Consider the following 53,179-nt stretch of genomic DNA (forward strand, 5'->3'; position numbering starts at 1 on the left):
GGCAGCGCGCCGTCGCCGTCCAATGATTCCGGGGCCTCGAGCAGCCCTGCTGCCGCACCGGAGGCCAGCACGCCGTCGGGCCCCTTTGGCGGCTTCGCCACAGCCGCGGAAGCCTGCAAGGCCGTCTCCGAGCAGGCCACCGGGGCCTCGCTGCTGCCCATGTCCGCTGCACAGGGGAAGACCGCAGAGCTTGAGCGAAAGAAGGCGGAGCTCAGCGAAACGGCGCAGCTTGTTCCCGACTCGCTCAAGGCAGACTTCGCCAGGCTGAACGAGGTGGCAGTGGCCGGTCTGACTGACCAGACCGTCTACTCCAGCGGCAAATTCCAGGAGGCCATTGCCCCGGTAAACCAATGGCTGGCCAGTAACTGCGCCTAGGGCCCGCGACCAGGGTCTGTGCCTAGAGTCTCTGGGCCTGGAGTCTAAGCGTGGAGTCCGCGGCTGGAGTCCGTGCCGGGAACGATGGGCGAATCGTGCCCCTGCCACCCCCTGACGTTGTCGGACCTAGGGGATAGGGTTGTGTTCAACAGAAGGGGAGCGCCTGATGGAATACCAGAATCCGGATCCTGCCGGCATCCGCACGCAAACGGTCCTCAGTCAGACCGGGGGCGGCGGACGGACGGTCATTTCTGAGACAGCTGTCGCCAAGGTGGCCGGAATCGCCGCCCGCGCCGTGCCGGGCGTCTATTCCCTGGGGACGGGTTCTTCCAGGGCCCTCGGGGCGATCCGGGATGCGGTAGGCAGCTCAGACCACGCCGGGGTGCATGCCGAGGTGGGCGAGACCCAGGTCGCCGTCGATATCACGCTCGTCGCAACTTACGGCACACCGCTGCACTCCCTGGCCAACCAGGTTCGGGCCGCTGTCTATTCGGCAGTTGAGAAGCTTGTTGGACTTCAGGTCATCGAAGTGAATGTCGAAATCAACGATGTCTACATCGCGCCGCCGGTGAAGCCGGCTGCAGCACCTGAGAGGGAGGCGATCCAGTGAGCCTGACGGTCGTAGGAATCGGAATCGGCGCATTCGTGGCCTTCATGTCGCTGCAGTTCGGGCTGTGGGGGTTCCTGGTTTCCCTGCTCTTCATGGGCCTTGGCGCCCTGCTGGGCCGCGCCGCAGAAGGGAAACTGGACCTGCGCAGCGTCATTGATGCCCTGAGCGGCCGGCGCTCCTCGTCATGAGCGCGGAAGCGGAAGCGACTCCGAGCCGGCTCTACAGCGGTCACAACAGGATCAGCACCCAGGCCCTGACAAGCCTGGCGAGGGCGGCGGCCGGTGCGGCCCTGGGGATTCCTCCGCACGATGTCCGCGCGGATTGGTCGGACGACGACGGCTTGCTGGCGTTGTCCCTTGTGACTCCGATCAAAATCCCTTCCCTGACGGCCGTCGTGCGGGACCCCGCACGCGTTCCTGCTTTTGGCGGCTCCATCTGGGAACGGGCAGTTTCGGCCAGGTCCGAGATCCTCACCACAGTCACAGAACTCAGCGGTGCCAGGCTGAGCAGGGTGGATATCCGCATCAGCGGCGCGCACGTCACGGAGAGGGGCCGGGTCCGTTGAGCTCAGTCATCGAACGGCACAACCCGGCGGATGAAGATCCGGCCGATGCCGCCGAATCAGGGAACGCCGGGTCCTTTGACATGCGCCGTGTCCTCCACCGGGAAACCCACTCCTCGCGTGCCGTAGCAGCATGCCTCGCAGCTGTGCTCATCGGCCTCGTCTCCCTCTACGGCCTGCTTGAGGCGGCGGTCCGGGCGATCGGCCAGCCTCCGTGGCTCATCGACCCCCAAACGGCGGCCGAACGGATCGTGGCGCTGCCGGACGGCATCCCGCCACTTCTGCTGGGCGTCACGGGCGCCGTGGTGGCGGCGGCCGGGCTCTTCTTCTTCCTCAGCGCCATACTTCCCGGACGCAGGGCGAGGCATTTGCTCGAAGAGCCCGGGGTCGCTGTGGTGGTGGACGATGAAGTCATCGCATCCGCCCTGGCCCGCCGGGCACGCCAAGCGGCCAACGTCACGCCGGAGCAGGTCATGGTTGTGGTGTCCCAGCGCCAGGCGATGGTGAACGTCCGACCCACATCAGGTGTTCCCGTAAGTGAGAACGCTGTCCGTGAGGCTGTCGAAGACGAACTCCTTTCCATGGCGCCCATCCCGCTGCCAGCAGTACGGATCAACCTGGCGGAGTCGGGGGTGATCGGGGCATGAACAGCACCCCGCGCCTGCTCAACCGGATCCTCATCGGGATCCTCGGCCTCATGCTCCTGACCGTGGGCATCCTGCTCATGCTGCTGGCCTCGGTTCCCGCGGTCGGATCGTGGTGGCAAGCCTGGTCCGGCAGCGTTTTGGACGGCGCCAATCAGCTTTTTGACGGGACAAGGTTCCCCGGCCGGCAGGAGAGTTGGCTTTGGATCGTCCTCGCGCTCTTCCTGGTCCTCCTGATAGGACTGATGGTGGCGTGGGTCGCCCAGCAGGGAAAGGGCCGATCCGGGCTATTGCTGGCCGCCGAGGACCCCGGCGGGGTACCGGGAGACGTCCACATCGGCGGCGGCGTGGCGGAGCAGTCCCTGAAGAATGCACTTGCCGAGCGTCCCGATCTCGCCGGGGCCATTGTCACCACATACGACGTCCGCGGGCAGCCGGCGCTCAAGATCCGCCTTCACCCGAGGCCCGGTGTCGCACCGCACCTTCTGGCGGCGGATGCGTCGGAACTTGTTGCGGCTCTGGATGAAGTTGTGGGCCAGAAGACACCTGTGCTGTTGCACATAGCCGTCGGGGCCCGCACACGCTTCAGCCGCGCGGAGCGCGTCCGCTGATTGTGACGCCTGCATGTCCGCCCGGCGTGGGCTTTTGCCTCCGGACCAGCCCGGCGCCTAGTTTGAAGGCGAGGGGGTGGTGGCCGCTGGTCACCACTGCCTGCTGAGGGGTCCAAGAACCCGGACGGGTCCAACAAGCCCGGCAAAGCCGTCAACGAAGGAGAATACTGTGCGCGAAGAAGTAACAGGAAACCACGCTGCGAAGGACGGACTTGAGAATGCGGTCGGCCAAGCCAAGGAATTTGCAGGCGGCGCCGCCGAAAACGTCAAAGTGTTGGCCGGCGGGACGGCGGAACACGTCAAGGAGTTCGCCGGGCAGGCAGCCGGGAACGTCAAGGAACTCCTGTCAGGGGATGTTGCCGCAAATCTGAAGGAAGCGGCCGGTGATGCGGCGGGCAACGCCAAGGAATTCGCCGGCGGTGTCACCGAAACAGCCAAGGGCTTCTGGGCCAGGCTTGCCGGGCTCCTTAAGGGAGGCAAGTAGCCCTTCGGTTTGTCCGAATCACTGATAGAGCGCCGCGTCCCGGGGGACGCGGCGCTCTGTCGGTTAAGGCGGACGCTTCCTGGAGGCCTACCCGGCCACGAGGTAGGCCGCGCTGTTCGGGGCAATGACAGCGCTGTCGGCGCTGTATCCGACTCCTGGTCCTGTTTCCGTTTCTGCGTCGCTCGAGAGAACCACCCGGTAGCCGTCCGGCACGGGCGTCGCCTCGCTCCCCATGTTCGCCACCACCAGGACGTCCCGGTTCTGAAACGCCAGCACACCCTGCTCAGGATCGTGCATGTCTGCCCAGCAGAAGGTGCCCGAGCCCAGCCCGTGGCTACCACGCAGGGACAGCGCCGAGCGGTAGAGCTCGAGCGTGGAACCAGCGACGCCTTCCTGCCTGTCCGCGGCGAGTCCCCGGAACGAGTCCGGCTGGGGCAGCCACGGTTCGGCCGGAACGCCGGAGTTTGGGGCGCCGGCAGATGCGGGCACTACCGCCGCGTAGGCCTCAGCGAATCCGAAGCCTGGCTCATTCGATTTCCACGGCAGGGGAACGCGGCAGCCGTCGCGTCCGCGCTCCGCACCGTTCGTGCGGAAGAACGTCGGGTCCTGGCGCGCCTCCGCGGGCACGGTGGTGTGCTCCGGGAGGCCGAGTTCTTCCCCTTGGTAGAGGTAGGCAGAACCGGGCAGGGCAAGCGACACCAGCGTGGCCGCCCGGGCGCGGGCGAGGCCCAGGGCGGCATCCGGTTGCTCGTCCTCCGTGGCGATGCCCTTCGGGAAGCTGGTGGGATCGGACAACCCGAACCGTGTCGGGTGCCGGACGGTGTCGTGGTTGCTCAGCACCCACGTTGTCGGGGCGCCGACCGATGCGGCAGCCTCAAGCGACTCCTCGATGGCCACTGCCATGCGCCCGGCATCCCAGCCGGCCAGCAGGAAATCAAAGTTGAATGCCTGTTGCATTTCGTCCTTGCGGATGTATCGCGCCAGCCGTTCCGCCGGTTCCACCCAGGCTTCGGCCACCAGCATGCGGTCTCCGTCATACTCGGCCAGGACGCGGTTCCAGTCCCGGTAGATGTCATGGACGCCGTCCTGGTCAAAGAAGGGAGACGGCGGATACAGCGGAGATACCGGTTGATGCTGTGGGTCCTCTCCCGCATGGTCCAGCACGGAGACTCGTGCCCGGGCAGCGTCATCTGCGCCGGCACTGCCGGCCGCAAGGCTGGCGTAGTGGGCTGTGTGGGGCTCGACTGATTCCGGATGCGCTCCGGGGGCGTCCGGAAGGTGCCTTGCGTCGGCTGAGCCTTCCACCATGGCCGCCACGCCATCCCAGTCCGGCAGCCCGGCCTCCTTGACCATTCCGTGCGCCACGTCCACCCTGAAGCCGTCCACGCCGCGATCCAGCCAGAACCGGAGCACGGACCGCATCTCCTCCCACACTTCGGGGTTTTCCCAATTGAGGTCAGGCTGTTTGGTGTCGAACAGGTGCAGGTACCATTCGCCGGGCGTGCCGTCCGCGTTGAAGGTGCGTGTCCAGGCCGGACCGCCAAAGATGGACCTCCAGTTGTTCGGGGCGATGTTCCCGTCACCCGAACCCTCCACTTCGTCCTTGCCGGGCCTGAAGATGTAACGTTCCCGGGCAGCGGATCCAGGTTTCGCGGCCAGAGCCTCCCGGAACCACATGTGCTCGTCCGACGTGTGGTTCGGCACCAGGTCCACGATGACTTTGATGTCCAGGCCGTGGGCCTTCAGTAACATCTCATCAAAATCGGCCAGGCTGCCGAACATCGGGTCCACCTCGCGGTAGTCGGCCACGTCATATCCTGCGTCTGCCTGCGGTGATTCGTAAAAGGGTGAGAGCCAGACGGCGTCAACGCCCAGCTTCTTGAGATAGGGCAGCCGTGCGGTCACACCGCGCAGGTCCCCCATGCCGTCGCCGTTGCCGTCCGCGAACGAGCGCGGGTAGATCTGGTAGACGACGGCACTGGCCCACCACGTCCCGATGTCAGAGCCGGGCGTTGAAATTGGACGATGGCTCATGGTTGCCTCTCCGGTAACAATTAGGTGTAAACGCTTGCATTTCTTTCCGCAACGTTACTAGTGTGATGGTCACCACAACAACCGCACCACGACTAACTCTTGTCACTCAGCGAGGAGTTCTTTGCCAATGAAAACCCGCAAATTCTTATTGCCGGTCGCTACCGCCGGCGTTCTCGCCCTGACGCTCTCCGCCTGTGGCGGCGGTGGCGGGGGCGGCACCACAGCCGGCGGCGGTGACGCAGCCAACGGTCTCGACGGCCGCGGCCCCATCACGTATGTGCAGGGCAAGGACAACAACAGTGTGGTCCGTCCCATGATCGAAAAGTGGAACGCCGCCCACCCCAACGAGAAGGTGACCTTCAAGGAGCAGACCGACCAGGCCGACCAGCAGCACGATGACCTGGTCCAGCATTTCCAGGCCAAGGACCCCAACTATGACGTTGTGAGCGTGGACGTCGTCTGGACGGCAGAGTTTGCCGCTAAGGGCTGGCTGCAGCCGCTGAAGGACCAGATGGCGATTGACACCTCGGCCATGCTGAAGCCGACCGTTGATAGCGCAACGTACAAGGGGACCCTTTACGCAACCCCCAAAGAATCTGACGGCGGCATGCTCTACTACCGCAAGGACCTCGTGCCCACGCCGCCCAAGACCTGGGACGAAATGATGCAGATGTGCTCCATCGCCAAGGAGAACAAGATTGGCTGCTTCTCCGGCCAGTACAAGCAGTACGAAGGCCTCACGGTCAACGCCTCCGAGGCCATCAACTCCGCGGGCGGCTCCGTGCTGGACGAGGAAGGCAAGCCCAGCCTGAACACTCCGGAGGCCAAGGCCGGTCTTGAGAACCTTGCGAAAGCATTCGCGGACGGCAACATCCCGAAGGAAGCCATCACTTACCAGGAGGAGGAGGGACGCCGTGCTTTCCAGTCCGGCAACCTGCTGTTCCACCGCAACTGGCCCTACGCGTACAGCCTCATGTCAACCGAAGGCTCGTCCAAGGTGAAGGACAAGTTCGGTGTGGCCCCGCTTCCAGGCAAGGATGGTCCCGGCGCGTCGACGCTGGGAGGCCACAGCGCAGCCATTAGCGTCTTCTCGAAGAACAAGGCCACAGCTCTGGATTTCATCAAGTACATCGCTTCGGAGGAAAACCAGAAGTTCTATGCGGTCAAGGGTTCACTCGCACCCGTGCTGGCTAACCTCTATGATGACGCCGAGCTGGTGAAGCAGCTTCCGTACCTGCCTACGCTCAAGACTGCCATCGAAAACGCCGTGCCGCGCCCTGTAACGCCGTTCTACCCGGCGGTCACGCAGGCCATCCAGGAGAACTCCTACGCAGCGCTCAAGGGTGAAAAGCCGGTGGACCAGGCACTGTCTGATATGCAGAAGTCCATCGAAGCCGCCGGTGCGGGATCGTAGTCCAGCCATGGCAACCGAAGTAGGCCCGACGCCGGTCAAGTCACCGGCGTCGGGCGGTACCCCGATCCACCACGGGCCCAAGGGCGTTGGCGAGGACAACAAAATCCTCAGCCAGGGCAAATGGGCCACCTGGCTGCTGGCCCCGACCATCATCGCGCTGGCCGTGGTGATCGTTTACCCGATCATCAGCGCCATCGTGATGTCCTTCCAAAAGGACGCCGGCCTGGACCCTGAGACCGGCCTGTTCACGGCCGGCGGCCCGGCAGGCATCCAGAACTACGTGAACTGGATCGCGCAGCAGTGTGCGGCCGCCGGCGGCGGGACGGTTGCGTGTCCTCCCGGAACCCTCGGAGCGCAGTTCTGGTCCGCCACCCAGACCACGTTCATCTTCACCATCATCACGGTCACCCTGGAAACAATTCTGGGTTTCTGGATGGCCATGATCATGGCCCGGGCCTTCAAGGGCCGCAGCCTCGTCCGCGCCGCAGTCCTGGTGCCGTGGGCCATTCCCACGGCAGTGACGGCCCAGCTGTGGCTGTTCATCTTCGACTTCCAGGGCATCGCCAACAAGATCTTCAACACATCCATCCTGTGGACCGGAAGCGAGTGGCCGGCCAGGTGGGCCGTCATTATTGCGGACACCTGGAAGACCACGCCGTTCATGGCGCTGCTGATCCTGGCAGGTTTGCAGATGATCCCGGCCGAAGTCTATGAGGCAGCGAAAGTGGACGGTGCCACAGCTTGGCAGCGGTTCCGCATGATTACCCTGCCGCTGGTGAAGCCGGCCCTGATGGTGGCCATCCTCTTCCGCACACTGGATGCCCTGCGCATGTTCGACCTGCCGTACATCCTCACGGGCGGCGCGAACAACACCACCACGCTGTCCATCCTTGTCATCAATCAAATCCGGCAAGGGTTCAACTCGGCGGCGGCGTTGTCCACCATTACCTTCATCATCATCTTTTTGGTCGCTTTCATCTTTGTCCGCTTCCTTGGGGCGAACGTTGTGGAGCAAAGCGGCGCCACCGGTAAGGGGAAGAAATGAGCACCGGGACAGCCCTCCGGGCAGAGCAGGACAGAGGCCGCCGCAAGGCGCAGAACAGGGAAAAGTGGGCGCAGGGCCGCACGTACATCAGTGCGGCAGTCATCCTGATCTGGTGCCTGGCACCGGCGTACTGGATGGTCGTCGTGGCCTTCCGCGAAGTCGGTTTCACCTACGACACGTCGATTTTGCCTTCCCATGTCACGCTGGACAACTTCATCACGGCGTTCGACACGTCCTTCGGCAACAGGTTTGGCCAGGCGCTGCTGAACAGCATCTTCATCGGCGTGGTGGTTACCGCCATCTCGCTGCTGATCGGTGTTTTCGCCGCGTATGCCCTGGCCCGGCTGAACTTCCGGTTCAAGTTCCTGGTCCTGGGCTTTATCCTGGGTGCCTCCATGTTTCCCGGAGTCGCGCTGATCACGCCGCTGTTCCAGCTGTTCACCAATATCGGCTGGATGGGCACGTACCAGGCACTGATCATTCCGAACATCTCGTTCGTGCTGCCGCTGACCGTGTACACGATGACGTCCTTCTTCCGCGAAATGCCGTGGGAGCTCGAGGAGTCGGCACGTGTTGACGGCTGCACGCAGGGGCAGGCCTTCCGGAAGGTCATCATGCCGCTGGCGGCCCCGGCCATCTTCACGACGGCCATCCTGGCGTTCATCTCCTCCTGGAACGAGTTCCTGATCGCCAGCCAGCTGTCCAGCGATGCAACGCAGCCGGTCACGGTGGCCATTGCGAACTTTGCCGGTGCACAGCCCCAGCAGATTCCCTACACGGCCATCATGGCCGCCGGCACCATCGTCACCATTCCGCTCGTCATTCTTGTGCTCGTCTTCCAGCGCAAGATCGTAGCCGGTCTGACGGCGGGTGCAGTCAAGTGACGCAGGGAGCAGCGCCGCAGGGCAGGAAGCAGTCAGCGGGACTTGGGCAAAAGCGCGTTCGTTCCGGCGAGGACTTCGACATCATCATCGGATTCCTGGGCTTTTGGGCTGTGGTGCTGCTCGTCGTTACTGTATGGATGGAGCTGACCGCCCAGCCGGCCTTGGGCTGGGCGCTTGGCCTGCTCGCCATCCTGCTGGCGCTCTACGGCATGATCAGGCTCCGCAGGGGCCTTCCCGCACGCACCGCCACGCGGCGCAACTGACACACGCAGGCCGGACTAAAATGGTTTCTTGCCGTTGGGAGAATGGGATGGCGGAAATCTGCAGCCGGCCTTTGAGGGGACACCGTGGCGCGCACAACTGACCGGGCCCAGCGCGGCGGCCACTCGGGTGTAAGCATTGAGGACGTGGCGGCAGCCGCCGGGGTGTCCACTGCCACGGTGTCACGCGCCGTGCGGGGCCTGCCGCGCGTTTCGCCGGCAACGCGCGCGAAGATCCTTGAAGTTGCCGGCGCCCTGGGCTACGTGGCGTCCTCGTCAGCCTCTGGCCTGGCGACCGGCCGCACCAAGACCATCGGCGTGCTGGCGCCGTTCGTGAGCCGCTGGTTCTTTTCCAAGGCCATTGAAGGGGCCGACCGCGAGCTCCATGCGCGGCAGTACAACCTGTCCCTGTTCAACCTCGGCGGGCACGGCAGCCACCGTGAGCGGCTCTTCAGCAAGACCATGGTCTACAAGCAGATCGATGCGCTCCTTGTCCTGTGTATGGCGTTGTCCCACGAGGAGCTTGACCACCTGCAGAAGATCGACATTCCGCTGGTGGTGGTGGGCGGCCATGTCGAGGAATGCGCCTATGTCGGCATCGACGACTACGCGGCCGCCTCCACTGCCGTCAAACACCTGATCGACCTGGGGCACCGCGACATTGCGCTGCTCCACGGGGACGACGAAACCGACCTCAACTTCGACGTCCCGCGCGTCCGCATTCTGGCGTTCCAGGACGTAATGGCGGCGGCGGGCCTAGAAGTCCGCCCGGAGTGGGATGAGTGGGGCGATTTCACCCTCAGGAGCGGCCAGGAAGCGTTCCGCCGGCTGTGGGGACAGCCTGGCCAGAAGCCCACCGCAATATTCTGTGCCTCCGACGAGATGGCCATGGGCGTCATTTTCGAAGCGCAGCGCGTGGGCGTCCGGGTGCCCGAGGACCTGTCGGTGATCGGGATCGACGACCACGATTTTTCCGACGCCATGGGGCTGACAACGGTGGGCCAGCGGCCGGACGAGCAGGCGGAGCTGGGCACGAAGATGCTCCTGGATGAACTCCTCGGCATCACCGGCTCGGTACGCTCCGCCATCGCTCCGCACCGCCTGATCGTGAGGCGCACGACGGCGCAACCCAGGGGGTAGGGAAAAAGCGGCGTCAGCGGGTCAGGACGCCCGTGCGAGTTGGCGGATGGGAATCCACCGCGACGCGAGCCGGCGGTACGCGGCAGCTGCGCCGGTCATGTCTCCCTCTGCGAGGCACTCGATGCCGAGGCGCACATCCATGGGGGAGTCATCCGGATATACCTTGTCCGCCACGGCGCCGTAGTCCAGTTCCACCATGGATTCCGCATGGAAGAGTTCCAGCCACTCGGTGAGCTGGGTGAGGTCGTCAAGCATGTCGAGATCCGGAGCCGCCAGTGCGAGGTTGGCCACGGCGTAGCGCACCCGGTCGAGGGCCTCGGCAATCGGGGCCAGAACCCGGACGGTGACGATCCGGCCGCCGGCCTCGACCACTTCCTGCGGATCCGACTCGAGGAACAGCGAGAACCAGCTGAAGGGAATGCCCCAGGTGGACGCCCGGGTATGGACCCGGTTGGCGCCTTCGCGGGCACTCACGAGGTCGATGCGTTCCTGGTGCCGGTCCCGCTGCTCTTCCGGAATCAGGAGTTCAGCCAGCGGCCCGTGGATGCCCTCCATCAGCGCGTTGGCTGCCAGCCCGGCCCGCAGGACAAGCTGGCTGGGGCAGTAAAGGAGGGAGTCGCCGTCGGAATCTTTCGCGTCCGGCGAATCCGTGGCTTCGTCCGCAACCGGCAGTCCCAGGGGACGGGTGACCCGCACCAGGTCGGTCCGTCCCGTCGGGAACGGATCGCCGCCGGGGCGCGTGATCCGCCCCAGGGAGGCCAGCAGCTCGGCGTTTTCAACGGCAGCGCGGGACGCCGCCCGCTCACCGGCAGCCTTGAGCGCCGGACGCTGCTCCTCGGGGAACGCGTCCAGGGGCTCGTAGACCCGCAGGGTGGACGAGAACGGCAGCCCGGCCTGCCCGCGGTAAAGGCTGCCCGTCATGAGTGTTCAGCCCTCATGAGTCAGCCAGCTCCACGAGCACAGGGGCGTGGTCAGAGGCGCCCTTGCCTTTGCGTTCCTCGCGGTCAATCGAGGCGCCGGTGACCCGGGCGGCAAGGGCGGGCGAGGCCAGGATGAAGTCAATCCGCATGCCTTCCTTCTTGGGAAAGCGCAGCTGCGTGTAGTCCCAGTAGGTGTAAACACCGGGGCCGGGGGTGTGCGGGCGGACCACATCCGAGTAGCCGACCTGCTCGAAGGCGTGGAAGGCGGCGCGTTCCGGTTCGCTGACGTGCGTGTAGCCCTGGGTGAGGAACAGATCGATGTCCCAGACGTCGTCGTCCGTGGGTGCGATGTTCCAGTCGCCCATCAGGGCGACCTGCGCCTCCGGGTTCTCAGAGATCCAGCCGGCGGCGTGGTTCTTGAGGGTGTCAAGCCACTTGAGCTTGTACGGCATGTGTTCGTCGTCGAGGGCGCGGCCGTTAGGGACGTAGAGGCTCCATACGCGGACACCGCCGCAGGTGGCGGCCATGGCGCGGGCCTCCTGAATCGGGTCCGAACCCCCCTTGCCAAACACGGGCTGGTCCATGAAGGCGCGTTCGACGTCCTCGAGTCCCACGCGGGAGGCAATCGCCACGCCGTTCCACTGGTTGAGGCCGTAGTGCGCCACCTCGTAACCCATCCGTTCGAACAGCTCCCACGGAAAGTTGTCGTCCTTACACTTGGTTTCCTGGATGGCAAGGACATCGCAGTCGGAGCGCTGCAGCCAGGCCTCCACACGGTCGGCACGGGCACGGAGGGAGTTCACATTCCAGGTAGCTATCTTCACAGTTCCTAACTTACCGAACTTGGGCCCGGGATGAACGGGGCGCAAGGGGAGCGCCCGCGGAACCGCGGCACTTCGGCGCGGACAAGCCGGGATATGACGGTCGGCGCCGAATTTTGGACTCTGGAATTTAGTAGGAAGTCCGAGTATATTCAGCTCCAAGATGACCTGGGTCACATGCAAAGGAGCATTCCATCATGGTGCGGGAACTGTCCCACTACGTCGACGGCCACAGGGTAGATGGTATTTCCGGCCGGTTCAGTGACATTTATGACCCCTGTACGGGTGAAGTGCAGGCGAAGCTTCCGCTGGCCAGCGCGGAGGAAGTCCGCAACATCATTGCCAGTGCGGAGAAAGCCCAGCCGGAGTGGGGTGCCATGAACACCCAACGGCGCGGGCGCATCCTGCTCAAGTTCGTGGACCTGGTAAACGAGAACCTGGACGAGCTTGCCCGGCTGCTTTCTTCGGAGCACGGCAAGACGGTCGCGGATTCCAAGGGGGATATCCAGCGCGGCATCGAGGTGGTGGAGTTCGCCGCCGGGGCGCCGCATCTGCTCAAGGGCGAGTTCACTGACAGCGCAGGGGCCGGCATTGATGTCCATTCCATGCGCCAGCCGCTGGGCGTGGTCGCGGGCATCACGCCATTCAACTTCCCGGCCATGATTCCGCTGTGGAAGTCCGGGCCAGCCCTCGCCGCCGGCAACGCCTTCATCCTCAAACCCTCCGAACGAGACCCGTCCGTGCCCCTCCGGCTGGCTGAGCTCTACTCGGAGGCCGGCGTGCCGGACGGCGTGTTCAATGTGGTCAACGGCGACAAGGAAGCCGTGGATGCGCTGCTTGAGGACCCGCGCGTCAAGGCCATCGGCTTTGTCGGATCGACCCCCATCGCACAGTACATCTATGCCACGGCTGCGGCCCACGGCAAGCGCGCCCAATGCTTCGGCGGTGCCAAGAACCACATGGTGATCATGCCGGATGCCGACCTCGACATGGCCACCGACGCACTGATCGGCGCGGGATACGGATCCGCAGGGGAGCGCTGCATGGCCATCTCCGTGGCGGTGCCCGTCGGCAAAAACACAGCCGACGCCCTGGTGGCGAAGCTGGAGGACCGGGTCAGGCACCTGAAGGTCGGCCACAGCCTGGACAAGGACTCGGACTTCGGGCCCGTCGTGGCGGGATCTGCCAAGGAACGGATCGAAAATTACATCCAGTCCGGCGTGGAGGAGGGCGCGACGCTGGTGGCTGATGGCCGCGGACTCACCGTTGACGGCTATGAGGGTGGTTTCTGGATCGGGCCCACGCTTTTCGACAATGTCACCAAGGACATGAAGATCTACAAGGAGGAGATCTTCGGTCCGGTGCTGAGTGTCATTCGCGCGTCCGACTACGACGAAGCCCTCCGCCTCTGCAGCGAGCACGAGTTCGGCAACGGCGTGGCTATCTTCACCCGTGACGGGGACGCCGCCCGCGACTTCGCCAGCCGGGTCCAGGTAGGCATGGTGGGAGTCAACGTACCCATCCCGGTACCCATTGCCTATTACACGTTCGGCGGGTGGAAGGCGTCAGGCTTTGGCGACCTCAACCAGCACGGAGCCGACGCCTTCCGCTTCTACACCAAGACCAAGACCGTGACTACGCGCTGGCCCTCCGGCATCCGCCAGGGCGCCAGCTTCATCATGCCGGAAGGAAGCTGATGACCGCTGAAACGATTGAGGGTTCTCCGGAGGAGGTTCTGTTCGAACAGCGCGGCCACCTCGGCGTCATCACGCTGAACCGCCCGAAGGCGGTCAACGCGCTCAACGCCGGCATGGTGGCCGCCATGCTGGAACGGCTCACCGCGTGGGCGGACGACGACGGCGTGGCCACCGTTCTGGTGCAGGGTTCCGGTGAGCGGGGCTTATGTGCCGGCGGGGACATCGTGGCCATTTACCGCGACATCCTCGCCGGCGGGCAGGAGACCGCGGACTTTTGGCAAGCGGAATACCGGCTGAACTCAGTCATTGCCCGCTATCCCAAGCCCTATGTGGCATTCATGGACGGGCTGGTCCTGGGCGGCGGCGTGGGCATCTCCGCCCACGGTTCCGTACGGGTCGTCACGGAGCGGACCAGGTCGGGAATGCCGGAGACCACCATCGGATTCGTCCCCGACGTCGGCGGAACCCTGCTGCTCGCGTGCTCACCGGGGGAGGCCGGCACACATGCGGCGCTGACCGGAGCACATCTGAGCGGAGCCGATGCCCTGTTCCTGGGCCTCGCGGACCGCTTTGTTCCGTCCGGCAGGCTCGCTGAACTGGCGGCGGCGCTGGAAAACGAAATCGCGGAGTCCGCCGTCGGGCGCTTCGCAGAGAAGCCACCCGCCTCCGCCCTGGAGGCGCAGCGGGACTGGATTGATGCCTGCTACGCGGCCGACGACGCCGGGGAAATCCTCCGCAGGCTGCGGGCGGAGGGCGGCCCGGCGGCGGAGGCGGCGGACACCATCGAGTCGAAGTCGCCCACGGCGGTGAAGGTGGCCCTGGCATCGCTGCGCCGGGCCACGGAGCTGAGCCTGGACGAGGCCTTGGCACAGGAGTACCGGGTGGGCCTTCGCTGCCTGGCCGGGCCGGACTTCCGCGAAGGGATCCGCGCCCAGGTGGTGGACAAGGACCGCAACCCGCAGTGGCGGCCGCCCACGCTGACGGAAGTGCACACGGAGGACGTTGAGCGCTACTTCGCCCCATTGGGTGAGAGGGAACTGGTTCTGCTGGAAAGGGAGACTGACCATGCCTGACGACGCCACACCGGAAGCTGCAGAAGCCGGGGAGAATTCCACGGCCGGCACTGCTGGGGCCAGCAAGGAGCACATCGCCTTCCTCGGGCTGGGCCACATGGGTGGGCCCATGTCCATCAACCTGGTCAACGCCGGGTACACCGTGGCGGGCTTCGACGTCGTGCCGGCGGCGCTGGAAGCCGCGCGTGAGCACGGCGTCCCCACCGTCGGAAGCGCTGCCGAAGCCGTATCCGGGGCGGACGTGGTCCTCACCATGTTCCCCAGCGGCCGGCATGTACTGGACGCCTACCAAGGTGCGGACGGGCAGCCGGGACTGCTGGCCGCCGCCGCTCCCGGCACCATGTTCCTGGACTGTTCCACAATTAACGTGGATGAGGCCAGGGAGGCCGCCCGGCTGGCCATCGAGGCAGGGCACCGGGCAGTGGACGCACCGGTGTCAGGGGGTGTGGTGGGTGCGGAGGCCGGCACCCTGACGTTCATGGTCGGAGCGCTGCCGGAGGACTTTGAAGCGGTGCGGCCGATGCTGGAGGTCATGGGCAAGCGCGTGGTCCTTTGCGGCGACCACGGCGCGGGGCAGGCCGCCAAGGTTTGCAACAACCTGATCCTCGGAGTGTCCATGATCGCCGTGAGCGAGGCATTTGTCCTGGGTGAAAAACTCGGACTGACGCACCAGGCGCTCTTCGATGTCGCCTCCGCGGCTTCCGGCCAGTGCTGGGCGCTCACCACGAACTGCCCCGTCCCGGGACCGGTGCCAACAAGTCCGGCCAACCGGGATTACCAGCCGGGTTTTGCCGGGGCATTGATGGCCAAGGACCTCAAGCTCGCCCTGAACGCGGTCCAAAGCACCGGGGTGGCTGCCCGGATGGGGCCGCTGGCCTCCGAAATTTATGATGCCTTCGCAGCCGAAGGCGGTGCCGGAAGGGATTTCTCCGGCATTATCACCGACATTCGGGACAAATCCGGTAAGTAGGCTTAGTTTGAATTGGGGACCAAATACTTAAGGGGCATGCATGACGCAGGAGTACGGGAACATTCTGGTGGAGCGCCGCGGGCGCGTGGGCCTCGTGACCCTGAACCGGCCCGAAGCACTGAACGCACTGAACAGGGCGACACTGGATGAACTCGTCGCTGCGGTGTCAGCCATGGACACCGATCCCGGCGTGGGAGCCGTGGTGATCACTGGTTCGGGGAAGGCCTTTGCTGCCGGGGCGGACATCAAGGAAATGGCGTCCCTGGGATACATGGAGATGTACGACGCCGACTGGTTCCGTGGGTGGGAAGACCTCACCAGACTGCGGATACCACTGATCGCCGCAGTGTCCGGATTCGCCCTGGGCGGCGGATGCGAGTTGGCCATGATGTGCGATTTCATCGTCGCCGGGGACAACGCCAAGTTTGGGCAGCCCGAGATCAACCTGGGAGTCCTTCCGGGGATGGGCGGCTCCCAGCGGCTGACGAGGGCCGTGGGCAAGGCCAAAGCAATGGACATGATCCTGACCGGCCGGTTCATCGATGCCGACGAGGCGGAGCGCGCCGGACTCGTGGCAAGGGTGGTGCCGGCAGGGGACACGGTGGAGGAAGCGCTGAAGGCCGCTGAAGTCATCGCCTCGAAGTCAAAGCCTGCAGCCATGCTGGCCAAGGAGGCCGTCAACGCGGCCTTCGAGACCGGGCTGGCGCAGGGCGTGCTTTTCGAGCGACGCCTGTTTCATTCGCTCTTCGCCACCGAGGACCAGAAAGAAGGCATGGCGGCTTTCTCGGAGAAGCGCCAGCCGGAGTTCAGGCACCGGTGAACCTCCCAGTCGCAGAGCAGCGCACTGCCCAGGTGACCTCCGTACGCGTGGTCCCCTCGGCGATGCTGTCGCTGTCCGGCTTCCTGCTCTTCGCGATGCACCAGCCCGTCCCGGGCTACGCGCTGCTGGCCGCCTCGCTCGTGCTTGCCGCGCTCGTAGACCGGGCGCTCTTCCGTGACCTCATCCTCATCGCGGCCGGAATCCTGGTGATCAGCGCGGTTCCGATCACCACCGACGTCAGCACTTCGCACATGCTTGTCATGGGATCCGCCATGATCCTGGCCGTGGGTGTCCCCTACGCGGTGTCCCGCTGGGTCACCAGGGAGCATGCAATCGTGTTTCCCGTCATGACCGGCAACAAGTGGACCCGTGGCGAGAAGCTGTACCTGCCCGTGGTGGTGGTGCTTGGCTATGCCGTGCTGCCCGTCTACATGGTCCGGACAGGCGTCTACCAAAACTGGCCCGCGGTGCATGACCCCGACGGAATCATACGGCTCTTCATCGGGACCAATGCCCTGGGCATCTGGGATGAACTGTTTTTCATCTGCACAGCCTTCACGCTGTTTCGCCGTCATATGCCGGACTGGCAGGCCAACCTCCTGCAGGCGGTGCTGTTCACGTCCTTCTTGTGGGAGCTCGGATTCCGGGCTTGGGCACCGCTGTTTATTTTCCCGTTCGCGCTGCTTCAGGCGCGCATCTTCACGGTGACCAAGTCGCTTTCCTATATTGTGGCTGTCCACCTGCTCTTCGACTTCGTCCTGTTCCTGGTCCTGCTGCATGCCCACAACCGGGAATGGTTCGACATCTTCCTGTACTGATGTCGCCGGTGCTGAAGATCAGTCTGTCAGTGGGAGTTTGCCGCCTCGGTGCGTTCCGGGGCCCCGAAAAGCCACGCCGCGACGTCGCTCCGCAGGATCTGGTGGGGGCTCCCCGTGGGGCTGACGCTCCCGGCCGGCACGTAGTAACCGCGCCCCGAGCCGGGACCTCCGGCGGCGCGGTCCAGTGCCTGGATAATGTGCCGGCTCAGGTGCCCCTTCGGGCCGGTGGCCCGGATCTCCTCAAGTTCGTGCGGGGCGAGACGCCCCAGAACAGCAGCAATGTCGGCCACGATCGTTCCCTTCCTCGCCCAAGTTCCCCTCGCTCGGTATTAGAAGAGCAACGCTAAGCCATGGCTATTAACGGGAGGTGAAGTTCCGGCGGCGATCAGCGAAAGATGCCGCGTGCCGAGCTCAGGAGCAGCGGTCAGTTGGCGCATCAGCCCGCGGTTTGCAGGCCGCCGGCGGGCATCCGCACAGACCCCAGCAGGCCGCCCGCGGCCTGCAGGACCTGGCTCACATCGGAGCAGGAGAGTTCGTAGAAGAGGCGGCCGTCCTTCCGGGAGGGGACGATCAGCCGTTGCCGCCGGAGGATACCCAGGTGCTGGGAAAGGTTTGAGGCCTCAAGGCCCGTGTCATCGCGCAGCCGGCTCACTGCCACCGGTCCGTCAACCAGCATTTCGAGGATGAGGATCCGCGCCGGATGTCCCATCGATTTGAAGAGGTCTGCTTTTGTGTCGCTCAGGACCACGCCGCCTGCCATGTCATCCATCATGGATTTCCTCCGCTGCAGTCCCCATCCGATGCCGGCGCTGCTGAACTGCCGCGCCTGCAGTCAATTATAGAGACAGAACGGTCTGTCTTAGACCTTCGAATCTCCAGCTACAACATAGCGGGCCGGAACCGGGACGTGAACCCCGGTCAGCAAGCTGGCCAGGCCTTGCCAAACAGGCCTGCCTAGTTCAGACTTTCATAAATTCATCAAATCGCGCCCTGCGTAATCCGCGGCGTGATTCAGGAACACGTGGACTGCTTCCGGTGCCGACGATGTCACCGGAAGCCTTGTATTTCTGTTGAACAAGGGGGATCTTTATGGCCGGTATGTTCGAACTTTTCCTTGACGATGACGCTAGGTTCAGATTCCAGCTCACAGCCCCGGACGGCACCGTGATGGCCGTGTCCCGGGCTTTTTCCAATAAGGAGGAAGCGGTAGAGGGAATTGCCGCAGTCCGCGAGTACGCAGGTATGGGTCACGTAAGGGATATTTCGCTGACGCGACGGCGGCGCACCGTTCCATCGCGCACGGAAGTGCGGCGGGAGTGCAGGACCGGTGAGCAGATAAGACCGCTCGTGTCCGCCGCCGACAGTTACTTTCCGGGCGCTTGATCATGGAGGGGCAGGGTGCGGCAGAAGGGGCGACGAATCAGCCGAAGAGTGTAAACACCTACTCCAGTGCAATGGGGGAAGCCCAGTGCGCTGCCGGTACATTTCATTACGACGCTGTGTCCCGGGAACTGCGATGGTCGGATGACATCTATGCCCTGCACGGGTACGCCCGCGGGGAGATCGTACCCACTATCGAACTTCTTTACTCGCACAAGCATCCCGAGGACCGCGACCGCTGCCGGGAGGTTTTCGAGGCCGCCTGCGTCTCGGGCGGCTACTTCGCCAGCTACCACCGCCTCATCGACTCCAGGCTCCGGGAGCATCGTGTTATCACGGCTGGGGAGGCCGTAGTCGAGTCTGGCGTCCTGCAGCGCGCGGACGGCTTCATCATTGACCTGACCAGCACGCTGCACCGGGAGACGGAGCGGGCCGCCCGCGAGGCGGTGGAGGGTGCCGTCGGAACGCGCGCCACCATCGAACAGGCCAAGGGCATTCTGATGGGGATCCTGCGCATCAACTCCGAGGCGGCATTCGACCTTCTCTCGATCCACAGCCAGCACACCAACATTAAGGTATGCAGCACGGCGGCGGACCTCGTCCAGCTGGCCAACAACCCGCAGCAGATTGCCCTGCTCGACGCCTTTATTGAGGAACTGCGGCAGCCCTCCGGCCGACGTGTGGAAAGCGATACGGTGCCAGGCTGATGACCGGGCGCTGCGGCTGAGCCGCCGCCCGCCCGCGCGTCATTCTTCGGCGAAGTCCCCGGACTTGCGGCGGAAGTCTGCGAGTATCCGTATCAGCTGGTCCATGTCGCCGGCTGTGAATCCGGACTGGCTGAAAACCTCCGTGTTGAGCACCGCCGTCGCACGTTTTGCGATGGTGCGGCCTTCGGTGGTGAGCTCGATCAGCGTGGTGCGGCCATCGGTGGGGTGCGGTGAGCGCATCACGAGTCCGGCTTTTTCAAGGCGGTCGACGGCATTGGTCACCGATGTGGGGTGGACCTGGAGCAGGGCGCTGGCTTTGTTCATCGGAAGCGCGCCGCTGCGTGCGAAGCTCAACAGGGCCAGGAGCTCATAGCGGGCAAAGGTGAGGCCGAAGGGCTTCAGGGCACCCTCGATGCGGGCCAGGAGTATCTGCTGCGTGCGCATGATTGCTGTGATCGCGGCCATGGGCGTGGCGACGTCACCCCAGCCATGGCGTTCCCAGTTCCGCTGGGCATCGGCGATGGGGTCGCGGGGCAGCGGCGTTCCCATGGTCATTTCCCGCTTTTCAGGCCCGGAAAGTCAGCTTCGGAGTACTCCGTGCCCGTGCCCGTGCTCTGGCCCGTCCCTGTGCTCGTGCCCGTGCCCGTGCCCTCGTGAACGGGCGTGCCGGAAACGGACGCGCCGCCGTGCCTCGCTTCTTCGCTGTGGCGCAGTTCGACGCGGCGGATCTTGCCGGAAATGGTTTTGGGCAACTCGGTGAATTCGATCAGGCGGATGCGTTTGAAGGGTGCGAGGCGGTCCCGGCAATAGCGGAGGATCTCCTCAGCCAGTTCAGGCCCGGGGTCGTGGCCTGGCGCAAGAACCACGAAGGCCTTGGGCACGGACAGTTTGACAGGGTCCGGTGACGGGACGACGGCAGCTTCGGCGACAGCAGGGTGCTCGATCAGCACGCTCTCCAGTTCGAACGGGGACAGCCGGTAGTCAGAGGATTTGAAGACGTCGTCACCGCGGCCAACATAGGTGATGACGCCGTTCCCGTCCCTGCTGGCCATGTCCCCCGTGTGGTAGTAGCCAGCCCGGAAGGCCTCCGCCGTCTTTTCGGGATCGCCGTAGTACGCCTTCATCAGTCCGACAGGACGGGGGTCGAGGCGCAGGCACAGCTCGCCGTCGTCCGCTTCTTCCCCGGTGGCGGGATCAACCAGGACCACATCGTAACCGGGCAATGGCTGGCCCATTGCCCCGATCTTGACAGGTTGGCCGGGCGTGTTGGCCACCTGGACCGTGGTCTCGGTCTGGCCGAAGCCGTCGCGGATGGTCTGGCCCCAGGCCCGGTGGACCTGCCCGATCACCTCGGCGTTGAGCGGTTCACCGGCCGAAACGACTTTGGTGGGCGGATTCTTCAGGAGCGTGAGGTCTGCCTGGATGAGCATCCGCCACACAGTGGGTGGTGCGCAGAAACTGGTCACCTTCTCGCGGTCCATCTGCTCCATCAGGGCGCGGGCGTCAAAGCGGTCGTAGTTGTAAATAAACACGCAGGCCTCGGCGATCCACGGCGTGAACACGTTGGACCACGCATGCTTGGCCCAGCCCGGGGAGGCAACGTTCAGATGGATATCGCCGGGCTCGAGGCCAATCCAGTACATCGTGGAGAGGTGGCCGACGGGGTAGGACGTGTGCGTGTGCTCCACGAGCTTGGCCTTCGAGGTGGTGCCTGAGGTGAAGTACAGGAGCAGGGTTTCGTCGGCCTTCGTGGGGGCGTCCGGAGCAAACTCCTCGGGGGAGGCGGCGGAGTCCGAGTACTGCAGGGTGTCCGGCTGGCCGGTTCCGGCCGCGCTGACTTCAATGAGCCTGTAGTTCCCCGGAACATCGGTAAATTTACCGATGTTGGAACTTCCGACGGCGGCCCAGGCCGCTTCGCCGCGCTCGACGCGGTCCTTCAGGTCCGCAGGGCCCATCAGGGTGGTGGTGGGGATGAGGACGACGCCTAACTTGATGCCTGCCAGCATGATCTCCCAGAGTTCCACCTGGTTTCCAAGCATGACGATCATGCGGTCCCCGCGCTGCACCCCCTGGCCCCGGAACCAGTTCGCCACCTGGTTCGAACGGACCGACAGTTCGGCGAAGCTGCGGCGGGTCGCCGTGCCATCCTGTTCCACGATCACCAGGGCGGGTTTGGCTCCCGTTGCCGGGTCCGCAGCTAAGGCATCGAACCAATCCAGCGCGAAGTTGAATTCCTCGAAGCGTGGCCACTGGAAGCTGCTCCGGGCCTCCGCGTAGTTGTTCCGCAGGGCCAGCAGTTGGTCGCGTGCTGCACGGAAGTCATCGGTGACTGTCATGAGGACCTTTCGCCTGGGGATGCACGTCCTAGTGATCCATATCACTCTGCAATATACTAGGACATCCAAGGGTTTGAAAGAGCGAAGGGACTGCGCCCGTGCAGCCACAAGGACGTGACAACGGACAATCCACAGCCGTGCCTGAGGCGGCCAGCGACGAAATGCGCGGGCAGGCGCCGCCCTTCCCCGATGCAGACCTCATGTACATCGCAGACCTGCTTCCTCCGGACGAACGGAAGCGCTACCTGGACGTCCGGGAGTTCCTGCAGTCCAGGGTCAGGGCGCAGTCCATCGACTACTGGAACCGTGAGGAGTTCCCCTTCGGGCTGTTGGCGGAGATGGGCAAGCGCGGGCTCGGCGGGCTGCAGACCGACGGCACATCAAAGCTTTTCAAAGGCCTCATGTACGTCGAGGTGGCCAGGGCCGACGTATCGCTTTCGGCCCTGGTGGGCATCCACAACGAGTTGATTGTGGGCATGATCCACGAGCTTGGCTCCGAGGAACAGAAGCGCCGCTGGCTGCCTGGACTCACGGCGTTCATGCAGCTGGGAGCTTTCGCCCTCACGGAGCCGGACCACGGCTCGGACATCGCGGGGGGACTTGCAACCTCTGCCCGGCTGGAGGATGGCGAGTGGGTGATCAACGGCGCCAAGCGATGGATTGGCGCTGGAACCATTGCGGACTTTGCCCTGGTGTGGGCCCGGGATGAGGCTGACCAGCAGATCAAGGGCTTCATTGTTGAAACGGACCGGCCCGGCTATGCCGCCACCAAGATCAGCAACAAGATCGGCCTGCGGATCATGCAGAACGCGGACATCGTGTTGGACAACGTCCGGATCCCCGAAGCGAACCTCCTTCCCGGGGCCACGGACTTCTCCAAGGCCAACCGGCTCCTGCGGGATTCGCGCGCGTGGGTGGGATGGCAGGGTGCGGGGATCCAGCTGGCCGCGTTCGACGTCGCCCGCTCCTACTCCCTTCAACGCCGGCAGTTCGGCAAGGAACTGGCCCGATTCCAGCTCATCCAGCAGCAACTGGCCGAGATCCTGGGCAACGCCACCGCGTCGCTGGCCCTGATGGTGCAGGTCGCCCGGATCCAGGAGGAGGGCCGGCTGGACATGGCCCAGGCCGCCATGGCCAAGGCGACCACTACCCGGCTCGCCCGCTCCTCCGTGGCCATGGGGCGGTCGCTGCTCGGCGGCAACGGCATCAGCAGCGACTTCGAGATGGGCAAGCTCTTCGGGGATGCCGAAATCCTCTATACATATGAGGGAAGCTACGAGATCAACTCCCTCATTGTTGCCCGGGCCGTTACCGGGAAATCGGCCTTCGTCTAGGTCCCGGCGCGCGCGGCGGCCTCACGGGCGGCCGCCTCAATCCGGTCGAATTGGGCGCTCTTCTCTGCGGCACTCCGTACGGGAAGGTTGGGATCATTGGGGCCCTGCCCCACGGCGCCGTCGATCAGTTCGCGGAGGATATCCGCGTGCCCCAGATGCTGGGCGGTCTCCGCGCACATGTGTACGAGGATCTGCTGCAATGTAACGTGCCTGCGCTCTTCCGGCCACCAAGGCACGACGCCCGGCGCATCCAGCGGCAGTGACTCAATGGTGGCATCGCTGTGCGTGGCCGAGAAGCGGTGCAGATCCACGATCTCATCCCGTGTCTCCCCAGCGGTGGCCCACATGTCCGCGTCTGGTTCCGCGGCGTCGTCGAACCAGGGGAGGTCGCGTCCGCTGGGACGGCCAAACACCTCGCCGAAGTAGCCGAGCTCTACGCTGGCGACGTGCTTGACGAGCCCCAGCAGGTTGGTCCCTGTGGACGTCATCGGCTGGCGGGCTTCGTACTCGCCCAGACCGTCGAGCTTCGCGAGAAGCTGGCCGCGGCGGGTGCGGAGGCAGCGGTGCAGGATCGCTTTGTCATCCATGGGTGCACTCTCGGCTTGGGGGCGGCCAGGAGACAGAAACTGCCCGGGATGTGCTTGCCAGCACGTCCCGGGCAGTTTCTTCAAACCTACAGCGGGCGAATGTTCTCAGCCTGCGGGCCCTTGGGGCCCTGGGTCACGTCGAATTCGACTTTCTGGTTTTCATCCAGGGAGCGGTAGCCGCTGCTGGCAATTGCCGAATAGTGCGCGAAAACATCTGCCGATCCGTCATCCGGAGCGATGAATCCGAAGCCCTTTTCGGCGTTGAACCATTTAACTGTGCCTGTTGCCATGTGCTGCTACTTCCTTTGTAACCCTTATTTCTGGTCCTGCTCCAACGGCAGGCAGATGCGGAGAATGTTTTCCGCTATATCAAACCTATGGGCAGCACGCGGGCCGTGCAATAGCTGGAGTCATCAACTGTCCCTTCTGCAACGCCTGATGACGGCATTAACGGTGTCCATTAACAGAGTGTTCGGCCATTGTTTTTCTGTGGGATGTCCGAAATCAGCTCTTACCGGCGGCGGCTAACTCCAGGTCCGCCAGCCCCGGAGGGTTTGCCCCTGGCCGTGAGCAGGTGATGGCTGCCGCCCTGTTCGCGTAGGCGGCCAGGTCGTGCAGTTCATCCGGGGAGAGTTCCTGCAGGCGTGGCCGGCCGGCCGCTCCGAGCGCCCCAAAGTGGGCAAGCCCCGAGATCAGGGCTGCCATGAAGGAGTCCCCCGCCCCCACGGTGTCTGCCACTGTGATGGCCTCGCCCGGCATCTCCACGCGTCCCCGCCGGGTCAGGATGACCGGTCCCTGGGCGCCGCGGGTCAGGGCCACCAATGATGGGCCGAGTTCCAGCCAGGCGGCCATGGAGTCCTCCAGCGTCCTGTCGGGGTAGAGCCAGCGGAGGTCCTCGTCGCTGGCTTTGACGATGTCGCTTGCGGCCACGAAGTCTTCGGCATGTTCCCTCGCCGCTGTTGAGTCCGGGCTGATGGCGGGCCGGCAGTTGGGGTCAAAGCTGATGGTTGCGTGCGGGCGTGCTGCCTCGATCAGCCTCCGGACGGAGTTGTTGCCCGGGGGCAACAGTGTTGCGATGGATCCGGTGTGCACATGGAGTGAATTCTCCGCCACCGCCAGGGCAGGAATGGAGGCCCCGTTGATGTCCCAGGTGATCGAGAACGTGTAGTGCGCGGCTCCGGCGGCATCCAGAGACGCGACGGCAGTTGAGGTCGGCAGGGAGCCGCCGACGATGGCGTCGACACCGTTGCTGTCCAGGTGATCGGCGATCATCTGCCCGTAGGCATCCTCGGCAAAATGGGTGACGAGTTTGGTTCGGAGGTCCAGACGGGCGCAGCCGACGGCGACGTTGAGCGGGCTGCCGCCCGGGTGGGCCGCGGGCGTGGTGTTTCCGCGCGCTGTTGGTCCCCGTCCGGGGGCGTCGATGATGTCAACGAGTGACTCGCCGATGACGGTGATGAAGGCCCCGTCGTCGATTAGGGTCCCGTCGTCAGAGATGTCTGCTTGCGTACCGTTCTCGTGTAATGGCATGGCTGCTTCCTTGCAGGTCGGTGGTGAACGTTGTTCCTGTTGAGCGGCGCGGTGGTGCCTTTGGCGGCTTACCGACCGGGGTAGACGACGGCTTTGAGCTGCCCTGGCTGTTTACCGGCTTTGAGTGCGTCCTCTGATTCGGCCAGCGTGAACCTGCCGGTGACCAGGATGTCCAGGTCCACTTTTCCGTCGGCGATGAGTTGAATCGCCAGGGGCCAAGTGTTGGTGTACCTGAACACTCCGGAGAGCCAGATCTCACGGTTCTGGATGAACGAAACGGGGAGTTCGACGTCGTCCGCCCCGAGCCCCACCAGGATGACCCGCCCGGCCGGTCCGACGGCCCTGATGCCGGAGCGGACGGCCTGCGCGGCGCCGGAGGCGTCGATGAAGGCATCGACGTCCAGCCCTTCCACACTGTCGGTCCTGGCGTTGAGTGCGTGGGTCGCGCCGTGTGCCAGGGCGAAGGCAAGGCGGTCCTCGGCGATATCGGTGATGTAGATTTCGGTGGCGCCGAAGGCGCGGGCCGCCTGGGTGGCGATGATCCCGATGGGGCCGGCGCCGGCGATGAGCACGCGGCTGCCTGGCCTGATTGCCGCGCGTTCGCAGGCCCAGAGCCCGACGGAGAGCGGTTCGATGAGCGCGGCCGCCTCATCGCTGACGCTGTCCGGGATGTCATAGGCGAAGTCGCTCTGGATGGTCACGTATTCGGCGAAAGCACCGTCAATCGGCGGGGTGGCGTAAAACTCAATGTCGGGGCAGAGGTTGTAGCGCCCCGCCTTGCACTGCTTGCACGTGCGGCACGGCCGTTGGGGCTCGACGGCTACCCGCTTGCCCACGCGGTCAGGGTCAACGGCGCTTCCGACGGCGGCGATCCGGCCGGAGAGTTCGTGGCCGAGGACCAGCGGGTGGTCCACCACGTAGTCGCCGATCCGGCCGTGTTCGTAGTAGTGGACGTCGCTGCCGCACACGCCGACGGCGGCGACCTGCACGAGGACCTGGTCGGGCTCGAGCTGCGGGACGGGCAGGGTTTCCAGCACCATGTCGCCCTGGCGTTTCAGGATGGACGCGCGCATGGTGGCCGGCAATTCAGGCTGTCCGAGCGCTGCGGACTGTGCGGTTGATGTTGTCATGGAAGTTTTCCTTGGAAATCGAAAGCGGGAATGGCCGTGTTGCTTGACCGCGCTGGCTATTTGACGGCGCCGAGGGAGAGGCCCTGGACGAGCTTGTCCTGGGCGGCGAAGCCTGCGAAGAGCACCGGAAGGGAGATCACGACGGCGGCAGCGCAGACCTTGGCCAGGAACAGTCCTTGGCTGGAGACGAATCCGGTCAGGAAGACGGGCGCGGTCCCGGCCATGACACCCGTGAGGACCCGGGCCAGGAGGAGTTCGTTCCAGCTGAAAATGAAGCAGATAAGGGCGGTGGCAGCGATGCCAGGCATCGCGACGGGGGCGATGATCTTGCGGAGCGTCAGGAGCAGGCTGGCGCCGTCGATCTGTGAGGCCTCCAGCATTTCCACCGGTACCTCCGCGAGGAAGGAGCGCATCATCCAGACGGCAATGGGCAGGTTCATGGAGGTGTACATCAGGATCAGGAACCAGATGTTGTCCAGTGCGCCGGCGGTCTTGGCGAAGAGGAAGAGGGGCAGGACTGCGGCGACGACGGGCATCATCTTGGTGGAGAGGAAGAAGAACATGACGTCTGTCCACTTCTTCACGGGCCGGATGGACAGCGCATAGGCGGCAGGGATGGCCAGAACCAGCACCAGAACGGTGGAGAGGATCGAGGCGGTCGCGGAGTTGATCAGCGGCGGCCACGGGCTCACGCCGGAGCTGGCGCCGAAGAACTCCTGGTAGGCGTCCAGGGTCAGGTTCGCGGCGAGGGAGGGCGGGTTGGTGGCCGCGTCCGTCTCGGAGTGGAAGGAGGTAAGGATCATCCACAGGACCGGGGCCGCGAAGAGCAGGGCAAGTGCCCAGGCCGCGATTCCGGCGGCAGTGTTGTTCCGTGTGGGGTCCATGCGGGACTTGCCCCCGAACTTCCCGAAGCGGCGGCGGGTTCCGTGGTTCGGGGCAGTGGGCGATGTGGAACGGCCATGGCCCGACTTGCGGGGTGCGGCAGGGGTGAGGGTGCTCATCGTGCTGCCTCCTTCTTGAAGAGCGAGAAAACGGTGCGGAGGGCAAAGGTCGCCACGATGATGGTGCCGATGACCACCACGACGCCGGCGGCGGAGGCCAGGCCGTATTCATTGGCGAAGTAGAACGTCTGGTAAATGGCGTAGGGCAGGTTTGCCGTGCCCAGGCCACCGGAGGTGAGCGTGAAGACGGCGTCGAAGTTCTGCACGATGTAGATCGCTCCGAGCAGGCCGCCGAGTTCCAGGTACTGGCGCAGGTGCGGCAACGTGAGGTGACGGAAAATATCCCACGGGCTCGCGCCGTCCATCTGGGCTGCTTCGACGGTGTCCATGGGGCGGGACTGCAGGCCGGCCAGCAGGATGAGCATCATGAACGGCGTCCACTGCCAGACCAGGGACACGATGACGGCCATCAGGGGCGCCTGGGAGAGGAGATCCGGCTGTGGCGGGGTGTCGCTGCCGAACAGCGACCAGATCCAGGTCAGGGTTCCGTTGATCAGCCCGTAGGTGGGGTTCAGCAGGGCATGCTTCCAGATCAGGGCGGCGGCCACGGGCACCACGAGGAACGGTGCGATGAGCAGGGTCCGGGCCAGTCCGCGGCCGATGAACTTCTTGTCCAGCAGCAGGGCCAGCCCGAGCCCGATGACCAGGCTGGCCAGGACCACGGACACGGTCAGGACGATGGTGGTGAAGATGGCCTGGCGCAGGTCGGCGTTGGTGAGGACCTGGATGTAGTTGTCGAAGCCGGCGAAACCGGTCCGGTCCGGGCGGAGGCTGTTCCAGTTCAGGAACGAGATGATCAGGGTCACCACGAACGGAAGCTGGGTGACGATGATGAGGAAGATCAGGGCCGGCAGCAGCGGCGCACGCCGTGCCCAGGCCAGGGCTCGTTCACGCGCCCTGGCATCTTTGGAAGGTTTGGAGGCGCTGTACCCGGGGGTGGGGACGGCGCGCGCTGGTGCGGTAGTCATGATGTTCTCCTGCGCTGCTGCGGCCCGCCCTCAGGAGGGCCACAGCAGCGGTTGGTGGGTTGTTACTTCTTGTACTTGTCGCCGATTTTTTGTGCGGCGTCCTGGCCCTTCGCCAGCGCATCGGCTACTGAGCCCTGGCCGGCGATGGCCGAGCTGACACCCTGGGAGACCGTGGTGCCAAGGTCGGCGAACTCGGGGATGCCGACAAACTGGATGCCCACGACCGGGCGTTCCTGGACACCGGGGTTCTTCGGGTCGGCGTTTTCAATGGCGGAGCGTTCTGCCTTGAAGAATGGGGCGGCCTTCTGGAACTCGGCGTTCTCATAGGTGGAGATACGTTTGCCGGAGGGGACCTTGGCCCAGCCGAGCTTCGAGGCCACGAGCTCTTCGTACTTCTTGGAGCTGGCCCAGGCGATGAACTTGCCGGCAGCGTCCTGCTTCTTGGAGGCAGCCTGCACGCCCCAGGACCAGGTCCACAGCCACCCGGACGAATCCGTCTTCTTCACCGGCGCCTGGGCGTAGCCGATCTTGCCCTTCACCGGGGAGGCGTCGGCTTCCAAAGCGCCTGCTGCGGAGGTGGCGTCGTACCACATGGCCACCTTGCTCTGGCTCATGTTGTTCAGGCACTCCGTGAAGCCGGCCTGGGCTGCACCTGCCTCGCCGTGCTTGCGGACCAGGTCCACGTAGAACTGCGTCGCTTCAGTGAATTCCGGGGAGTTGACCTGGGCGTTCCAGTCCTTGTCGAACCAGGTCCCGCCGAAGGTGTTCACCACGGTGGTCAGCGGGGCAAAGACCTGGCCCCAGCCCGGCTGGCCGCGCAGGCAGATGCCCTTCATGCCCGGCGCGGCGCCGTCAGCCTTCGCGGCAAGGTCAGCGACCTGGTCCCATGTGGGCTTCTCCGGCATAGTCAGGCCCTTGGCTTCGAAGATGTCCTTGCGGTACATCAGAAAGGAGGACTCCCCGTAGAACGGTTCGCCGTAGAGCTTGCCGTCCTTGCCGGTCAGCGACGCGGTGTACGCGGGCAGGATATCTGCCTGGTTGAACTCGGCGTCCTTGGCCACATTGTCCAAGGGAGCCAGCCACTTGTTCTCCGAGTAGAAGGGGATTTCGTAGTTGGACAGGGACGCCACGTCGTACTGGCCGGCCTGGCTTGAGAATTCCTGGCTGATCTTGGCCCGGACGTCGTTTTCCGGCAGAACGGTGTAGTTGACCTTGATGCCGGTTCCTTTGGTGAAGTTGTCCGCGGTCAGCCTCTGCAGGTCTTCCATCTGCGGGTTATTCACCATCAGGACATTGATGCTGTTCTGGTCACCGGCGGCCGTGCCGCCGCCGGCTCCGGAGCAGGCTGAGGCAGAAAGTGCGATGCACAGGGCGCCGGCGGCCAGTGTTGCAGCGCGCATTTTTGGGCGCATTGAGGACTCCTTTGTTCTTCAGGGGGTGCGCAGCCGCCGTACTTCGACTGCTTCATCGAAGTACCGGACTGGGGGAGAGGCCAAGGTCGTGAATCCGACGGGCCCCGCTTGTGTTCCTCAACATTAGGCCTGAGGCGTGGGGCGCAACTAGCGCCGTGGTTGCCCACTTCTGATACAAATTTGCCATGTCGCTCTGGGGAGAGGAGCGCTAATGTTGGGGTAGGCACCCGACGGTGGCCCCCGTATCTCACACACCCACCAGATGCCTGGAGAACCAGAATGAGCGCGACGGATCCGAGCAATGGCGCATCTGCCAGGCTCGCCGAAAGGCTGCTGGGCATGCGCGCCAACCGCGAAGTTATTCCGGACGACCCGAACAGTTCGGTCCGGTGGCACGAGCACGACTATCCCAGCCCGTTGGCACGCTGGAACTACCACCCCGAGTACGAGATCCACTTGATCCGGAAAGGCAGCGGAAAGTTCATCGTCGGAGACCACATCGGCACGTTCGAGGCCGGACATGTCTCCCTCATCGGTTCAGGGCTGCCGCACGACTGGGTCAGCGACCTGGAGCCCGGAGAAGTCCTGGAGCGGCGCGATGCCGTGATCCAGTTCGACGGGAAGTGGATCCGGAAGGCAGCCTCCGTCGTTCCGGAAATGGCCGAAATCCAGCCACTGCTGGAACAGTCCGCACGAGGGATCGAGTTCCTGGGGCCTTCAGCCCGGGCCGCGGCCGCAGCCATCGAGGCCATGGGCGCATCCGCGGGATTGGAGCGGCTTCACCACCTCCTGGAACTCTTCGCGATTCTTGCGCGAGCGCCCCAGGACGAGCGGCGCTACCTCGCAGAAGAATGGTTCCGGCCGCAACTGGACGGCCAGGCCGCGGCCGTGGTGGACATCGTCCTCGAATACGTCTTCAACAACCATGCGGGCAGCGTAAAGATGTCCGAGGCCGCAGCCCTGGTGGGCATGTCCGAACCCACCTTCTCGAAATATTTCAAACGGTCCACGGGGCAGAACTTCAGTGACCTTGTCCGCAAGCTGCGGTTGGCGCATGCCCGGCGGCTCCTGGAACGCAGCGACAAGGCGATTTCCACCATTTGTTATGAGGTGGGCTTTTCGAACCTGTCCAACTTCAACCGGCAATTCCTGAACGAAACCGGAGCCACCCCGCGCGAGTACAGGGCGCGGGCGGTTCCCGCGTAGCGGCTCAGGGCCTCAGCAGTACTTTGATCGCTCGCCGCTCGTCCATGGCCTTGTACGCCTCAGGGGCCTCCTCGAGCGACATTTCGACGTCGAACACTCGGCCGGGATTGATCCTGCCCGCTAGCACGTCCGCCAGCAGTTCCGGGATGTAGGTCCGGGCGGGAGCCATGCCGCCGGACACCGTGATGTTCTTGTCGAACAGATAGCGCAGCGGGATTTCCGCGCCACCGGTGGGAACACCCACGAATCCCAAAGCGCCGCCGGGACGTACGCAGTGCAGGGCCTGTTCCATGGACTCCTTCGTCCCCACGCACTCCAGCACCGAATCGGCAAGAACGCCGCCGAGCAGTTCACGGACTTTCGCCACGCCCTCGTCCCCGCGTTCGTCCACGATGTCCGTTGCGCCGAACTCCCGGGCGATTACCTGCCGGTCGGTGTGGCGGGACATGGCAATGATCCGCCCGGCTCCCAGACGCTTCGCTGCCAGCACCCCGCAGAGTCCCACGGCGCCGTCGCCCACCACCACAACGGTCCGGCCGGGAGCAACCTGGGCGCTGAGCGCGGCGTGGTGGCCGGTGGCCATCACATCGGACAGGGTGAGGAGATTCTTGCGCAGCGCATCGTCGGGTTCCCCAACGCCGGGAACTTTGACGAGCGTGGACTCAGCCAGCGGCACGCGGACGGCCTGGCCCTGGCCGCCGTCGATCCTGTGGCCCGCATCGTCCTTGCCGCCCCAGCCGGCGAGCCGGTCGCAGGCGACGGTCACGCCGTTGCGGCACTGCGGACACGCGCCGCAGCTCACCACGAACGGCGCGATGACGAAATCGCCTTCCCTGAGCGCCGTCACGTCAGCGCCAACGCTCTCCACGACGCCGATGAACTCATGTCCGATGGCGGAGGGCCGGCGGATCGGCTTCACGCCCCGGTACGGCCACAAGTCCGAGCCGCACACGCACGCCGCGGTCACCTTGACCACCACATCCGTGGGCAGCTGGACAGCCGGGTAGTCCCGGTCCTCCACCCTGATGTCTCCGGGGCCGTGGATGATGGTGGCGCGCATGGCTACTCCTCTCGTGGCGGGGGTCGGTCCGGCGTGCGAAGTAGTCTAGCCGCACCGTCTCCAGGTCCGGGTCCTAGCGCATCCCTTCGCGTCGGATCGCCGTGGCGATGGCGGCTGCCCTCGTTTCCACTCCCAGCTTGGCGTAGATGTGGGCGAGGTGGGTCTTCACCGTGGCTTCTGAAATGAAGAGCCGCTGTCCAAGCTCCCGATTGCTGAGCCCTTCAATAAGGAGGCTCAGCAGCTCGGCTTCGCGCGGTGTCAGGACTTCGTCCGGATTGCGCAGCTGCTGGAAAAGCCGCGAGGCCACGGGAGCGCTCATCACGCTCTTCCCCTGGACTGCGCCACGGATGGCAGCGAAAATTTCCTCCGGAGCGGCGTCCTTCAGCAGATAGCCCATGGCGCCGGCATCCACGGCCCGGACGATGTCGGCGTCCGAATCGTAGGTAGTGAACACGAGCACGGCCTGCCGCCGGTTGCGCTCGCGGATTTTCCGGATGGCTTCGATGCCGTCCATGCCGGCGCCCATGGCCAGGTCCATCACCACCACGCCGGGGGAGTGCTGCTCCACCTGCGCCAGGGCTTCCTCACCTGACGCCGCCTCCGCGACCACATCGATGTCCGGCTGGGTTCCCAACAGCGCCTTGAGTCCGCTCCGCACCACGAGATGATCGTCCACGAGGAGCACGGTGATGGGCTTCATGCGTCCTCACCTGTAGGCAATTGAGCAGCCACAATGGTCCCTTCGCCCGGGGTGCTTTCCACCGAGAATACGCCGCCCAGCTGTTCCACACGCTGCCGCATGGCGCGCAGCCCGTAGCCTCCGGCGCCCGACGGCGGTGGTACCGCTGCGGGATCAAAGCCGGCACCGTCGTCGTAAATGTCCAGCGTGACGGCCGCGGGAAGGAAACCGAGCGTCAGAGTGGCGTTCGTGGCTGACGCATGGAGCTTGATGTTAGACGCCGCGCTTTGGACCACGCGCAGCAGAGCGTGCCGGACGTCCGCCGAAACGGGGCGGGGTTCCCCCGTGACGAGCAGCCGCACGCCGGGGACGTACTGGATGGCTGCCTGCCGGAGGGCCTCGGGGAGCGGGGATGCTTCCAGCCCCGGCGACGCCAGTTCGTGGACCAGGCTGCGGGTCTCGGCCAGGTTCTGCCGCAGCAGCTCGCCGGCCTGCCGAAGGTCGTGCCGGGCCGACGCGGCCGGCCAGTTGCGGTTCGCCGCTTCGAGAAGCAACAGGCTGCTGGCCAAGCCCTGTGTCACGGTGTCGTGGATCTCCCGGGACACCCGCTCGCGCTCGGCGATGGCCCCGGCCCGGCGCTCGCTGGCAGCCAGCTGCCCCTGGGCGAGCGAAACTTCTGCATGCAGGCGGCGCTGCTCGGCGGCGTCGTGCTCTATCCGGTCGTAGATCAGCGTCAGCATGACGCCGACGGCGAGGGGGCCGAGCAGCATGGCGAGGTCAGTTCCGTTGCTGAGCCGGAACAGCCCGACGGCGGTGGCGGCCGCCGTCGCACCCGCAGCAATGTAGGCGACTGCCCCCGTGAACGCCGTGCGGCAGAGGAAGAACAACGCAAACGAACACCAGGCGAAGCTGGGCGCGGCGATGACCAGCACGGCCCAGAGCCCTGCTAGGGCGAACATCCAGACGGCCCAGGGGCGGCGGCGCTGCGCGAGCGCCGCGATGACGGCGTAGAGCATACAGGCGGTCACAGCCAGGCCGAGGACCAGGAGGTTGTCGGCAGGGCTGTGGCGCATTACGTAGCGAACCACCGACGCCACCATCAGCACCGCAAAGCCAACGTGCACCGCGGCGTCGATCCGGCCCAGGCGGGCCGGAGCTCCGGACGAGTGCGCGTTTTCGGAAGAGACGGCTGGGGCAGGGACTGCGGCTCGGGTAGGCATGGGGGTCCGGTTCCGGTGGAGGGATTGCTACCCACCATGCTATTGCCCGCGCCGTTGCTGGTCTCTCAGCCTTTTGGCTGATACCGCTGGCCTTACGGCGGAGCCAGGCGCCGCCGAAGGCCCGATGTGGGTACCCGTGGCCGCGGGCACGATGGAAGGACACGATTCCGCTGCCCTTCATTTCCCAAGGAGACCCCCATGAAGAAGTCCAACAAGGTTTTTGCCGCCGCCGCTGCCGGAGCGCTCGTCCTCACCGCCGGAGCGACCGTCGCCGCCAATGCCGGTACCGCGTCTCCCGTTGTGCCTGCTGCTGTCCCTGCGGCTGTGCCTGCGGCGGCGCCCGCCGCTGTGCCTGCGGCTGACATCCCGTCCTCACCCGAAAACGTCGTGTCGCAGAGCCGTATCAGCGTTGGCGCCTCGGCCAAGGCTGTGGGCGCAGCGCTGGCCAAATGCCAGGCGGACAAGCTGCCCTTCGTGACGGTGGCCCTCGTGGACCGGTTCGGTACGGTGCAGGCACTCCTCCGGGGCGACAACGCGGCCGAGCACACCATCGAATCCGCCAAGCGCAAGGCCTACACCGCAGCCGCCTTCGGAGCGCCGACGAGTGATCTGGCCAAGCGCGTCACGGGGAACGGCCCCAGCATCGCAGACCTTCCCGGCACGCTGTTCCTGCCCGGCGGCGTCCCGCTCAACGTCAACGGTGTGTCCGTTGCCGGGATCGGCGTGGGCGGCGCTCCCGACGGCAAACTCGATGAAGCCTGTGCAGACGCAGGTGCCGCCGCCATTGCCGGCGCCGCTGAGTAGGCTCTTTACATGGCGTGGTTCAGGGATCCCGGCGTCAGGACGTCTGTCAGGCCGTCTTTCAGGCCGTGGCGAATGGCTGTGACGGCTGCTGTGGGCGTGGCCGTGGCGGCGCTCCTTGGATGCAGCCCAGGCAACCCGGGCGGCGGCCCGTCGGACAGTGCCGCCTCGGACAGCTCGGCGTCCGGCACTGCGGCGTCCGGCCCGCCAAAGGAACAGCCAGCCGTGCCGAAACCGGCGGACTCCTCCCGTCCAGCCCTGTCCCCGGAAGCCCAAGCGGAACTCGACCAGCGGCTGATCCTTGCTGCCAAGGCCAACAACGTTCCCCTGGTCAAGGAGCTGATCCAGGCCGGAGGCAACGTTAACGCCAAGGACGCCATCCAGGATTCAGCGTTCCTCTACGCCGGCGCCGAGGGGTTCAACGACGTACTGCGACTGACCCTCGCCAATGGGGCCGACGTGAAAAGCACCAACCGCTTCGGCGGGACGGCCCTCATTCCGGCCAGCGAACACGGCCATGTTGAGACGGTGCGGATCCTCATTGCCGCCGGCGTTCCGGTCAACCATGTGAACAACCTCGGCTGGACCGCCATACAGGAGGCCATTCTCCTCAATAACGGCGGGCCGAGGCAGCAGGAAGTGGTCCGGCTGCTCCTGGCCGCCGGAGCCGACCCCGCCATCCGTGATCCCCAGGGCCGGACGGCCTTGGATAACGCGGAGCGGCTGGGCTTCACCGAAATCGCCAGGCTGATCCGGGCCCGCGGCTGACTATCTTCTCGGGTGTGCTGAACTGGCCCGGTTTCGGCTGATGAACCTGCGGCGATGCGCCTACCCGGCGGGGCAGGCGCATCACAACCGGGCTGGTTCGGCCGGGCTGGTTCCACAAGCGGCGTCGGAAGGGGCTAGACGGCCTCCAGCACGCTGACGTAGTTGGCGATGCCCACGCCTCCCATGTTTTGCACGGCGGCGCGGCGGGGGTTGGCCAGCTGCATGTCCCCGGCGGTGCCCGTCAGCTGCATGGCGGCAATGACGTGCTGTGAAATGCCGGTGGCGCCGACGGGGTGGCCTTTGGCTTTGAGGCCGCCCGAGACGTTAATGGGCAGCTTGCCGTCCTTGAACACCCAGCCTTCCTCGATTGCCCGTGTACCCTGGCCGGGTTCGGTCAGGCCGATGGCCTCGTACATGAGCAGCTCGGCGATGGTGAAGCAGTCGTGGACTTCCGCGAAGTCCACGTCTTCAAGCCCGACGCCGGCCATCGCCAGGGCGCGCTGCCAGGACGCCCGGGTGGCGGCGAAGGCGGTGGGGTCACGGCGTTCTGCCGGGAAGAAGTCGTTGGCATGGCCGAAGCCAGCCAGCCTGACCGGGGCGGCGGCGGCTGCCGTTGGCGACGTGGAGAGCACCACGGCGGCAGCGCCGTCGGAGACGGGGGAGCAGTCGGTGCGGCGCAACGGGTCGGCCACCAGCGGGTTCTTGTCCGAGACCGTTCTGCAGAACTCCTCGCCGAGGTCCTTGCGCAGCTGGGCGTAGGGGTTGTCCACGCCATTGCGGTGGTTCTTCGCGGCGATGGTTCCGAGGACATCGGATAGGTTCCCTGCTCCAGCGCAATAGCGCTTCTCGTAGTGCTTGGCGACGTCGGCGAAAAGTCCGGTGAACCCGGTGGTGGAAGCCTGGCCGGCCATGTCATAGTCCGCTCCGAGGAGGGCCGCGCCCACCACGTCGGCCCCGGCATGGGTCATCTTCTCCGCACCGATCACCAGGACAGTCTTGGCCGTTCCGGCCAGGATCGACTTGGCGCCCTGCTGGAAAGCTGCCGACCCGGAGGCGCAGGCATTCTCCACCCGGGTGGACGGCACGTTGGCCAGCTGCTCCGAAACCTGCAGGGCCAGAGAGGACGGGAAGGCCAGCGGCATCATGCCGGAGTTGAACTGGCCGAGGTAGATTTCGTCGATCTGGGCCGGCTCGATGCCGGCGCTGGAGATGGCCTCGGTGGCGACCTGGACGATCAGCGATTCGAGTGTTTCGTCGGTGAGTTTGCCGAAGCGGGTGTGGCCCCAGCCGGTGAGCAGGACATCTTTCCCAAATTGATCTTTCAGGCTCATGCTGTGGCTCCTTCCAGTGATTCTTCCTGTACGGGTGCTGCTTCAAGGGAGACAGAGAACGAGGCCTCGGTCTTCTCCCGGATCTCCTCCACGGTGACCCCCGGCGCGAGGCGGGTGAGCGTGAGCCGCCGGCCGCCGTCGCCTGTTTCCTGTTCGTTCCTCACAAGATCAAAGACCGCCAGGTCACTGATGATCCGGTCCACCACGCGGAGTCCGGTGAGGGGAAGGGTGCACTCCTTGACGATCTTGGCGGTGCCGTCCTTGGCATTGTGCTCCGTGAGCACCACGACGCGCGGCGTCCCGGCCACGAGGTCCATGGCACCTCCCATGCCCTTCACCATCTTGCCCGGGATGGTCCAGTTGGCCAGATCGCCGTCGCCGGAGACCTGCATGGCGCCCAAGATGGCCACCTTCACATGCCCGCCGCGGATCATGCCGAAGGAGGTGGCGGAGTCGAATATGCTGCCTCCGGGGAGGACAGTGACGGTCTGCTTTCCGGCGTTGATGAGGTCGGCGTCTTCCTCGCCCTCATAGGGGAATGGGCCCATGCCGAGCAGGCCGTTTTCGCTTTGCAGGATCACGCGGACGCCATGCGGCAGGTTGTTCGCCACGAGTGTGGGAATGCCGATGCCGAGGTTGACGTAGTCGCCGTCGTTCAGTTCTTCAGCCGCGATGGCGGCCATCTCATCCCTGGTCCAGGCCATGGGTTCTCCTTGGGGTCTCAAAGTTGGGGGCTTAAGTGTTTGTTCGGGCTGTGTTGGTTCGTGAGGCGGCGGTGGCTTAAGCGGGGAGCGGCTCGACGCGCGGGCGGACGGTGCGCTGCTCGATGTCCTTCGCGCGGTTGCTGGCCTGCACGAGGTGCTGGACGTAGACACCGGGCGTCACGATGTGGTTGGGGTCCAGTGCGCCGGGCTCCACGATCACCTCGGCCTCCGCAATGGTCACCGCACCAGCAGTGGCCGCTACCGGGTTGAAATTCCTGGCGGTGTAGCGGTAGATCAGGTTGCCGTCGGTGTCGGCCGTGTGGGCGTGGACCAGGGCGACGTCGGCCCGAATGGCCCGCTCCTGAACGTACGTTTCGCCGTCGAACTCCGCGAGCGGCTTGCCCTCGGCAACCAGCGTGCCGACGCCCGTCTTGGTGTAGAACGCAGGGATCCCGGCGCCGCCGGCGCGCAAGCGCTCGGCGAGCGTGCCCTGCGGCGTGAACTCCACCTCGAGCAAGCCCACAAGGTATTGCTCCGCGAAGAGTTTGTTCTCGCCCACGTAGGATGCGATCACTTTCCGGACATGGCCCGCCTCGATCAGAATGCCGAGGCCCTTGCCGTCCACGCCCATGTTGTTCGAGACCACAGTCAGGTCGCGCACACCCGAATCCCGCACGGCTTCGATGAGATCTGCGGGGATGCCGCTCAGGCCAAAGCCTCCGACGGCGAGCGTCATGCCGTCCCGCAGGACACCGTGCAGGGACTCGGAAGCACTGGATTTCAGTTTGGACATGGCATCTCCTCGTTGAGTTGGTCATGATAGGTATCCACTTTGTGGACTCAACCTCAGGTGTCCGAGCGTAGGGGCGGTTCTGAGGGGCTGTCAAGACGTTCATTCACCACATATGCCGCGGTTTTTACAGTGTGGACGGTATGCTTTCAAGCGTCCACAATATGGATGAAAAAGGAGAGATATGAACCAGATGCCGGTCCAGGGGGCCCAGGTCGTGAGCCGTATCGCGGGGCTCTTGCGCATCGTTGGCCGCAAGCCGGAGGGGACTCCGCTGGTCGAGCTGGTGCGGGAGTCCGGACTGACGCGGCCCACGGTTCACCGGCTGCTGACCTCCCTGGCCGCGGAAGGGCTGCTGGACCATGAGGCAAGAACCGGCAACTGGGTCCTCGGCCCGGAGGTCCTGCTGCTCGGATCGGTGGCGTCAGCCCGGTTCCCGCTCGAGGACATCGCCCGGCCGGGCCTGCGCCGACTGGCCGAACAGACGGGTGAGAGCGCCTTCTTCTCCATCCGCCGAGGGAATGAGACGGTCTGCCTGCTCCGCGAGGAGGGCAGCTTTCCCGTGCGGTCGTTCGTGCTCCACGAGGGTGTTCGGTTCCCTCTCGGTGTGGCGTCGGCCGGCACCGCGATCCTGGCCTTCCTGCCGGAGAGCGAACAGGAGCAGATCTTGGCAAACTGGCCCGCCCATGCCGGGACATTTGCGGAGGGACACACGGAAGAGGTGGTCCGGGCCAACGTGAAGCGGACCAGGGAGACGGGCTACTCCGTGAATCCCGGGCTCGTGCTGGAAGGCAGCTGGGGCATGGGCGCTGCCGTGTTCGATCAGGCCGGCCGGCCGGCGTGGGCTTTGTCCCTGACCGGAATCGAGCCGCGCTTCCGCGAAGACCGGCAGGAGTTCCTGGGCAGGCTCCTCATGGAGGAGGCGCACCGGATCAGCGCCCAGCTGGGCGCTCCTTAGGCGTGTCATCAGCCGCCGCAGGCTGTTGAGATCACCGGATTCCTGCACCTACTCTTGCAATAAAGTGCCGGACAACTCCAGGAGCCAGGACCATGAGCACCAGGATCTACTTTGAGGAATACGGCAGTCCGCAGGTGCTCACCGTCGGGACGGAAGAGCTGCCGGATCCCGCCGAGGGGCAGGTCCGGGTGGAGTTCCGGACCGTCGGCGTCAATCCCATGGACTGGAAAATCGTGGCCGGTTACGTAAAACAGTGGGTTCCACTCGAGTTTCCGGCAGTTCCCGGCTCTGAGGCTGCCGGTGTGGTTACCCAGGTGGGACCGGCCTTCGAAGGCTTCGCCGTGGGCGATGAAGTCATTTGGAACGGCACAGTTGGCGGCTACCGCATCGAAGCCCTGGTTTCCGCGGACGAACTGATTCTCCTGCCGGTGGGCGTCGACTTCGAACAGGCGGCCTGCATCCCGGTGGCCGGCGGGGCGGCCTATTCTGCCCTCAAGCAGCTCGACGTGGGCGAAGGGGACACCATCCTCATCCACGGGGCGGCGGGCGGTGTGGGATCAGCCGCAGTGCAGATCGCCCAGGCCTTCGGGGCTGCGGTGATCGGCACGGCGTCCGAACCCAACCACGAGTACCTGACCGATCTGGGAGCGCTGCCCGTGATATATGGCGCCGGGCTGGTCGAGCGGGTCAGGGACCAAGGCAAGGTGACGGCGGTGTTCGATACGGTGGGCACCGAAGAATCCGTCGCGGCTACGCTGGATTTGCTTGAGGACAGGAGCCGGGCGGTGACCACGGTTCCCGACCAATCCTCGGAAACGGCCGGAATTGCGAAACTCAGGCTACTCGACGGGCGCGTTGCGGACGTCGCAACCCTGGCGGCCGAAGGCCAGATCACCTTCACGATTTCGCACCGGATGCCGCTGATCGAAGCACCTGATGCGCTGGAAATGAGCCGGACCGGCCACGGGCGCGGAAAGATTGTGCTGCTGCCCTAGGGATCGCTTTCGCCCTGGGCCCGGAGCCCTGTCAGGGCCTTGGCAGGGCTCAGTGCCCTGCCGCTCAGAGCCCTACCCGCGGCTCCTCCGGACCCTCGTGCTTCCACCAGGTGTCAAAGATGGAGACCGGGACGGTGCGCTTGTGCCGGGTCCGCATGTACTTTTCCTCGATCAGGGCCGCTGCGCCTTCGGTGACGTCGCGGCCTTCGAGGTAGTCGTCGATCTGGTCGTAGCTGATGCCGAGCTCGTCCTCGTCGGTGCGGCCAGGCTTGCCGTCCAGGAGGTCGGCGGTGGGGACCTTCTCCCAGATCCGGGCGGGAGCGCCGAGTTCGGCAAGGAGTGCGCGGTTCTGGCGCTTGTTCAGTCCGAAGAGCGGGAGAATGTCAGCGCCGCCGTCGCCGTATTTGGTGAAAAAGCCCGTCACGGACTCGGCGCCGTGGTCCGTGCCGATCACGAGGTAGTTGTGTTCGCCGGCCAGGGCGTACTGGGCGATCATGCGCGTGCGGGCCTTCGTGTTGCCCTTGTGGAAGTCGGAGATTCCATTGCCCACAGTCTTTTCGAACTCGTCCTCGAAGCCGTCCACGGCCGCTGAGATGTTGAACGTCCATTCGGTCTTGGCCTTGATGAAGTCCAGGGCGGCCTGGGCGTCGTCTTCGTCGTGCTGCACGCCGTAGGGGAGCCGGATGGCGACGAAATTGGCGTCCACCCCTTCGGCTTCCAGCTCCTCGACTGCCAGCTGGGCGAGGCGGCCGGCCAGGGAGGAGTCAAGGCCTCCGGAAATGCCCAAGACGAAACCCCGGGTGCCCGTTGCCTTGACGTACTCCTTGAGGAAGGTGACGCGCTTGCGCACCTCCTCGGCGGGGTCGATCCGGGGCTGTACGCCCATTTCTTTGATGATCTTGGCCTGGAGTTCGCGCATGTGCCCAGCCTAGCCAGCCGCATCCGCAACGCTCAACTGCCGGCCCGGCGACGCGCAAATGGACGGGGGCTGCGGGAATTCCCGTAGCGCCGGTCCATTTGCGCGTCCCTGGGCAGTTTCCGCAGCGAAAAACCATCCTGTGCCGCCGCCGTCGGGCGTAGCGTGGGGTGCATGGAGCGAACAGGGTGCGTAGTGGCTGGCGGCGGCCCTGCCGGCATGATGCTGGGCCTGCTGCTGGCGAGGGCAGGTGTCGAGGTCACGGTCCTTGAAAAACATGGCGATTTCCTCCGCGATTTCCGCGGCGACACCGTCCACGCAGCGACCATCCGGCTCATAGACGAACTCGGCCTCGGCGGCGCCTTCCGCGAACTGCCACAGAGCCGGCTGCGCAACGTCGCATTCCCGGTGCCGGGCGTCGGCCTGGTGACCCTGGGCGATTTTGCCTCTCTGCGCCCGCCGTATAACTACATCGCCATGATGCCGCAGTGGGACTTCCTCAATTTCCTTGCGCGTGCCGCTGAGGAGGAGCCGAGCTTCACGCTGCTGATGGAACACACGGCCACGTCCCTGATATACGACGGCGGCCGGGTCACCGGTGTCCGCTACCGGACCAGTTCCGGAACCGAGGGCGCGATCCGCGCCGACCTGGTGGTGGCCACGGACGGGCGAAATTCCGCCCTGCGCCAGGCCGCTGGTCTCGTGCCCAAGGAATTCCCGGTGCCGTTCGACACCTGGTGGTTCAAGCTTCCCCGCCACACCTCGGAGGAGGGTGAAATTGCGGGGATCGTTCCCGCGTTCAAAGGCAGGGAGGCCATGATCGCGCTGTTCCGGGACGACTACTACCAGATGGGCTACATGGGGCCCAAGGGTGCGGACTCCCGCATCCGAAGCGAAGGGGTGGAACGGTTCAGGGAACGCGTCGCCGCACTGAGACCGGACCTGGCGGACCGCGTGGATGCCATCCGTTCACTGGATGACATCCACTGGCTTGACGTGCGCCTCAATCGGCTGCGGCGCTGGTATGTGGATGGGATGCTCTGCATCGGTGATGCAGCGCATGCGATGTCGCCCGCCGGGGGAGTGGGAATCAACCTTGCCATCCAGGACGCGGTTGCGGCCGCGGCGCGCCTCGCCCCCGGCCTGCTGCGGGGCCACGTCGGCCTGCAGGACCTCGAAGCCGTGCAGCGCCGGCGACGGATGCCCACTGTCGTTGTCCAGACAGTCCAGCGGATTATGCACCGCGCCGTCTTTGTGCCGCTGTTCACAGGCCGGAGGGCCGGTGCCCCCGCTTTCCCGCTCTTCGTGGTTCAGCATGTTCCGGCAGCCCGGAAGATCATGCCGCGCATGATTGCCTTTGGTCCTCGGCCCGAGCATGCACCAGGGTTTGCCCGCCGGCAGGAACCGCGGGCGGTGCCATAGCCCGGTGACATAACCCGGTGCCATAGGACTGCGCATAGAGGCGGGTCAGGGTGCCACTGCCGGCGCCGGAGGCGGCGCCTTCACAATCCGCTGAGCCACTAAACTGGACCCCATGACTGCCACCAGTGTTCCTGCAGCAGATGCTGCTGCTGCCCGTGCCCGCCTGCTTGAACTGATCAAGGAACTCGCCGTTGTACGCGGCAAGGTCATCCTCTCCAGCGGTGCTGAGGCCGATTACTACATCGACCTGCGCCGGATCACCCTCCACCACGAGGCCTCCAAGCTGGTTGGGCAGGTCATGCTTTCACTGACGGACGACGCCGGGATCGACTTTGAGTGCGCCGGTGGACTGACCATGGGTGCGGATCCGGTCGGTACGGCTGTGATGCACGCCGCCGTCGACGCCGGGCGCACCGTTGACGCGTTTGTGGTCCGCAAGGCACAGAAGTCCTACGGCATGGGCCGCCAGGTCGAGGGCCCGTCGGTCGAAGGCCGCAAGGTCCTGATCCTGGAGGATACGTCCACCACCGGCGGCTCGGCGCTGACCGCCGTCGAGGGTGTTCGGAAGGCAGGCGGCAACGTGGTGGCCGTTGCCGTGATCGTGGACCGTGACACCGGGGCCAAGGAAAAGATCGAAGCCGAGACCGGCGTGCCCTACCTGTTCGCCTTCGGCAAGGACGAACTCGGCCTGAGTTGAGCGGCACCCCTTGTGGACGGCACTTCCGGGGTGGCCTAGTATTTGCGTACCCGCATCAGATTTCCACCCTGGAGTACCTTCGCCATGCGTACGCCTGATTCCACCCAGAGCAGTAGTCCCCGTGCCTTGACCAGCGTTGAGCAGATCCAGAATCTCATCCTGGACAGCGCGGACTTTGAGGCCTTCCTGAACGAGCTTGCGCGCTACTCCGCGCACCAGGTGGCGGGGGACGGTGACGATGCCCTGTGCGGCATAACGCTGCTCCGCGACCGCAAGGCGGCCACCATCGGCTGGAGCAGCGAGTCTGCCCGGGAAGTGGATCAAATCCAGTACTCGCTGTCCCAAGGACCGTGCCTCACCGCAGCCGAGGAAGAGCGGGAAGTCAATGTGCCGGATCTCCTGGAGGAAAACCGGTGGGGTCCGGACTATGCGAATGCTGTGGCGTCCCATGGGCTGCGCTCCGTGCTTTCTTTGCCGTTCCATCTGCAGGGTGATGCCAAGGCGGCACTGAATCTATATTCCGACGCGCCGCACAAATTCAATGAGGTTGCCGCGGCACGCGCCCGCGGCTACACCCGTGAAATCTCGCAGGCCCTGCGCCTGGCCGTCAGGTTTTCCCTTCACACGGACAGTGCCACCAATCTGCGCGCCACGCTTGAATCCCGGACGGTCATCGACATCGCCGTCGGCATCGTCATGGCCCAAAACCGGTGCAGCCAGGAAACAGCCGTGCGCATCCTGACCGATGCATCGAGCAACAGCAACATCAAGCTTCGCGACATCGCGGCGTCGCTGGTGAACTCGGTGGGCGGCGCCGAGGCACGCACGCATTTCCAGGAGCCCGGGCAGGTGCACGCAGGCTAGCTGCTTGTGCGCATGGCCTGCCCGGGATACCCTGGCCAAGGTTGAGCCGTCGGCCATAGACACCCATTTTTGGAGTACCTATGGACAACCAGCTTAATTCCCGGCTCAATATCGACCGCTCCGCCAGCGCCGTCAGGATCGACATCCGCGGCAGCCTAACCCAGGCATCCCGGCCGGATCTCCTGCGCGAAATTAAGCGTGTCCGGGGCATGGGCCTCACCTTCCCGATAACCGTGGACCTGTCCTGTGCCGCATTCGTGGAATCCTCTGCCCTCGCAGGCCTGCGCGTAGATTTGAACGCGCAGGCCATGAACGCCCAGGACATGAACACGCAGGACAAAAATGCCCAGGACAAAAACGCCCAGGACTCCGGCTTGCAGGATGTGTTTGCCGCCGCTGCAGGAGTGTCGCTGGTGCTCATGGCAGGCAGCGGGCAGGGTGCAGCGGAAGGGGGAAGCCCTACTGCGCTGCCGTATCCGTCGCAGCCCGTTGTTCCGGCACCGTGTAACCTCCGCCCTCTGTCCAGCTACTCCTCGGCGGAGCTGCTGGCGGCAAGCGACTCGATTTTTGAATTGCTGGACGATCCCTCCGGCCGCTGCGGGAATGAACTGCTGGAACAGTACGAAGCCATTGGTGAGGAGCTCGGCCGGCGTGAACTCTTCGAAGCGACGGGGAAGCAGGCTGCGGGCTGCTGAGTCCGCGGCAGGCCGTCAGGTAGTTGCCCACGGCGGTTGAACTGTGCCTAGGGTAGATGAGTGCCGTATGAAGGATCCGCAGGTCCGGAGCCGTCGCCGGGTACAGATGCGACCCGGCTGATCCGTCATGCCTCCGAGCTGAAAAGGTTCTCTCGGCGGGCCTTCCTTATGGGGGCAGGAGCGGCGTCGGTTCTGGCCACGGATATGCTGCTGACCCAGCGGGTCCAGATAGAACGTCAGGTCCACAAAGTCCTGGTGGTTGACGACGATTTCGCCCAGAGCTACTTCCCCAATGCCAGCTGGATCCTGTTTCCCGGCTACAAAACCAGCTGGGAGGAAGCGCAGTGGATCCTGAACTCGCTGCGCGGAACACTGCGGCAGCGCGGCCAGCTGGCCGCCGTCGGCTATTCAAATCTCGGGCTGGACATCGACCAAATCGTCATCGCCGTGATCGAGCACGTCCGTGCCAGGAACCTGACCACGCTCTACTTCTACGGCCACAGTTTCGGCGGCATGGTGGCCACGCAGGTGGCGGCCCGCCTGCTCGAACTGCACGGTGTGGAGGTGTCCCTCATCGTGCTGGACTCCAGCCCCTACAGTAAATACGACGTGCTGGACCAGAGCTGGTTCGACGGCGTGGTGTTCCTCTACGAACGGGGGTTCCGGGTGCCCTCAGTGCTGCGCGGCGGCTATGAGCTGGGGGAACGTGTGGTGCACAAGAACGAGCGCACCTGGCAGCAGATCCTGGACCAGACACTGGAACAGCTGTCGCCCATTGCGCCCTCCAGCGTGCTGATCCAGTCAGAATCCGCCTACATCTACCACTACGACGCCACGCGGTTCGCAGGGCAGATCGGTGATGCCCGCATGGCCTACATCGGGAATCCCCGGGATCAGACGGTCAACTACGAAACGGCGCACCGGTCCTGGGCGCGGACGTTTGCCGCCAACATGGCGTCCTCGGAACTGCAGACCGACGGGGCACTTCCGGCGCACGCCAGCCCGGGATGGAATCCGTTCGTCTACCGGCCGATCCTGGCGGACCTGCAGGACCAGATCTTCCCGCTTCCCGGCGGTGGCGGGAGGATGACCCCGTTCTAGCCGCGTGTCAGATCTGGCTCTTCAGGTCCGCCACCGAATTCAGCACCTGGTTGGGGCGGAACGGGTAAGAGGAAATTTCGTCGCGCTGGGTGATGCCGCTCAGCACCAGCACCGTGTGCAGCCCGGCCTCCATGCCCGCGATGATGTCCGTGTCCATGCGGTCGCCGATCATGGCAGTGGTCTCGGAGTGGGCATCGATCTGGTTCATGGCTGAACGGAACATCATGGGGTTGGGCTTGCCCACGATGTACGGTTCGCGGCCCGTGGCCTTGGTGATCAGGGCTGCGATGGCCCCGGTGGCGGGCATGGGTCCCTCCTTGGACGGGCCCGTGGCGTCCGGGTTGGTGGCAATGAAGCGCGCACCTGCGAGGATCAGGCGGATCGCCATGGTGATCGCCTCAAAGGAGTAGGTGCGGGTTTCGCCGAGGACCACGAAGTCCGGGTTCTGGTCGGTGAGGATGAAGCCGGCCTCATGCAGCGCCGTCGTAAGCCCGGCCTCACCGATGGTGTAGGCGCGGTTGCCCGAACCGGAGCCCTGGACCTGGTCCTTGAGGAACTGGGCCGTGGCGAGGGCCGAGGTCCAGATGTTTTCTTCCGGGATCTCGAGGCCGGAGGCGCGGAGCCGGGCAGCCAGGTCACGGGGTGTGAAAATGGAGTTGTTTGTCAGCACCAGGAACCGCTTGGACGTGTCCACCCACCGCTGGATCAGTTCCGCGGCGCCGGGAACGGCCTGGTTCTCGTGCACCAGGACGCCGTCCATGTCGGTCAGCCAGCACTCGATCTCCTGCCCGCTCCGGTAAACCGCTGCCGATTCCTGTACCTGGTCTGCCTTCGCCATGTTTTCCTCCGCCGGTGATGAATGCTTTCTCGGAGCCCAGTCTAGTGTTGAGGGGTGACTCAGACGCCCGGGACCCCAGCCGAACACCAGCCGACCGCAGAGGAGGCCTCCGAGCCCAAGGCGGAGGTCGGCGTCGGGCCCTGGGAAGGCCAGCGGCCCGAAGGCGACCACTGGGACCCTGCCCTCCTCGCGGACGGGGACCGGCGCAACGTGGTGGACAAGTACCGCTACTGGAAGCACGAGGCGATCGTCGCCGACCTGGATGCGAAGCGCCACGACTTCCACATCGCCATCGAAAACTGGCAGCACGACCTCAACATCGGCACCGTGGTGCGCACCGCCAACGCGTTCCTCGCCAAGGAAGTCCATATCATCGGACGACGGCGGTGGAACCGCCGCGGGGCGATGGTCACCGACCGCTACCAGCACGTCCGCCACCACCCCACGGTGGAGGATTTCGTGGCGTGGGCGCAGGGGGAGGGGCTGGCGATTATCGGGATCGACATCTTCCCCGATTCCGTGCCGCTGGAAACCTACGAGCTGCCCCGCAAGTGCGTCCTCGTCTTCGGACAGGAGGGCCCGGGCCTGACCCCCGAGGTGCATGAAGCCGCGGAGGCCACCCTCTCGATTGAGCAGTTCGGCTCCACCCGCTCCATCAACGCGGGATCCGCGGCGGCGATCGCCATGCACGCGTGGGTGCGCCGGCACGTTTTCGGCCAGCACGTCTAGTTCTGCGCGCGAGATGGCACTTCGCGGCAGTGTCCGTTGCCGAGCCCGGACTGCCGTGAAATGCCATCTCGATCGGCAACAATGGAGCATGCACAGGGCGTCCCTACCCGCGCATCTCACGCAGGGCTCTTTCTCCCTCCGGGCTCACCTCGCCAGCCCGGACCTGGCTGGATGTCCAAGTTTGACCTCGCAGGTGAACGTCCCGCCGTCGTCAGCAAGGTCCGGGCGGCGTTGGAGAGCCGGGGCTGGCGCGCGAGATGACACTTAACGGCAGTGTCCGGCGCCTGGACTGCCGTGAAGTGTCATCTGGGTGAAGCCCGCGAAGTGTTACCCGCCTGAGTGACCCGAACCACGGCCAGTGCCAAGAAATGACTAGGATGGTTCGTAGCCGACGAGGTTTACTCCAGGGTCAACCCAACCCGCAGACGAAATTCACTTTAGGAGTCAGCATGCCCATTGCAACCCCAGAGATCTACGCCGACATGATCGACCGCGCAAAACAGGGCGGCTTCGCGTTCCCGGCGGTTAACGTCACCTCCTCCCAGACCCTGAATGCGGCCCTGCGCGGCTTCGCCGAGGCCGAGTCCGACGGCATCGTGCAGGTCTCCACCGGCGGCGCGGCCTACTGGTCCGGCGCCTCGACCAAGGACATGGTTGCCGGTTCCCTGGGCTTCGCGGCGTTCGCCCGCGAGGTTGCCAAGAACTACAACGTCAACATCGCCCTGCACACGGACCACTGCCCCAAGGACAAGCTGGACGGCTTCGTGCTGCCGCTGCTGGCCGCGTCCGAGGAAGCCGTGAAGGCCGGCAAGGACCCGATCTTCAACTCGCACATGTGGGACGGCTCCGCCGAGACTCTGGACGAGAACCTGCGGATCGGCCGGGACCTGCTGGCACGGGCGGCTGCGGCCAAGATCATCCTCGAGGTTGAAATCGGCACCGTCGGTGGCGAGGAAGACGGCGTCGAGCATGAGATCAACGAGAAGCTGTACACCACGGTCGAGGACGCCCTGGCCACCATCGAGGCCCTCGGCGCCGGCGAGAACGGCCGTTACATCACCGCGCTGACGTTCGGCAACGTGCACGGTGTGTACAAGCCGGGCGGTGTGAAGCTGCGCCCGGAAATCCTCAAGGACATCCAGGCCCAGGTCGGCGCCAAGATCGGCAAGGACAACCCGTTTGACCTGGTGTTCCACGGCGGGTCCGGTTCCTCGGACCAGGAGATCGCGGACGCTGTGTCCTACGGTGTGATCAAGATGAACATCGACACCGACACGCAGTACGCCTTCACCCGTCCCGTGGTGGATCACATGTTCCGCAACTACGACGGTGTGCTCAAGGTTGACGGCGAAGTCGGCAACAAGAAGACGTACGACCCCCGCGTCTGGGGTGCCTCCGCCGAAGCCGGCCTGGCCGCCCGCGTCGTCGAAGCAACCCAGCAGCTGGGTTCCGCAGGCAAGACCTTCTAGGCATGTCTGACGAGTTCCGCAAGAACCTGATGGGTCCTGAGCCTACCCTCCTGCCTGCCGAGACTGAGGTCTACGAACAGCTGGAGGCGGGCCAGGAGGCCCTGGACCTCGTGGAAAAGCACCCCACGTCGTCGCTGCTCTGGGCCGTGCTGGCCGAGGAAGCCTGGGCGGAAGGGCGCACGATCGACTCCTACGCCTATGCCCGGGTGGGCTACCACCGCGGCCTGGACTCGCTCCGCCGCAACGGCTGGCGCGGCGTCGGTCCCATCCCGTGGGAGCACGAGCCCAACCGCGGCTTCCTGCGCGCTCTGTATTCGCTGGGCCGGGCCTCGGCGGCCATCAACGAGGCCGAAGAACCGGAGCGGATCGAGAAGTTCCTCAATGACTCGGACCCGACGGCCAAGGCAGCCATCCAAAGCGAAAACCTCAACTGAATTAAGCACGACGGCGGGCGGTCACCTTCTCCTTGGAAGGTGACCGCCCGCCGTCGTTATTTCAGCGTTAGCTGGCGGCCTTCTGGAGGCCGGTGCGGGCCATGGCATCCGCATACACCACGTGCATTTCGTCGAGATACTGCTGCTGGCGGGCAGGCGTGCCGGCGAAGGCCCGGCCGCTCAGCGAGCGGACCTTGTAGGTCTTGAGGCCGCGGCGCCACAGCAGGGGCACCTCGGTCTTGAGGAGCATATTGGCCAGCCGGTTGGCCTCGGTGCCGTGGGCGACGATGACGGACGCGCGGGGGACCAGGGCCAGGAACTTCAGCAGGGGCTTCAGGCCGGCGGAAATCTGGTCGGGGGTGAACTTGCCGTTGGGCTCTCCCGGGACATGCCAGGGATGCACGTTCCACGGCATGACGAACTCGGGCCGCAGCCCCAGCTTCCACTGCAGTCCGAGCATGCGGGTGGCGGCGTCATCGTCGCCGGCCGTGATGAACCCGGACGGCGAGGCGGTGCCGATGTTGGAGAACAGGCTGATGATGCGGCACTCGTCGACGTCGTGCATGGGGTCGACGTAGGGAACCTGGGTGCCAGGCTTTGTGCTCTGAAGGGAGTCGCACAGTTCATTGACAGCTGCGACATTGGGCTCGTAACGGCGGCTCAGGAGTTGTTCACGGAAAGATTCAGTAGCCATGGCTGTCATGTAAGTGCGGTGTCTCCTGCGGGGATCGGTCACGCTGCCGTACCGGAAGCGGGCGCGCCAAGTCCGGGACGATTTGAAATGAGGGTGGATCGATGCCTGATCGATCCTTATCAGTTTAGCAAGCCGCACCAAGGGCCAGTTCCGCTCCTGCTTCCTTGGTGCGTCGTAGTAGGTAGACTGGTCTACCTACTACTGCAGAAGTTGAGGACGAGGATGAGCGGGCAAGAGGCAGCACCAAAGAGTCGAGCACCCCGCGGGCACGCCCGCCAAGCGCTGATCCAGGCAGCCTCGCGGCGCTTTTACGCCGACGGTCTGGCCGGAACGGGAATCGACGCCATTACAGCGGAGGCGGGGGTCGCCAAGAAAAGCCTCTACAACAACTTCGCCTCCAAGGCTGAGCTGGTCACGGCTTACCTGAACGCCCGCCACGAGGAGTGGATGGGGCTGTACCGGGCGAGGCTGGACGGAGCAGCCAACGACAAGGAGCGCGTCCTGGCAGTCTTCGATGCCTATGCGGACCACGCCGACCTCGCGTATGAGCGTGGCTTCAGGGGGTGTGGGCTTCTCAATGCAGCAGCCGAGTTGCCGGCGGGCGATCCCGGCAGGGCTGTGGTCCGGCGCCACAAGGAAGAGGTTGAGGCGTTGTTATCCGAGCATGTGGCCCAGCTCCTGGCGCACTCGCCTCAGCAGGCGGTTCCCCTTGCCCGGCACCTGGCCTTCCTGCTTGAAGGATCGATGGTTCGTGCAGGCCTGGAAGGAAACGACCGGTGTGTCCGGGAAGCCCGCGACATCGCGGCCGTACTGATCGGCGGCCTGTGAGGACCGCCGGCTTTGCGGGGAGCACGTGGGGCGCGGGGTTTGTGCTGGCGGCGTCGGTGTTGTGGGGAACAACCGGCACCGCCGCCACCTTCGCTCCGGACGTCAGCCCCCTCGCGATCGGCGCGGTGGCCATGGGTTTGGGCGGCCTGCTCCAGGCCGCTGTTGCGGCAGGGCCGATCCGTGTCTTCGCGGCCGCCCTGCGCCGGCAGTGGGCAACAGTGGCACTGGGATCCCTTGCCGTCGCGACATACCCGCTCGCTTTCTACTCCTCGATGCACCTCGCCGGCGTGGCTGTCGGAACCGTGGTCTCCATCGGTTCGGCTCCCCTCGCCTCCGCCGTCATTGAACGCGTTGTGGACAAGAGGCGCTTCACCCGGCGGTGGGCAATGGGTGCAGTGCTCGGCCTGTCGGGCGCCGCGCTGTTGTGCTTTGCGGACGCCGGACACGGTGGGCCGGGCCCTGCCACTGCCGGGGGATGGTCCACGCCCGCCGGTATTGGCCTCGGGCTGGTTGCCGGGCTCACCTACGCCCTCTACTCCTGGGCTGCGCACCGCCTGATCAACACCGGAGTGCCCTCGAGGGCGGTGATGGGGACTGTCTTCGGCATAGGCGGGCTGCTGCTCATGCCTGTGCTGGCGATTACGGGTGCGCCGCTCGTGGCCTCCTGGCAGAACATGGCTGTGGGCGTGTATATGGCGCTTGTCCCCATGTTCGCAGGTTACGTCCTGTTCGGCTGGGGGCTGGCCCGTGTCCGCGCGAGCGCTGCCACGACGATATCCCTCGCCGAGACACTGGTGGCCGCCGTCCTGGCTGTGCTGGTTGTCGGCGAACGGCTGCCGGCCTTGGCCTGGGCCGGTGCCGCCCTTGTTACTGGCAGCCTGTTCGTCCTCACGCTGCCTGCCCCCGCGAAGCGTTACGGACCGGCCGCACCGGCGGACGGCCCTGACGGTACTTCCGCTGCTGATCGGCTAAACTTGGGTGGTAAGAGCCCCGGAACTCTTGCGCTGAGCCCTGCGGTTAACACCGCGGACGCCGGCGATGAAATTCGGGGCATTCTCATGAACGGCGCTGACCCCGGCCAGTCACCACGGTGATGCAGGCGGGAATCGGCCCGAACGAATGGGGGAGGATCCCATGCCAGCAATCGTGATCGTCGGAGCCCAGTGGGGCGACGAAGGCAAAGGTAAGGCCACCGACCTGCTTGGCGGCCGCGTCGACTATGTCGTCAAGCCGAACGGCGGCAACAACGCCGGGCACACCGTCGTCGTGGGCGGTGAGAAGTATGAGCTCAAGCTCCTTCCTGCCGGCATCCTGAGCCCCAACGCGGTTCCGATCATCGGCAACGGCTGCGTGGTGAACCTGGAGGCTCTGTTCCAGGAGATCGACGGCCTCGAAGCCCGCGGCGCCGACACCTCCAAGCTGCGCGTCTCCGCCAACGCCCACCTCGTCGCTCCGTACCACCAGGTGCTGGACAAAGTCACCGAGCGCTTCCTCGGCAGCCGCGCCATCGGCACCACGGGCCGCGGAATCGGCCCCGCCTACATGGACAAGGTGGCCCGCCTCGGCATCCGCGTCCAGGATGTCTTCGACGAATCCATCCTGCGCCAGAAGGTGGAAGGCTCGCTGCGCCAGAAGAACGAGCTCCTCGTCAAGGTATACAACCGCCGGGGAATCCTGGTTGACGAGATTGTCAACTACTTCCTTTCCTTCGCGGAACGGCTGCGTCCGCTGGTCATCGACAGCACCCTCGTGCTGAACACCGCCCTGGACGAGGGCAAGGTGGTGCTCATGGAGGGTGGCCAGGCCACGTTCCTGGACGTTGACCACGGCACCTATCCGTTCGTCACGTCGTCCAACCCGACCGCCGGCGGCGCCTCGGTGGGTTCCGGCATCGGCCCCACCCGGATCTCACGCTCCATCGGCATCATCAAGGCCTACACCACGCGTGTGGGCGCCGGCCCGTTCCCCACGGAGCTGTTCGATGAGATGGGCGTGTACCTGCAGAAGACCGGCGGCGAGTTCGGCGTGAACACGGGCCGCCCGCGCCGCTGCGGCTGGTACGACGCCGTCCTGGCCCGCCACGCTTCCCGCGTCAACGGTTTCACGGACTACTTTGTCACCAAGCTGGACGTCCTCACGGGCATCGAGCAGATCCCGGTCTGCGTGGCCTACGACGTCGACGGCGTCCGGCACGACGAAATGCCCATGACCCAGACCGAATTCCATCACGCCAAGCCCATCTTCGAATACTTCGAGGGCTGGACCGAGGACATCACCGGCGCCCGCACGCTCGCGGACCTGCCCGAGAACGCCCGGAACTACGTGCTGGCCCTGGAGAAGCTGTCCGGCACGCGGTTCTCGGCGATCGGTGTTGGCCCCGACCGCGACCAGACGATCGTGCTGAACGACCTTA

Annotated in this window: 60 protein-coding genes (2 of these 60 running past the window's edge); 36 read left to right on the forward strand and 24 right to left on the reverse strand. The window is 65.2% G+C overall.

Going from position 1 to position 53,179, the window contains the following annotated elements:
• From AC6CH3_RS06465 to AC6CH3_RS06495, 7 genes are all read left to right on the forward strand, one after another.
• On the forward strand, positions 1-375 hold the 3' portion of the coding sequence (locus AC6CH3_RS06465; RefSeq protein ID WP_498131639.1) for a hypothetical protein. It extends 81 nt beyond the left edge of the window; the window shows 375 of its 456 coding nt (coding positions 82-456); its start codon lies off the left edge, out of view; its stop codon occupies positions 373-375.
• A gap of 166 nt (positions 376-541) precedes the next feature.
• Entirely contained in the window at positions 542-985 is a 444-nt protein-coding gene (locus AC6CH3_RS06470) for an Asp23/Gls24 family envelope stress response protein (protein ID WP_498131640.1), read from the forward strand.
• Positions 982-1,173, forward strand: coding sequence for a hypothetical protein (locus tag AC6CH3_RS06475; protein WP_498131641.1), 192 nt, complete (start codon positions 982-984; stop codon positions 1,171-1,173). Before AC6CH3_RS06470 ends, AC6CH3_RS06475 begins: the two co-directional genes overlap by 4 nt.
• Positions 1,170-1,550, forward strand: a complete 381-nt coding sequence (locus tag AC6CH3_RS06480) for a hypothetical protein (RefSeq protein WP_498131642.1) — start codon at positions 1,170-1,172, stop codon at positions 1,548-1,550. Before AC6CH3_RS06475 ends, AC6CH3_RS06480 begins: the two co-directional genes overlap by 4 nt.
• An 80-nt stretch (positions 1,551-1,630) precedes the next feature.
• Entirely contained in the window at positions 1,631-2,194 is a 564-nt protein-coding gene (locus tag AC6CH3_RS06485; protein WP_498131737.1) for a hypothetical protein, read from the forward strand.
• Positions 2,191-2,802, forward strand: a complete 612-nt coding sequence (locus tag AC6CH3_RS06490; protein WP_498131643.1) for a hypothetical protein — start codon at positions 2,191-2,193, stop codon at positions 2,800-2,802. Before AC6CH3_RS06485 ends, AC6CH3_RS06490 begins: the two co-directional genes overlap by 4 nt.
• 169 nt (positions 2,803-2,971) lie before the next feature.
• Entirely contained in the window at positions 2,972-3,286 is a 315-nt protein-coding gene (locus AC6CH3_RS06495) for a hypothetical protein (RefSeq protein WP_498131644.1), read from the forward strand.
• Positions 3,287-3,373: 87 nt separating this feature from the next.
• Here the strand turns inward: AC6CH3_RS06495 and AC6CH3_RS06500 are convergent, their stop codons facing one another.
• Positions 3,374-5,320 (reverse strand): alpha-amylase family glycosyl hydrolase, encoded by a 1,947-nt coding sequence (locus AC6CH3_RS06500; RefSeq protein ID WP_498131645.1) that lies wholly within the window; start codon positions 5,318-5,320, stop codon positions 3,374-3,376.
• Positions 5,321-5,447: 127 nt separating this feature from the next.
• Between AC6CH3_RS06500 and AC6CH3_RS06505 the strand changes: the two genes are divergently transcribed.
• The 5 genes from AC6CH3_RS06505 (at position 5,448) to AC6CH3_RS06525 (ending at position 10,063) form a co-directional block, all read left to right on the forward strand.
• Positions 5,448-6,734 (forward strand): ABC transporter substrate-binding protein, encoded by a 1,287-nt coding sequence (locus AC6CH3_RS06505; RefSeq protein ID WP_498131646.1) that lies wholly within the window; start codon positions 5,448-5,450, stop codon positions 6,732-6,734.
• Positions 6,735-6,741: 7 nt separating this feature from the next.
• Positions 6,742-7,779 carry a carbohydrate ABC transporter permease gene (locus AC6CH3_RS06510; RefSeq protein ID WP_498131647.1) on the forward strand — a complete coding sequence of 346 codons (1,038 nt, stop codon included), beginning with the start codon at positions 6,742-6,744 and terminating at the stop codon, positions 7,777-7,779.
• Complete coding sequence (locus AC6CH3_RS06515) at positions 7,776-8,663, forward strand: carbohydrate ABC transporter permease (RefSeq protein ID WP_498131648.1); 888 nt, start codon at positions 7,776-7,778, stop codon at positions 8,661-8,663. The genes AC6CH3_RS06510 and AC6CH3_RS06515 overlap by 4 nt, the downstream gene beginning before the upstream one ends.
• A complete protein-coding gene (locus AC6CH3_RS06520) occupies positions 8,660-8,926 on the forward strand; it encodes a hypothetical protein (RefSeq protein WP_498131649.1) in 267 nt (88 codons plus the stop codon). Before AC6CH3_RS06515 ends, AC6CH3_RS06520 begins: the two co-directional genes overlap by 4 nt.
• Before the next feature lie 84 nt (positions 8,927-9,010).
• Positions 9,011-10,063, forward strand: a complete 1,053-nt coding sequence (locus AC6CH3_RS06525; RefSeq protein ID WP_498131650.1) for a LacI family DNA-binding transcriptional regulator — start codon at positions 9,011-9,013, stop codon at positions 10,061-10,063.
• A 21-nt stretch (positions 10,064-10,084) separates the two neighbouring features.
• Here AC6CH3_RS06525 and AC6CH3_RS06530 read toward each other — a convergent pair whose 3' ends face one another.
• A complete protein-coding gene (locus tag AC6CH3_RS06530) occupies positions 10,085-10,984 on the reverse strand; it encodes a DUF8083 family protein (protein ID WP_498131651.1) in 900 nt (299 codons plus the stop codon).
• Positions 10,985-10,997: 13 nt separating this feature from the next.
• The gene (locus AC6CH3_RS06535; protein WP_498131652.1) at positions 10,998-11,807 is read right to left on the reverse strand and encodes an exodeoxyribonuclease III; all 810 of its coding nucleotides are present in this window, start codon (positions 11,805-11,807) and stop codon (positions 10,998-11,000) included.
• 194 nt (positions 11,808-12,001) lie between these two features.
• Here AC6CH3_RS06535 and AC6CH3_RS06540 point away from each other — a divergent pair, with 194 nt between their 5' ends.
• The 5 genes from AC6CH3_RS06540 (at position 12,002) to AC6CH3_RS06560 (ending at position 17,182) form a co-directional block, all read left to right on the forward strand.
• Complete coding sequence (locus tag AC6CH3_RS06540) at positions 12,002-13,501, forward strand: CoA-acylating methylmalonate-semialdehyde dehydrogenase (RefSeq protein WP_498131653.1); 1,500 nt, start codon at positions 12,002-12,004, stop codon at positions 13,499-13,501.
• Entirely contained in the window at positions 13,501-14,574 is a 1,074-nt protein-coding gene (locus AC6CH3_RS06545) for an enoyl-CoA hydratase/isomerase family protein (RefSeq protein ID WP_498131654.1), read from the forward strand. The genes AC6CH3_RS06540 and AC6CH3_RS06545 overlap by 1 nt, the downstream gene beginning before the upstream one ends.
• The gene (gene mmsB / locus AC6CH3_RS06550; RefSeq protein WP_498131655.1) at positions 14,567-15,544 is read left to right on the forward strand and encodes a 3-hydroxyisobutyrate dehydrogenase; all 978 of its coding nucleotides are present in this window, start codon (positions 14,567-14,569) and stop codon (positions 15,542-15,544) included. Before AC6CH3_RS06545 ends, mmsB begins: the two co-directional genes overlap by 8 nt.
• 40 nt (positions 15,545-15,584) lie before the next feature.
• A complete protein-coding gene (locus AC6CH3_RS06555) occupies positions 15,585-16,364 on the forward strand; it encodes an enoyl-CoA hydratase (protein ID WP_498131656.1) in 780 nt (259 codons plus the stop codon).
• A 62-nt stretch (positions 16,365-16,426) separates the two neighbouring features.
• The gene (locus AC6CH3_RS06560; RefSeq protein WP_498131738.1) at positions 16,427-17,182 is read left to right on the forward strand and encodes a CPBP family glutamic-type intramembrane protease; all 756 of its coding nucleotides are present in this window, start codon (positions 16,427-16,429) and stop codon (positions 17,180-17,182) included.
• Positions 17,183-17,208: 26 nt separating this feature from the next.
• Here AC6CH3_RS06560 and AC6CH3_RS06565 read toward each other — a convergent pair whose 3' ends face one another.
• Both AC6CH3_RS06565 and AC6CH3_RS06570 read right to left on the reverse strand, forming a co-directional pair.
• The gene (locus AC6CH3_RS06565; protein ID WP_400577633.1) at positions 17,209-17,472 is read right to left on the reverse strand and encodes a hypothetical protein; all 264 of its coding nucleotides are present in this window, start codon (positions 17,470-17,472) and stop codon (positions 17,209-17,211) included.
• A gap of 146 nt (positions 17,473-17,618) precedes the next feature.
• On the reverse strand, positions 17,619-17,951 hold the full coding sequence (locus AC6CH3_RS06570) for an ArsR/SmtB family transcription factor (RefSeq protein WP_498131657.1): 333 nt from the start codon (positions 17,949-17,951) through the stop codon (positions 17,619-17,621).
• Positions 17,952-18,280: 329 nt separating this feature from the next.
• Between AC6CH3_RS06570 and AC6CH3_RS06575 the strand changes: the two genes are divergently transcribed.
• Together AC6CH3_RS06575 and AC6CH3_RS06580 are read left to right on the forward strand one after the other, a co-directional pair.
• Positions 18,281-18,565, forward strand: coding sequence for a YegP family protein (locus tag AC6CH3_RS06575; protein WP_498131739.1), 285 nt, complete (start codon positions 18,281-18,283; stop codon positions 18,563-18,565).
• A 71-nt stretch (positions 18,566-18,636) separates the two neighbouring features.
• Entirely contained in the window at positions 18,637-19,269 is a 633-nt protein-coding gene (locus AC6CH3_RS06580) for a PAS and ANTAR domain-containing protein (protein ID WP_498131658.1), read from the forward strand.
• 39 nt (positions 19,270-19,308) lie between these two features.
• On the opposite strand, the gene AC6CH3_RS06585 is transcribed toward AC6CH3_RS06580, so the two are convergent.
• Complete coding sequence (locus AC6CH3_RS06585; RefSeq protein ID WP_498131659.1) at positions 19,309-19,818, reverse strand: MarR family winged helix-turn-helix transcriptional regulator; 510 nt, start codon at positions 19,816-19,818, stop codon at positions 19,309-19,311.
• Between the two features lie 2 nt (positions 19,819-19,820).
• Complete coding sequence (locus AC6CH3_RS06590; protein WP_498131660.1) at positions 19,821-21,605, reverse strand: AMP-binding protein; 1,785 nt, start codon at positions 21,603-21,605, stop codon at positions 19,821-19,823.
• 161 nt (positions 21,606-21,766) lie between these two features.
• Here AC6CH3_RS06590 and AC6CH3_RS06595 point away from each other — a divergent pair, with 161 nt between their 5' ends.
• On the forward strand, positions 21,767-22,939 hold the full coding sequence (locus AC6CH3_RS06595) for an acyl-CoA dehydrogenase family protein (RefSeq protein WP_498131740.1): 1,173 nt from the start codon (positions 21,767-21,769) through the stop codon (positions 22,937-22,939).
• Here AC6CH3_RS06595 and AC6CH3_RS06600 read toward each other — a convergent pair.
• From AC6CH3_RS06600 to AC6CH3_RS06630, 7 genes are all read right to left on the reverse strand, one after another.
• Positions 22,936-23,526: a DinB family protein gene (locus tag AC6CH3_RS06600; protein WP_498131661.1), complete on the reverse strand. Its 591-nt coding sequence runs from the start codon at positions 23,524-23,526 to the stop codon at positions 22,936-22,938. The genes AC6CH3_RS06595 and AC6CH3_RS06600 overlap by 4 nt on opposite strands.
• Positions 23,527-23,612: 86 nt before the next feature.
• Entirely contained in the window at positions 23,613-23,816 is a 204-nt protein-coding gene (locus AC6CH3_RS06605) for a cold-shock protein (protein WP_013599688.1), read from the reverse strand.
• A 214-nt stretch (positions 23,817-24,030) separates the two neighbouring features.
• Positions 24,031-25,056 carry a carbohydrate kinase family protein gene (locus AC6CH3_RS06610; RefSeq protein WP_498131662.1) on the reverse strand — a complete coding sequence of 342 codons (1,026 nt, stop codon included), beginning with the start codon at positions 25,054-25,056 and terminating at the stop codon, positions 24,031-24,033.
• 68 nt (positions 25,057-25,124) lie between these two features.
• The gene (locus tag AC6CH3_RS06615; RefSeq protein WP_498131663.1) at positions 25,125-26,186 is read right to left on the reverse strand and encodes an NAD(P)-dependent alcohol dehydrogenase; all 1,062 of its coding nucleotides are present in this window, start codon (positions 26,184-26,186) and stop codon (positions 25,125-25,127) included.
• Between the two features lie 56 nt (positions 26,187-26,242).
• Complete coding sequence (locus tag AC6CH3_RS06620; RefSeq protein WP_498131664.1) at positions 26,243-27,187, reverse strand: carbohydrate ABC transporter permease; 945 nt, start codon at positions 27,185-27,187, stop codon at positions 26,243-26,245.
• Positions 27,184-28,155, reverse strand: coding sequence for a carbohydrate ABC transporter permease (locus AC6CH3_RS06625; RefSeq protein ID WP_498131665.1), 972 nt, complete (start codon positions 28,153-28,155; stop codon positions 27,184-27,186). The genes AC6CH3_RS06620 and AC6CH3_RS06625 overlap by 4 nt, the downstream gene beginning before the upstream one ends.
• A 62-nt stretch (positions 28,156-28,217) precedes the next feature.
• Complete coding sequence (locus tag AC6CH3_RS06630) at positions 28,218-29,567, reverse strand: ABC transporter substrate-binding protein (RefSeq protein WP_498131666.1); 1,350 nt, start codon at positions 29,565-29,567, stop codon at positions 28,218-28,220.
• A gap of 279 nt (positions 29,568-29,846) precedes the next feature.
• Here AC6CH3_RS06630 and AC6CH3_RS06635 point away from each other — a divergent pair, with 279 nt between their 5' ends.
• Complete coding sequence (locus AC6CH3_RS06635; RefSeq protein WP_498131667.1) at positions 29,847-30,773, forward strand: AraC family transcriptional regulator; 927 nt, start codon at positions 29,847-29,849, stop codon at positions 30,771-30,773.
• 4 nt (positions 30,774-30,777) lie between these two features.
• On the opposite strand, the gene AC6CH3_RS06640 is transcribed toward AC6CH3_RS06635, so the two are convergent.
• From AC6CH3_RS06640 to AC6CH3_RS06650, 3 genes are all read right to left on the reverse strand, one after another.
• Positions 30,778-31,833 carry a zinc-dependent alcohol dehydrogenase family protein gene (locus AC6CH3_RS06640; protein WP_498131668.1) on the reverse strand — a complete coding sequence of 352 codons (1,056 nt, stop codon included), beginning with the start codon at positions 31,831-31,833 and terminating at the stop codon, positions 30,778-30,780.
• A 73-nt stretch (positions 31,834-31,906) separates the two neighbouring features.
• Positions 31,907-32,533: a response regulator gene (locus AC6CH3_RS06645; protein WP_498131669.1), complete on the reverse strand. Its 627-nt coding sequence runs from the start codon at positions 32,531-32,533 to the stop codon at positions 31,907-31,909.
• Entirely contained in the window at positions 32,530-33,732 is a 1,203-nt protein-coding gene (locus AC6CH3_RS06650; RefSeq protein WP_498131670.1) for a sensor histidine kinase, read from the reverse strand. The genes AC6CH3_RS06645 and AC6CH3_RS06650 overlap by 4 nt, the downstream gene beginning before the upstream one ends.
• Before the next feature lie 198 nt (positions 33,733-33,930).
• Between AC6CH3_RS06650 and AC6CH3_RS06655 the strand changes: the two genes are divergently transcribed.
• Positions 33,931-34,536 (forward strand): GlcG/HbpS family heme-binding protein, encoded by a 606-nt coding sequence (locus tag AC6CH3_RS06655; protein WP_498131671.1) that lies wholly within the window; start codon positions 33,931-33,933, stop codon positions 34,534-34,536.
• Positions 34,537-34,541: 5 nt separating this feature from the next.
• Here AC6CH3_RS06655 and AC6CH3_RS06660 read toward each other — a convergent pair whose 3' ends face one another.
• Positions 34,542-34,724, reverse strand: coding sequence for a hypothetical protein (locus AC6CH3_RS06660; protein ID WP_498131672.1), 183 nt, complete (start codon positions 34,722-34,724; stop codon positions 34,542-34,544).
• A 34-nt stretch (positions 34,725-34,758) separates the two neighbouring features.
• Between AC6CH3_RS06660 and AC6CH3_RS06665 the strand changes: the two genes are divergently transcribed.
• A complete protein-coding gene (locus AC6CH3_RS06665) occupies positions 34,759-35,301 on the forward strand; it encodes an ankyrin repeat domain-containing protein (RefSeq protein ID WP_498131673.1) in 543 nt (180 codons plus the stop codon).
• Between the two features lie 134 nt (positions 35,302-35,435).
• On the opposite strand, the gene AC6CH3_RS06670 is transcribed toward AC6CH3_RS06665, so the two are convergent.
• The 3 genes from AC6CH3_RS06670 to AC6CH3_RS06680 all read right to left on the reverse strand — a co-directional run bounded on the left by AC6CH3_RS06670 (position 35,436) and on the right by AC6CH3_RS06680 (position 38,129).
• Positions 35,436-36,632: an acetyl-CoA acetyltransferase gene (locus AC6CH3_RS06670; RefSeq protein WP_498131674.1), complete on the reverse strand. Its 1,197-nt coding sequence runs from the start codon at positions 36,630-36,632 to the stop codon at positions 35,436-35,438.
• Entirely contained in the window at positions 36,629-37,336 is a 708-nt protein-coding gene (locus AC6CH3_RS06675; protein WP_498131675.1) for a CoA transferase subunit B, read from the reverse strand. The genes AC6CH3_RS06670 and AC6CH3_RS06675 overlap by 4 nt, the downstream gene beginning before the upstream one ends.
• A 76-nt stretch (positions 37,337-37,412) precedes the next feature.
• Complete coding sequence (locus tag AC6CH3_RS06680) at positions 37,413-38,129, reverse strand: CoA transferase subunit A (RefSeq protein WP_498131676.1); 717 nt, start codon at positions 38,127-38,129, stop codon at positions 37,413-37,415.
• Between the two features lie 181 nt (positions 38,130-38,310).
• Here AC6CH3_RS06680 and AC6CH3_RS06685 point away from each other — a divergent pair, with 181 nt between their 5' ends.
• Together AC6CH3_RS06685 and AC6CH3_RS06690 are read left to right on the forward strand one after the other, a co-directional pair.
• Positions 38,311-39,084, forward strand: a complete 774-nt coding sequence (locus tag AC6CH3_RS06685) for an IclR family transcriptional regulator (protein WP_498131677.1) — start codon at positions 38,311-38,313, stop codon at positions 39,082-39,084.
• Between the two features lie 92 nt (positions 39,085-39,176).
• Complete coding sequence (locus AC6CH3_RS06690) at positions 39,177-40,079, forward strand: NADP-dependent oxidoreductase (protein WP_498131678.1); 903 nt, start codon at positions 39,177-39,179, stop codon at positions 40,077-40,079.
• A 64-nt stretch (positions 40,080-40,143) separates the two neighbouring features.
• Here AC6CH3_RS06690 and nadE read toward each other — a convergent pair whose 3' ends face one another.
• Positions 40,144-40,998 carry an NAD(+) synthase gene (nadE, locus tag AC6CH3_RS06695; RefSeq protein WP_498131679.1) on the reverse strand — a complete coding sequence of 285 codons (855 nt, stop codon included), beginning with the start codon at positions 40,996-40,998 and terminating at the stop codon, positions 40,144-40,146.
• 171 nt (positions 40,999-41,169) lie between these two features.
• Between nadE and AC6CH3_RS06700 the strand changes: the two genes are divergently transcribed.
• The 5 genes from AC6CH3_RS06700 (at position 41,170) to AC6CH3_RS06720 (ending at position 45,774) form a co-directional block, all read left to right on the forward strand.
• A complete protein-coding gene (locus tag AC6CH3_RS06700) occupies positions 41,170-42,417 on the forward strand; it encodes an FAD-dependent oxidoreductase (protein WP_498131680.1) in 1,248 nt (415 codons plus the stop codon).
• A 112-nt stretch (positions 42,418-42,529) separates the two neighbouring features.
• The gene (gene pyrE / locus AC6CH3_RS06705) at positions 42,530-43,114 is read left to right on the forward strand and encodes an orotate phosphoribosyltransferase (protein WP_498131681.1); all 585 of its coding nucleotides are present in this window, start codon (positions 42,530-42,532) and stop codon (positions 43,112-43,114) included.
• Between the two features lie 84 nt (positions 43,115-43,198).
• Positions 43,199-43,978, forward strand: coding sequence for a GAF and ANTAR domain-containing protein (locus tag AC6CH3_RS06710; RefSeq protein WP_498131682.1), 780 nt, complete (start codon positions 43,199-43,201; stop codon positions 43,976-43,978).
• 80 nt (positions 43,979-44,058) lie between these two features.
• Positions 44,059-44,673: a hypothetical protein gene (locus AC6CH3_RS06715; protein ID WP_498131683.1), complete on the forward strand. Its 615-nt coding sequence runs from the start codon at positions 44,059-44,061 to the stop codon at positions 44,671-44,673.
• A gap of 60 nt (positions 44,674-44,733) precedes the next feature.
• Positions 44,734-45,774: a thioesterase domain-containing protein gene (locus AC6CH3_RS06720; RefSeq protein ID WP_498131684.1), complete on the forward strand. Its 1,041-nt coding sequence runs from the start codon at positions 44,734-44,736 to the stop codon at positions 45,772-45,774.
• A gap of 7 nt (positions 45,775-45,781) precedes the next feature.
• On the opposite strand, the gene AC6CH3_RS06725 is transcribed toward AC6CH3_RS06720, so the two are convergent.
• On the reverse strand, positions 45,782-46,612 hold the full coding sequence (locus AC6CH3_RS06725) for an HAD-IIA family hydrolase (protein ID WP_498131685.1): 831 nt from the start codon (positions 46,610-46,612) through the stop codon (positions 45,782-45,784).
• A gap of 54 nt (positions 46,613-46,666) precedes the next feature.
• Here AC6CH3_RS06725 and AC6CH3_RS06730 point away from each other — a divergent pair, with 54 nt between their 5' ends.
• From AC6CH3_RS06730 to AC6CH3_RS06740, 3 genes are all read left to right on the forward strand, one after another.
• On the forward strand, positions 46,667-47,341 hold the full coding sequence (locus AC6CH3_RS06730) for a TrmH family RNA methyltransferase (RefSeq protein ID WP_498131686.1): 675 nt from the start codon (positions 46,667-46,669) through the stop codon (positions 47,339-47,341).
• Positions 47,342-47,790: 449 nt separating this feature from the next.
• Complete coding sequence (gene fbaA, locus AC6CH3_RS06735; RefSeq protein WP_400577676.1) at positions 47,791-48,810, forward strand: class II fructose-bisphosphate aldolase; 1,020 nt, start codon at positions 47,791-47,793, stop codon at positions 48,808-48,810.
• A 2-nt stretch (positions 48,811-48,812) separates the two neighbouring features.
• On the forward strand, positions 48,813-49,244 hold the full coding sequence (locus AC6CH3_RS06740; protein ID WP_498131687.1) for a DUF3151 domain-containing protein: 432 nt from the start codon (positions 48,813-48,815) through the stop codon (positions 49,242-49,244).
• A 67-nt stretch (positions 49,245-49,311) separates the two neighbouring features.
• Here AC6CH3_RS06740 and AC6CH3_RS06745 read toward each other — a convergent pair whose 3' ends face one another.
• Positions 49,312-49,947 (reverse strand): uracil-DNA glycosylase family protein, encoded by a 636-nt coding sequence (locus AC6CH3_RS06745; RefSeq protein WP_498131688.1) that lies wholly within the window; start codon positions 49,945-49,947, stop codon positions 49,312-49,314.
• 213 nt (positions 49,948-50,160) lie between these two features.
• Between AC6CH3_RS06745 and AC6CH3_RS06750 the strand changes: the two genes are divergently transcribed.
• The 3 genes in view from AC6CH3_RS06750 to AC6CH3_RS06760 are tightly spaced (at most 40 nt apart) and all read left to right on the forward strand, a layout consistent with a single transcriptional unit that may run on beyond the window.
• Complete coding sequence (locus AC6CH3_RS06750; RefSeq protein WP_498131689.1) at positions 50,161-50,766, forward strand: TetR/AcrR family transcriptional regulator; 606 nt, start codon at positions 50,161-50,163, stop codon at positions 50,764-50,766.
• The gene (locus tag AC6CH3_RS06755; protein WP_498131690.1) at positions 50,763-51,860 is read left to right on the forward strand and encodes a DMT family transporter; all 1,098 of its coding nucleotides are present in this window, start codon (positions 50,763-50,765) and stop codon (positions 51,858-51,860) included. Before AC6CH3_RS06750 ends, AC6CH3_RS06755 begins: the two co-directional genes overlap by 4 nt.
• 40 nt (positions 51,861-51,900) lie before the next feature.
• Positions 51,901-53,179, forward strand: partial view of an adenylosuccinate synthase gene (locus AC6CH3_RS06760; RefSeq protein ID WP_487440125.1) — the 5' portion only. 11 nt of this gene lie beyond the right edge of the window; the window shows 1,279 of its 1,290 coding nt (coding positions 1-1,279); it begins with the start codon at positions 51,901-51,903; its stop codon lies beyond the right edge, outside the window.

The sequence above is a fragment of the Arthrobacter sp. GQ119 genome, assembly GCF_059759125.1.

Bases quoted from the DNA above. Each gene is read 5' to 3' on its own strand.
- AC6CH3_RS06470 (WP_498131640.1), top strand. From the start codon at position 542: ATGGAATACCAGAATCCGGATCCTGCCGGCATCCGCACGCAAACGGTC.
- AC6CH3_RS06480 (WP_498131642.1), top strand. From the start codon at position 1,170: ATGAGCGCGGAAGCGGAAGCGACTCCGAGCCGGCTCTACAGCGGTCAC.
- AC6CH3_RS06485 (WP_498131737.1), top strand. From the start codon at position 1,631: ATGCGCCGTGTCCTCCACCGGGAAACCCACTCCTCGCGTGCCGTAGCA.
- AC6CH3_RS06490 (WP_498131643.1), top strand. From the start codon at position 2,191: ATGAACAGCACCCCGCGCCTGCTCAACCGGATCCTCATCGGGATCCTC.
- AC6CH3_RS06500 (WP_498131645.1), bottom strand. From the start codon at position 5,320: ATGAGCCATCGTCCAATTTCAACGCCCGGCTCTGACATCGGGACGTGG.
- AC6CH3_RS06505 (WP_498131646.1), top strand. From the start codon at position 5,448: ATGAAAACCCGCAAATTCTTATTGCCGGTCGCTACCGCCGGCGTTCTC.
- AC6CH3_RS06510 (WP_498131647.1), top strand. From the start codon at position 6,742: ATGGCAACCGAAGTAGGCCCGACGCCGGTCAAGTCACCGGCGTCGGGC.
- AC6CH3_RS06515 (WP_498131648.1), top strand. From the start codon at position 7,776: ATGAGCACCGGGACAGCCCTCCGGGCAGAGCAGGACAGAGGCCGCCGC.
- AC6CH3_RS06530 (WP_498131651.1), bottom strand. From the start codon at position 10,984: ATGACGGGCAGCCTTTACCGCGGGCAGGCCGGGCTGCCGTTCTCGTCC.
- AC6CH3_RS06540 (WP_498131653.1), top strand. From the start codon at position 12,002: ATGGTGCGGGAACTGTCCCACTACGTCGACGGCCACAGGGTAGATGGT.
- AC6CH3_RS06545 (WP_498131654.1), top strand. From the start codon at position 13,501: ATGACCGCTGAAACGATTGAGGGTTCTCCGGAGGAGGTTCTGTTCGAA.
- mmsB (WP_498131655.1), top strand. From the start codon at position 14,567: ATGCCTGACGACGCCACACCGGAAGCTGCAGAAGCCGGGGAGAATTCC.
- AC6CH3_RS06555 (WP_498131656.1), top strand. From the start codon at position 15,585: ATGACGCAGGAGTACGGGAACATTCTGGTGGAGCGCCGCGGGCGCGTG.
- AC6CH3_RS06560 (WP_498131738.1), top strand. From the start codon at position 16,427: ATGCTGTCGCTGTCCGGCTTCCTGCTCTTCGCGATGCACCAGCCCGTC.
- AC6CH3_RS06570 (WP_498131657.1), bottom strand. From the start codon at position 17,951: ATGGATGACATGGCAGGCGGCGTGGTCCTGAGCGACACAAAAGCAGAC.
- AC6CH3_RS06575 (WP_498131739.1), top strand. From the start codon at position 18,281: ATGTTCGAACTTTTCCTTGACGATGACGCTAGGTTCAGATTCCAGCTC.
- AC6CH3_RS06580 (WP_498131658.1), top strand. From the start codon at position 18,637: ATGGGGGAAGCCCAGTGCGCTGCCGGTACATTTCATTACGACGCTGTG.
- AC6CH3_RS06585 (WP_498131659.1), bottom strand. From the start codon at position 19,818: ATGGGAACGCCGCTGCCCCGCGACCCCATCGCCGATGCCCAGCGGAAC.
- AC6CH3_RS06590 (WP_498131660.1), bottom strand. From the start codon at position 21,605: ATGACAGTCACCGATGACTTCCGTGCAGCACGCGACCAACTGCTGGCC.
- AC6CH3_RS06595 (WP_498131740.1), top strand. From the start codon at position 21,767: ATGCGCGGGCAGGCGCCGCCCTTCCCCGATGCAGACCTCATGTACATC.
- AC6CH3_RS06600 (WP_498131661.1), bottom strand. From the start codon at position 23,526: ATGGATGACAAAGCGATCCTGCACCGCTGCCTCCGCACCCGCCGCGGC.
- AC6CH3_RS06605 (WP_013599688.1), bottom strand. From the start codon at position 23,816: ATGGCAACAGGCACAGTTAAATGGTTCAACGCCGAAAAGGGCTTCGGA.
- AC6CH3_RS06610 (WP_498131662.1), bottom strand. From the start codon at position 25,056: ATGCCATTACACGAGAACGGTACGCAAGCAGACATCTCTGACGACGGG.
- AC6CH3_RS06615 (WP_498131663.1), bottom strand. From the start codon at position 26,186: ATGACAACATCAACCGCACAGTCCGCAGCGCTCGGACAGCCTGAATTG.
- AC6CH3_RS06620 (WP_498131664.1), bottom strand. From the start codon at position 27,187: ATGAGCACCCTCACCCCTGCCGCACCCCGCAAGTCGGGCCATGGCCGT.
- AC6CH3_RS06625 (WP_498131665.1), bottom strand. From the start codon at position 28,155: ATGACTACCGCACCAGCGCGCGCCGTCCCCACCCCCGGGTACAGCGCC.
- AC6CH3_RS06630 (WP_498131666.1), bottom strand. From the start codon at position 29,567: ATGCGCCCAAAAATGCGCGCTGCAACACTGGCCGCCGGCGCCCTGTGC.
- AC6CH3_RS06635 (WP_498131667.1), top strand. From the start codon at position 29,847: ATGAGCGCGACGGATCCGAGCAATGGCGCATCTGCCAGGCTCGCCGAA.
- AC6CH3_RS06640 (WP_498131668.1), bottom strand. From the start codon at position 31,833: ATGCGCGCCACCATCATCCACGGCCCCGGAGACATCAGGGTGGAGGAC.
- AC6CH3_RS06645 (WP_498131669.1), bottom strand. From the start codon at position 32,533: ATGAAGCCCATCACCGTGCTCCTCGTGGACGATCATCTCGTGGTGCGG.
- AC6CH3_RS06650 (WP_498131670.1), bottom strand. From the start codon at position 33,732: ATGCCTACCCGAGCCGCAGTCCCTGCCCCAGCCGTCTCTTCCGAAAAC.
- AC6CH3_RS06655 (WP_498131671.1), top strand. From the start codon at position 33,931: ATGAAGAAGTCCAACAAGGTTTTTGCCGCCGCCGCTGCCGGAGCGCTC.
- AC6CH3_RS06670 (WP_498131674.1), bottom strand. From the start codon at position 36,632: ATGAGCCTGAAAGATCAATTTGGGAAAGATGTCCTGCTCACCGGCTGG.
- AC6CH3_RS06675 (WP_498131675.1), bottom strand. From the start codon at position 37,336: ATGGCCTGGACCAGGGATGAGATGGCCGCCATCGCGGCTGAAGAACTG.
- AC6CH3_RS06680 (WP_498131676.1), bottom strand. From the start codon at position 38,129: ATGTCCAAACTGAAATCCAGTGCTTCCGAGTCCCTGCACGGTGTCCTG.
- AC6CH3_RS06685 (WP_498131677.1), top strand. From the start codon at position 38,311: ATGAACCAGATGCCGGTCCAGGGGGCCCAGGTCGTGAGCCGTATCGCG.
- AC6CH3_RS06690 (WP_498131678.1), top strand. From the start codon at position 39,177: ATGAGCACCAGGATCTACTTTGAGGAATACGGCAGTCCGCAGGTGCTC.
- nadE (WP_498131679.1), bottom strand. From the start codon at position 40,998: ATGCGCGAACTCCAGGCCAAGATCATCAAAGAAATGGGCGTACAGCCC.
- AC6CH3_RS06700 (WP_498131680.1), top strand. From the start codon at position 41,170: ATGGAGCGAACAGGGTGCGTAGTGGCTGGCGGCGGCCCTGCCGGCATG.
- pyrE (WP_498131681.1), top strand. From the start codon at position 42,530: ATGACTGCCACCAGTGTTCCTGCAGCAGATGCTGCTGCTGCCCGTGCC.
- AC6CH3_RS06710 (WP_498131682.1), top strand. From the start codon at position 43,199: ATGCGTACGCCTGATTCCACCCAGAGCAGTAGTCCCCGTGCCTTGACC.
- AC6CH3_RS06715 (WP_498131683.1), top strand. From the start codon at position 44,059: ATGGACAACCAGCTTAATTCCCGGCTCAATATCGACCGCTCCGCCAGC.
- AC6CH3_RS06725 (WP_498131685.1), bottom strand. From the start codon at position 46,612: ATGGCGAAGGCAGACCAGGTACAGGAATCGGCAGCGGTTTACCGGAGC.
- fbaA (WP_400577676.1), top strand. From the start codon at position 47,791: ATGCCCATTGCAACCCCAGAGATCTACGCCGACATGATCGACCGCGCA.
- AC6CH3_RS06740 (WP_498131687.1), top strand. From the start codon at position 48,813: ATGTCTGACGAGTTCCGCAAGAACCTGATGGGTCCTGAGCCTACCCTC.
- AC6CH3_RS06745 (WP_498131688.1), bottom strand. From the start codon at position 49,947: ATGACAGCCATGGCTACTGAATCTTTCCGTGAACAACTCCTGAGCCGC.
- AC6CH3_RS06750 (WP_498131689.1), top strand. From the start codon at position 50,161: ATGAGCGGGCAAGAGGCAGCACCAAAGAGTCGAGCACCCCGCGGGCAC.